53 protein-coding genes and 1 pseudogene (1 of these 54 only partly in view) are annotated in these 57089 nt (G+C 66.9%); 38 read left to right on the top strand and 16 right to left on the bottom strand.

Annotated features, from left to right (window positions below):
* Window positions 1-196 precede the first annotated feature (196 nt).
* From J2X42_RS04130 to J2X42_RS04105, 6 genes are all read right to left on the bottom strand, one after another.
* Window positions 197-499 (bottom strand): hypothetical protein, encoded by a 303-nt coding sequence (locus J2X42_RS04130; protein ID WP_310162492.1) that lies wholly within the window; start codon window positions 497-499, stop codon window positions 197-199.
* Window positions 500-567: 68 nt separating this feature from the next.
* Window positions 568-1755, bottom strand: coding sequence for an acetyl-CoA C-acyltransferase (locus J2X42_RS04125; RefSeq protein ID WP_310162491.1), 1188 nt, complete (start codon window positions 1753-1755; stop codon window positions 568-570).
* Between the two features lie 29 nt (window positions 1756-1784).
* Window positions 1785-3836: a 3-hydroxyacyl-CoA dehydrogenase NAD-binding domain-containing protein gene (locus tag J2X42_RS04120; protein ID WP_310162488.1), complete on the bottom strand. Its 2052-nt coding sequence runs from the start codon at window positions 3834-3836 to the stop codon at window positions 1785-1787.
* 91 nt (window positions 3837-3927) lie between these two features.
* Window positions 3928-5091 (bottom strand): acyl-CoA dehydrogenase family protein, encoded by a 1164-nt coding sequence (locus tag J2X42_RS04115; protein ID WP_310162487.1) that lies wholly within the window; start codon window positions 5089-5091, stop codon window positions 3928-3930.
* A complete protein-coding gene (locus J2X42_RS04110; protein WP_310162486.1) occupies window positions 5088-6326 on the bottom strand; it encodes a CoA transferase in 1239 nt (412 codons plus the stop codon). Before J2X42_RS04110 ends, J2X42_RS04115 begins: the two co-directional genes overlap by 4 nt.
* 33 nt (window positions 6327-6359) lie before the next feature.
* A complete protein-coding gene (locus J2X42_RS04105) occupies window positions 6360-7733 on the bottom strand; it encodes an MFS transporter (RefSeq protein ID WP_310162485.1) in 1374 nt (457 codons plus the stop codon).
* 412 nt (window positions 7734-8145) lie between these two features.
* Between J2X42_RS04105 and J2X42_RS04100 the strand changes: the two genes are divergently transcribed.
* From J2X42_RS04100 to J2X42_RS04085, 4 genes are all read left to right on the top strand, one after another.
* Window positions 8146-9177 carry a LacI family DNA-binding transcriptional regulator gene (locus J2X42_RS04100; protein WP_310162483.1) on the top strand — a complete coding sequence of 344 codons (1032 nt, stop codon included), beginning with the start codon at window positions 8146-8148 and terminating at the stop codon, window positions 9175-9177.
* Window positions 9178-9275: 98 nt separating this feature from the next.
* Window positions 9276-10277, top strand: a complete 1002-nt coding sequence (locus J2X42_RS04095; RefSeq protein ID WP_310162481.1) for a VOC family protein — start codon at window positions 9276-9278, stop codon at window positions 10275-10277.
* A gap of 29 nt (window positions 10278-10306) precedes the next feature.
* Window positions 10307-10846, top strand: coding sequence for a carboxymuconolactone decarboxylase family protein (locus J2X42_RS04090; protein ID WP_310162479.1), 540 nt, complete (start codon window positions 10307-10309; stop codon window positions 10844-10846).
* Between the two features lie 65 nt (window positions 10847-10911).
* The gene (locus J2X42_RS04085) at window positions 10912-12021 is read left to right on the top strand and encodes an alcohol dehydrogenase catalytic domain-containing protein (RefSeq protein ID WP_310162477.1); all 1110 of its coding nucleotides are present in this window, start codon (window positions 10912-10914) and stop codon (window positions 12019-12021) included.
* 73 nt (window positions 12022-12094) lie between these two features.
* Here J2X42_RS04085 and J2X42_RS04080 read toward each other — a convergent pair whose 3' ends face one another.
* Complete coding sequence (locus J2X42_RS04080) at window positions 12095-12625, bottom strand: cupin domain-containing protein (RefSeq protein ID WP_310162476.1); 531 nt, start codon at window positions 12623-12625, stop codon at window positions 12095-12097.
* Window positions 12626-12812: 187 nt separating this feature from the next.
* Between J2X42_RS04080 and J2X42_RS04075 the strand changes: the two genes are divergently transcribed.
* The 16 genes from J2X42_RS04075 (at window position 12813) to J2X42_RS04000 (ending at window position 27539) form a co-directional block, all read left to right on the top strand.
* Window positions 12813-13847 carry a fumarylacetoacetate hydrolase family protein gene (locus J2X42_RS04075; protein WP_310162474.1) on the top strand — a complete coding sequence of 345 codons (1035 nt, stop codon included), beginning with the start codon at window positions 12813-12815 and terminating at the stop codon, window positions 13845-13847.
* Window positions 13848-13889: 42 nt separating this feature from the next.
* On the top strand, window positions 13890-14876 hold the full coding sequence (locus J2X42_RS04070) for a C-terminal binding protein (RefSeq protein WP_310162470.1): 987 nt from the start codon (window positions 13890-13892) through the stop codon (window positions 14874-14876).
* The gene (gene eno / locus J2X42_RS04065) at window positions 14873-16177 is read left to right on the top strand and encodes a phosphopyruvate hydratase (RefSeq protein ID WP_310162469.1); all 1305 of its coding nucleotides are present in this window, start codon (window positions 14873-14875) and stop codon (window positions 16175-16177) included. The genes J2X42_RS04070 and eno overlap by 4 nt, the downstream gene beginning before the upstream one ends.
* Complete coding sequence (locus tag J2X42_RS04060) at window positions 16174-17220, top strand: phosphotransferase (protein WP_310162468.1); 1047 nt, start codon at window positions 16174-16176, stop codon at window positions 17218-17220. The genes eno and J2X42_RS04060 overlap by 4 nt, the downstream gene beginning before the upstream one ends.
* Window positions 17217-18155 carry a fumarylacetoacetate hydrolase family protein gene (locus J2X42_RS04055; protein ID WP_310162465.1) on the top strand — a complete coding sequence of 313 codons (939 nt, stop codon included), beginning with the start codon at window positions 17217-17219 and terminating at the stop codon, window positions 18153-18155. Before J2X42_RS04060 ends, J2X42_RS04055 begins: the two co-directional genes overlap by 4 nt.
* A gap of 96 nt (window positions 18156-18251) precedes the next feature.
* Window positions 18252-19190 carry a zinc-binding alcohol dehydrogenase family protein gene (locus tag J2X42_RS04050; protein ID WP_310162463.1) on the top strand — a complete coding sequence of 313 codons (939 nt, stop codon included), beginning with the start codon at window positions 18252-18254 and terminating at the stop codon, window positions 19188-19190.
* A gap of 29 nt (window positions 19191-19219) precedes the next feature.
* The gene (locus J2X42_RS04045; protein WP_310162461.1) at window positions 19220-19447 is read left to right on the top strand and encodes a hypothetical protein; all 228 of its coding nucleotides are present in this window, start codon (window positions 19220-19222) and stop codon (window positions 19445-19447) included.
* 30 nt (window positions 19448-19477) lie between these two features.
* A complete protein-coding gene (locus J2X42_RS04040) occupies window positions 19478-20920 on the top strand; it encodes an MFS transporter (protein WP_310162459.1) in 1443 nt (480 codons plus the stop codon).
* Between the two features lie 125 nt (window positions 20921-21045).
* Window positions 21046-21348, top strand: a complete 303-nt coding sequence (locus J2X42_RS04035; protein WP_310162458.1) for an urease subunit gamma — start codon at window positions 21046-21048, stop codon at window positions 21346-21348.
* An 8-nt stretch (window positions 21349-21356) separates the two neighbouring features.
* On the top strand, window positions 21357-21713 hold the full coding sequence (locus J2X42_RS04030) for an urease subunit beta (protein ID WP_310162457.1): 357 nt from the start codon (window positions 21357-21359) through the stop codon (window positions 21711-21713).
* Window positions 21710-23455 (top strand): urease subunit alpha, encoded by a 1746-nt coding sequence (gene ureC, locus J2X42_RS04025; RefSeq protein WP_310162455.1) that lies wholly within the window; start codon window positions 21710-21712, stop codon window positions 23453-23455. The genes J2X42_RS04030 and ureC overlap by 4 nt, the downstream gene beginning before the upstream one ends.
* 15 nt (window positions 23456-23470) lie before the next feature.
* Window positions 23471-23956, top strand: coding sequence for an urease accessory protein UreE (gene ureE / locus J2X42_RS04020; protein ID WP_310162453.1), 486 nt, complete (start codon window positions 23471-23473; stop codon window positions 23954-23956).
* A gap of 150 nt (window positions 23957-24106) precedes the next feature.
* Window positions 24107-24775: an urease accessory protein UreF gene (locus J2X42_RS04015; RefSeq protein ID WP_310162451.1), complete on the top strand. Its 669-nt coding sequence runs from the start codon at window positions 24107-24109 to the stop codon at window positions 24773-24775.
* 26 nt (window positions 24776-24801) lie between these two features.
* Window positions 24802-25419 (top strand): urease accessory protein UreG, encoded by a 618-nt coding sequence (gene ureG / locus J2X42_RS04010; protein ID WP_310162449.1) that lies wholly within the window; start codon window positions 24802-24804, stop codon window positions 25417-25419.
* Window positions 25420-25625: 206 nt separating this feature from the next.
* Window positions 25626-26456 carry an urease accessory protein UreD gene (locus J2X42_RS04005; RefSeq protein ID WP_310163348.1) on the top strand — a complete coding sequence of 277 codons (831 nt, stop codon included), beginning with the start codon at window positions 25626-25628 and terminating at the stop codon, window positions 26454-26456.
* Window positions 26457-27539: a nickel transporter gene (locus J2X42_RS04000; RefSeq protein WP_310162447.1), complete on the top strand. Its 1083-nt coding sequence runs from the start codon at window positions 26457-26459 to the stop codon at window positions 27537-27539.
* On the opposite strand, the gene J2X42_RS03995 is transcribed toward J2X42_RS04000, so the two are convergent.
* Both J2X42_RS03995 and J2X42_RS03990 read right to left on the bottom strand, forming a co-directional pair.
* Entirely contained in the window at window positions 27472-27846 is a 375-nt protein-coding gene (locus J2X42_RS03995) for a DoxX family protein (protein WP_310162445.1), read from the bottom strand. The genes J2X42_RS04000 and J2X42_RS03995 overlap by 68 nt on opposite strands.
* 46 nt (window positions 27847-27892) lie before the next feature.
* Complete coding sequence (locus J2X42_RS03990; RefSeq protein ID WP_310162442.1) at window positions 27893-28945, bottom strand: LLM class flavin-dependent oxidoreductase; 1053 nt, start codon at window positions 28943-28945, stop codon at window positions 27893-27895.
* Between the two features lie 91 nt (window positions 28946-29036).
* On the opposite strand from J2X42_RS03990, the gene J2X42_RS03985 reads away from it, so the two are divergent.
* From J2X42_RS03985 to J2X42_RS03960, 6 genes are all read left to right on the top strand, one after another.
* Complete coding sequence (locus J2X42_RS03985) at window positions 29037-29540, top strand: MarR family winged helix-turn-helix transcriptional regulator (RefSeq protein WP_310162440.1); 504 nt, start codon at window positions 29037-29039, stop codon at window positions 29538-29540.
* 38 nt (window positions 29541-29578) lie between these two features.
* Entirely contained in the window at window positions 29579-30019 is a 441-nt protein-coding gene (locus tag J2X42_RS03980; protein ID WP_310162439.1) for an SRPBCC family protein, read from the top strand.
* Window position 30020: 1 nt separating this feature from the next.
* The gene (locus J2X42_RS03975) at window positions 30021-30920 is read left to right on the top strand and encodes a LysR family transcriptional regulator (protein WP_310162436.1); all 900 of its coding nucleotides are present in this window, start codon (window positions 30021-30023) and stop codon (window positions 30918-30920) included.
* Between the two features lie 132 nt (window positions 30921-31052).
* On the top strand, window positions 31053-32150 hold the full coding sequence (locus J2X42_RS03970) for a tartrate dehydrogenase (protein ID WP_310162434.1): 1098 nt from the start codon (window positions 31053-31055) through the stop codon (window positions 32148-32150).
* A 112-nt stretch (window positions 32151-32262) separates the two neighbouring features.
* Window positions 32263-33699 carry a C4-dicarboxylate transporter DctA gene (gene dctA, locus J2X42_RS03965; protein ID WP_310162433.1) on the top strand — a complete coding sequence of 479 codons (1437 nt, stop codon included), beginning with the start codon at window positions 32263-32265 and terminating at the stop codon, window positions 33697-33699.
* 1 nt (window position 33700) lies between these two features.
* A complete protein-coding gene (locus J2X42_RS03960; RefSeq protein WP_310162432.1) occupies window positions 33701-34855 on the top strand; it encodes a glycerate kinase in 1155 nt (384 codons plus the stop codon).
* On the opposite strand, the gene J2X42_RS03955 is transcribed toward J2X42_RS03960, so the two are convergent.
* The 3 genes from J2X42_RS03955 to J2X42_RS03945 all read right to left on the bottom strand — a co-directional run bounded on the left by J2X42_RS03955 (window position 34852) and on the right by J2X42_RS03945 (window position 37524).
* Window positions 34852-36405 carry a carboxylesterase family protein gene (locus J2X42_RS03955; protein WP_310162430.1) on the bottom strand — a complete coding sequence of 518 codons (1554 nt, stop codon included), beginning with the start codon at window positions 36403-36405 and terminating at the stop codon, window positions 34852-34854. The two genes, J2X42_RS03960 and J2X42_RS03955, sit on opposite strands and share 4 nt — an antisense overlap.
* Before the next feature lie 137 nt (window positions 36406-36542).
* Complete coding sequence (locus tag J2X42_RS03950; protein ID WP_310162428.1) at window positions 36543-37004, bottom strand: DapH/DapD/GlmU-related protein; 462 nt, start codon at window positions 37002-37004, stop codon at window positions 36543-36545.
* Window positions 36988-37524 carry a MepB family protein gene (locus J2X42_RS03945; protein ID WP_310162425.1) on the bottom strand — a complete coding sequence of 179 codons (537 nt, stop codon included), beginning with the start codon at window positions 37522-37524 and terminating at the stop codon, window positions 36988-36990. The genes J2X42_RS03950 and J2X42_RS03945 overlap by 17 nt, the downstream gene beginning before the upstream one ends.
* 179 nt (window positions 37525-37703) lie before the next feature.
* On the opposite strand from J2X42_RS03945, the gene J2X42_RS03940 reads away from it, so the two are divergent.
* On the top strand, window positions 37704-38456 hold the full coding sequence (locus tag J2X42_RS03940) for a GAF and ANTAR domain-containing protein (RefSeq protein WP_310162423.1): 753 nt from the start codon (window positions 37704-37706) through the stop codon (window positions 38454-38456).
* Between the two features lie 15 nt (window positions 38457-38471).
* Here J2X42_RS03940 and J2X42_RS03935 read toward each other — a convergent pair whose 3' ends face one another.
* Window positions 38472-39314 carry an IclR family transcriptional regulator gene (locus tag J2X42_RS03935; protein ID WP_310162421.1) on the bottom strand — a complete coding sequence of 281 codons (843 nt, stop codon included), beginning with the start codon at window positions 39312-39314 and terminating at the stop codon, window positions 38472-38474.
* A 75-nt stretch (window positions 39315-39389) separates the two neighbouring features.
* Window positions 39390-40643 carry a family 1 glycosylhydrolase gene (locus tag J2X42_RS03930; RefSeq protein ID WP_310162419.1) on the bottom strand — a complete coding sequence of 418 codons (1254 nt, stop codon included), beginning with the start codon at window positions 40641-40643 and terminating at the stop codon, window positions 39390-39392.
* A gap of 221 nt (window positions 40644-40864) precedes the next feature.
* On the opposite strand from J2X42_RS03930, the gene J2X42_RS03925 reads away from it, so the two are divergent.
* The 9 genes from J2X42_RS03925 (at window position 40865) to J2X42_RS03885 (ending at window position 54426) form a co-directional block, all read left to right on the top strand.
* The gene (locus tag J2X42_RS03925; protein ID WP_310162417.1) at window positions 40865-42421 is read left to right on the top strand and encodes an ABC transporter substrate-binding protein; all 1557 of its coding nucleotides are present in this window, start codon (window positions 40865-40867) and stop codon (window positions 42419-42421) included.
* Between the two features lie 58 nt (window positions 42422-42479).
* Window positions 42480-43433, top strand: a complete 954-nt coding sequence (locus J2X42_RS03920) for an ABC transporter permease (RefSeq protein ID WP_310162414.1) — start codon at window positions 42480-42482, stop codon at window positions 43431-43433.
* Window positions 43430-45508, top strand: a complete 2079-nt coding sequence (locus J2X42_RS03915; RefSeq protein WP_310162411.1) for a dipeptide/oligopeptide/nickel ABC transporter permease/ATP-binding protein — start codon at window positions 43430-43432, stop codon at window positions 45506-45508. Before J2X42_RS03920 ends, J2X42_RS03915 begins: the two co-directional genes overlap by 4 nt.
* Window positions 45505-46512, top strand: coding sequence for an ABC transporter ATP-binding protein (locus tag J2X42_RS03910; protein WP_310162410.1), 1008 nt, complete (start codon window positions 45505-45507; stop codon window positions 46510-46512). The genes J2X42_RS03915 and J2X42_RS03910 overlap by 4 nt, the downstream gene beginning before the upstream one ends.
* A 16-nt stretch (window positions 46513-46528) precedes the next feature.
* The gene (locus J2X42_RS03905; RefSeq protein WP_310162409.1) at window positions 46529-49228 is read left to right on the top strand and encodes a family 78 glycoside hydrolase catalytic domain; all 2700 of its coding nucleotides are present in this window, start codon (window positions 46529-46531) and stop codon (window positions 49226-49228) included.
* A complete protein-coding gene (locus tag J2X42_RS03900) occupies window positions 49225-50184 on the top strand; it encodes an alpha/beta hydrolase (RefSeq protein ID WP_310162407.1) in 960 nt (319 codons plus the stop codon). Before J2X42_RS03905 ends, J2X42_RS03900 begins: the two co-directional genes overlap by 4 nt.
* A gap of 34 nt (window positions 50185-50218) precedes the next feature.
* A complete protein-coding gene (locus J2X42_RS03895) occupies window positions 50219-50578 on the top strand; it encodes a VOC family protein (protein ID WP_310162406.1) in 360 nt (119 codons plus the stop codon).
* 171 nt (window positions 50579-50749) lie between these two features.
* Window positions 50750-53404 carry a glycoside hydrolase family 78 protein gene (locus J2X42_RS03890; RefSeq protein WP_310162403.1) on the top strand — a complete coding sequence of 885 codons (2655 nt, stop codon included), beginning with the start codon at window positions 50750-50752 and terminating at the stop codon, window positions 53402-53404.
* Window positions 53401-54426, top strand: a complete 1026-nt coding sequence (locus J2X42_RS03885) for an alpha/beta hydrolase (RefSeq protein WP_310162400.1) — start codon at window positions 53401-53403, stop codon at window positions 54424-54426. The genes J2X42_RS03890 and J2X42_RS03885 overlap by 4 nt, the downstream gene beginning before the upstream one ends.
* Window positions 54427-54524: 98 nt before the next feature.
* Here the strand turns inward: J2X42_RS03885 and J2X42_RS03880 are convergent.
* Window positions 54525-54671, bottom strand: a pseudogene (locus J2X42_RS03880) (sugar phosphate isomerase/epimerase); the annotation flags it as partial.
* A gap of 24 nt (window positions 54672-54695) precedes the next feature.
* Entirely contained in the window at window positions 54696-55550 is an 855-nt protein-coding gene (locus J2X42_RS03875) for a LysR family transcriptional regulator (protein WP_310162398.1), read from the bottom strand.
* A gap of 85 nt (window positions 55551-55635) precedes the next feature.
* Between J2X42_RS03875 and J2X42_RS03870 the strand changes: the two genes are divergently transcribed.
* Together J2X42_RS03870 and J2X42_RS03865 are read left to right on the top strand one after the other, a co-directional pair.
* Complete coding sequence (locus tag J2X42_RS03870; protein WP_310162395.1) at window positions 55636-56499, top strand: EamA family transporter; 864 nt, start codon at window positions 55636-55638, stop codon at window positions 56497-56499.
* Between the two features lie 118 nt (window positions 56500-56617).
* A protein-coding gene (locus J2X42_RS03865) for an alpha/beta hydrolase (RefSeq protein WP_310162394.1) crosses the window boundary here: on the top strand, window positions 56618-57089 show its 5' portion. The gene runs 413 nt beyond the window's last position; 472 of the gene's 885 nt are visible here — the first part of the coding sequence; it begins with the start codon at window positions 56618-56620; the stop codon falls past the right edge of the window.

Here is a 57089-nt window from a genome sequence, read left to right as displayed (position 1 = left end):
GCAGGGGCAAGGGATCATTCCCCGCTGATGCATTAGTCCGCTGGGGACTCCTCCGTGGAATCTTCCCACCGCCAGCCTTCCCACGCGGAAGAGGTGATTTGCTTGGATGACAAACAATCCGTCGGGGCGCGGACTGAATGGTCGTTGCCGGCCGAGGGGTGGTCGGAAGCGCCCGATGTGTTGCGGCTGAGCCCGTTCATTTGAGTCCTTTCTTAATCGGCGCGATGGACAGCTCATAGCCGCCGGCTTTGTCAATCATGCATCTGCTGTTGATCCCGTCTGCAGCTATCCAGGCAACGTCGCCGGAGGGTGTGGCGTCGTCGACGAAACCGGTGCCAAGGAACTTCCCACCCCTCCGGATTTCCACTTCGGTGCCGATCAGCATTGGCCAATCAGGACAGGGGGATAACGGCGCCGCTGCAGGCACGTACGGCCACACCACTATGGGTAGGTCATCCACCGCGGGGACGGGGCTTGCGACCTGCGGATTCAGTGTCATCGAAAATAGTGTCCTTTCATGGCATGGCCGCCGGAAGTGTGTTTGTTTCAATTCCGGCAGTTGCAGGGTCAACGTGAGAGGAGCAGCGCTTCCCCCTGGCCACCGCCGCCGCACAGTGCTACGGCAGCCCTACCGGAACCGCGGCGCTGGAGTTCGTACGCGGCAGCGACCACAACCCGGGCGCCGGAAGCGCCAATGGGGTGGCCGAGCGCCATGGCACCGCCGTTGGTGTTGACTCTGTCCATGCCGATTCCCAGCTGGGCAGCTGAATGGACGGCTACGGAGGCAAACGCCTCGTTGATCTCCACGAAGTCCAGGTCTTCCACTGCCCACCCGGCCGCCTGCAACGCCTTGCCGATAGCACGGGCCGGCTTGTCCGGCAGCGAGGTGTCCGGACCTGCTATCTGTCCATGGGCGTGGAGCACAGCCGCGATCTCGAGGCCGTGGGCAGCTGCATAGCCTCGGGTTGTCAGGACGACGGCGGCCGCGCCGTCGTTGAGCGGCGAGGCATTTCCTGCGGTAACCGTGCCGGTTGGGGAGAACGCCGGCCTCAGCCTGCCGAGCAACTCCTCGTTGCTGTCCGGACGCACGCCCTCATCGGTGCTTGCCAGCTCGGCCCCGCCGCGGCGCCGTGGAACCTTGACCGGGATAATCTCCGCGTCGAAGAGACCGGCTGCCCGGGCGGCCGCTGCCCGCCGGTGCGAATCGGCCGCGGCTTTGTCCTGCTCGGCGCGGGCAATCCCCAAGGCGTTATTGGCACGGTCCGTGGCCAGGCCCATGGCCTCGTGATCGAAGGCATCGGTGAGTCCGTCGTGGGCCGCCGAGTCGACCAGCGCGGCGTCGCCGTAGAGATGGCCTGCGCGGGAATCCTGGAGCAGATGCGGGGCGTTGCTCATAGATTCCTGTCCGCCGGCGACCACAACTTCGGCTTCTCCCAGCCGCAGGAGCCGGCTCGCGTCGATGATGGCGCTCAGTCCGGAGAGACACACCTTATTTACGGTAACGGCGTGGGCGCTGAGTGGAATTCCCCCGGCGACGGCGGCCTGCCGGGCAGGATTCTGGCCCGCCCCTGCCTGGAGCACGTGTCCCATGATGACGGCGTCGACGGCTTCGGGGCGGATGCCGGACCGGTCCAGGGCTGCGGCGATTGCCGCGCCGCCGAGCTCGACGGCGGACAACGGGGCGAGCTGTCCCATCAGTCTGCCCTGGGGCGTGCGGGCGGCCCCGACGATGACGACATCTGTACTGTGGTTCATTCTTCTCCTTGGAGGGGACGGGGGGCGGGCTAGCCGACGGCCGGGACGGGGATGCGCAGCCCGGGATGGAACCCGGTGCCCGCTTCCCGGTCCAGCAGCGGGGTGAGTCCGCCGGTGTGGAAGGGATAATTGGCGCCGAGGATCATGCACAGGTCGACCTGCTCGGGTCCGGCTACCACGCCCTCGTCCAGCATCGCAGTGACCTCCAGTGCCAGTGCGGCCAGGACCCTGGCGCGGATGGCACCGGCTTCTGCCGGCCTGGACTCAGGCAGCAGGGCAGCGGCGGCGGGTGCAATGCCGCCGTCGTTGTCCAGATAGCCGGGGAGTCCCGCAGCCACAAGAGCCGTCAGGCTCCGGCTCACACCAAAGCGCTGCGGATACGCCCGGTGCATGGTCTCGCAGATATGCAGCTGCACGGCCGGGCCGATGAACTGCAGCAACTGCAGCGGCGTCATGGGCAGGCCCAGCGAATCCAGTGCATGGTCTACGGTGGCGGGTTCGGCGCCGTCATCAAGCAGGGAGAGGACCTCGCCGAAGAGCCGGGTCAGCACGCGGTTCACCACGAATCCGGCTGTATCAGTGGCGAGGACAGCGGTCTTGCGCAGCGTCCGGGCCAGCTCAAACGCCGTCGCAAGCGTGGCCTCGTCAGTCTGCGGTGCGGTGATGATTTCCACCAGTGGCAGGACCGCAACCGGGTTGAAGAAATGGAAGCCGATCAGCCGCCCGGGGCGGGCGAGGGTGGCGCCCATGGCCTCAATCGACAGCGACGAAGTGTTGGTCAGCAGCAAGGCCTCCGGCCGAAGCAGCGGTTCGAGCTCCGCGAACACGGCCCGCTTGACCTCAAGGTCCTCAAAGACTGCCTCGATGACCACGTCGCAGTCCGCGAAGGCCGCCTTGTCCGTGCCTCCGGTAATAAGGGTGCGGACGGCCTCGGCGTCGGAAGCCTGCAGCCGACCGCGGCGCACAAGTTTGTCCAGTTGCCCGCCGATCCAGCCCAGCGCGGTGTCGATGCGCTCCTGGGACAGGTCGGCGATTCGTACCGGGACGCGCAGCTGTTGCGCGAAGATGAGGGCGAGCTGGCTTGCCATCAGCCCGGCACCGACGACGCCGACTGAGCGTACCGGCAGTGGCTCGGCGGCTGGCCTGCCTGCGGGCTTCTTCGCCAGGGACTGCGTGAGGTGGAAGGCGTAAATGCTGGCACGGGCCTCGTCGGAGAGCAACAGCTCGCCGAACGCCCGGATCTCCGCCGCCGTCCGGCTGTTGCCGGTGGGGGCTTCGGCCGCCGCGGCGATCAACTCCAGCGCGCGGTAGGGCGCGGGCGCGGCGCCATGCAGGCGCGCGTCGAGCTGTGTCCGAATGGCCTCCAATGCCGCTGATCCGACGACGGCGGGGGAGGACTCCTGCTCTCTGTTCTGGCCCGTGCGTGCTGCGGCCGCCGATGCGACGGAGAGGATGCCTGCGGCGAAGTCCAGCGAGGCTGCCAGGAATCCGGCCGCCGGCAGTAAGGCATCAACAAAGCCAAGTTCGGCTGCAGCCCGGGCTGAGAGGTTCTTGCCCGCCAGCGAATCCGTGACCACCAGGCGGGCCGTCTGCGCCGGGCCGAGCAGCGCCGCGGTGCGCGGGATCCCGCCCCAGCCAGGCACCAGGCCCAGGCGAACCTCGGGAAAGCCGATGGCCCGGACCGAGTCCGCGGCCGTGCGGTAGTCCGCGTGGAGAGCCAACTCCAGCCCGCCGCCCAGCGCGACCCCGTTGACGAACGCGAAGGTGGGCACCGGAAGGGCCGCCAGCCGGCCTAGAGCTTCCAGGCCCCGGCGGGCCACCTCCTCGGCCTGCTCCGGCGTGGCAGCCTCTTTCATCTTCTTCAGGTCAGCACCGGCACAGAAAACCTGGTCCTTCCCCGTCACGGCCACCGCATCCACTCCTGACAGGTCCAGGGCGGCCAATGCGGCCTCGAACTCCGCGAGCGACGCCGGGCCCAGGGTCACGGGGCGTTGGCCGGAGTTCTCCAGGGTCAGCACGGCAAAGCGGAAACCGGCATGGTCAAGATAGGCGGTGCTGGTCTCAGTAATGGTTTCTGACACAAGACTTCCCTCATAGATGTGAACAAATAGGACGCAGGGCCTGACACGAGGCGTGCCGGTGGCGCGGAATCCCGGGAATCGGGTCCCAGGGCTAGGAGAAACTCGGGATGCCGGTGATTGCCCGCCCCATGATCAGCGTGTGGATCTCATCGGTGCCCTCATAGGTTCGGACGCTCTCAAGATTGTTGGCGTGCCGCAGCGGCGAGTACTCCAGGGTGATCCCGTTTCCACCGAGGATGGTGCGGGCCGAGCGGCAGATCTCTATTGCCTGGCGTACGTTGTTGAGCTTGCCGAAGGAAATCTGCTCGGGACGCAGCCGGCCGGCATCCTTGAGCCGACCGGTCTGCAGGGCCACGAGCGTTCCCTTTTGGATTTCCAGGACCATGTCCACCAGCTTCTGCTGGGTGAGCTGGAAGGAGGCGAGCGGTTTGTCGAACTGGGTCCGCTGGTTGGCATAGGCCAACACGGCCTGGTAAGCATCGCGTGCAGCACCCATTGCGCCCCACATGATGCCGTACCTCGCTTCGTTGAGGCACGAAAATGGCCCCCGGAGGCCCACCACCCCTGGCAGCGCGGCGGTTTCTGGCAGATGGACGTCCTCCAGCGTGATGTCGCACTGGATGGACGCGCGCATCGACAGCTTCCCGGCGATCGGAATTGCTGAGAAGCCTGGCGTGTCGGTCGGTACGACGAAACCGCGGATGCCGTCCTCCGTGCCGGCCCAGATGATCGCAACGTCAGCGATGGAGGCCAGGCCGATCCATCGTTTCGCTCCGTTTAGCACCCAGCCGGATCCCGTACGCTCGGCCCGGGTGAGCATGTTGGCGGGGTCGCTGCCCGCGGTGGGCTCGGTGAGGCCGAAGCAGCCGATCAGCTCACCCGCGGCCATGCCTGGCAGCCACCGCTGCTTGTGCTCCTCGGAACCGAACTTGGAGATTGCGCTCATGGCCAGCGAACCCTGCACGGACACGAACGTGCGGATGCCAGAATCCCCGGCTTCCAGCTCCATGGCGGCGATCCCGTACTCGACGGCGCTGCGGCCGCCGCATCCGTACCCGGTCAGATGCATGCCCAGCAGGCCCATGCTCCCCATCTCCTTGACCAGGTCCAGGGGGAAGACGGCGTCTTCGTACCAGGCGTTGATGTCGGGACGGATGCGGTCGTCGACAAACTGGCGGACCTGGCGGCGCAGGTCGATCTCCTGCGTGCTGAGCAGTGAGTCGATGTCGAGATAGTCGGTGGCGAGGTCGGTCACTGGTGTGCTCCCATTGGTTCGTTGTTGTTGCTGTGGTGGTGTTGCGGCGGTTCGACGGCGGACGGGCTGTTCAGCCAGTCCCGCACCTCGTCCGCGTGCTGCCCGAGCCGTGGAGGCCGCCGTACGTAGCTGACTGGTGTGTCGGACAGGGTGATCGGATTGGCAGCCAGGTCGACGCTGTCCTCATCCGGGCCCACGGTGATGCGGGCGTCCAGCCCGAGTGCGTTGGCCATGGCGAAGGCCTCGGCGATGTCATTGACGGGCCCGCAGGGAATTCCATGGGCTGAGAGCACCTGGTACCAGTGGTCGGCAGTCTGCCCGACGGTCTTTGCCGTAATGGTCCGATCGAGTTCGTCGATGTGGGCTACGCGGGCAGTGTTGGTTGCAAAACGTGGATCGTGCGCAGTCTCGGGGATTCCGAGTGCCGCGCAGAGCTGTGTGAACTGCCTGTCGTTACCGACCGCGATGACGACAGGCCGGTCGGACCCGGGGAACAGTTGGTACGGTGCGATCGATGGGTGCCGGTTTCCCAGGATGCCCGGGACCGCGCCAGCGGCCGTGTAGCCGACACTCTGGTTCACCATGCTGGACAGCAGGGTGCCCAGCAGGTTGACCTCGACAAGCTGGCCCCGACCGGTGGTCTCGCGTGCACGCAGGGCTGCCAACACGCCGATCGCGGCGTGCAGGCCAGTCAATACGTCGACCAAAGCGACACCGGCTTTGACCGGTTCACCCGGGCCGGGCCCGGTCACGCTCATCAGTCCGCCTACTGCCTGGACCAGCAGGTCATACCCCGGAAGGGCGGCCGCGGCCTGGTCAGAGCCGAACCCGGTGATCGAGCAGTACACCAGCCGCGGGTTGATCCTGGCTGCCTGGTCGTAGGACAACCCGTGCCGGGCCATCGTGCCGGGCCGGAAGTTTTCGATCAGCACGTCAGCGCGCCGAATGAGTTCGACGAGGTCGTGGTGGTCTGCCTTGTCGGACATGTCTGCCGTGAATGATCGCTTGTTCCGGTTGACGGACAGGAAGTACGTCGCCTCATGGTCAGCTGTGAACGGTGGCCCCCAATGACGGGTGTCGTCACCAGTACCCGGACGCTCAATTTTGATCACGTCGGCGCCAAGGTCGCCGAACAACATGGTCGCGTACGGGGCCGCCAGCACCCTGCTGAAATCTGCGACGACGATCCCCGCCAACGCGCCGGCTGGCGGACTTTGCGGACCGGTGTCAATCATTGGGACTCCTTAGTTAGTGATCGTCAGGGGTGATCAGTGACTGGCTGCGCGGACGGCATTGTTGAAGAGTGGCGTCCGGACGATCAGCATGATGGCGGCGGCCGCGAGCGGCAACACGGTCACCTGCAGCAGGCCGGCTCCTTGCCAACCGATGCTTGGCACCAGCGCCGCGAACAGCAGCCCCGAAAAGGCGGCCGATCCGTAGTAGCAGGTGACGAAAAGGCCGGCGGCACGCCCCACCTGGTGCGGACGGACTGCCCGCTGGATGGCACTGTTCATGTTGGGGAAGAAGACGCCGGTACCGAACACACCCATGAGGCAGGCGAAGACGCACTGCCAGGCGAAGGGGGCCTGGACCTGGTAGATCAGCACACCGAGCACCGCCATGACCGCCAGGGAAACGATCAGCAGGGTCCGCTGGTTGATCCGGTCCCCGATCCAGCCGCCGAGCAGGCCGGCCAGGCCTCCCAGGCCCACGAAGCTCAGCGCCACAGCGGAATCTCCGGTGGAGATGCCCAGTTGAGTCGTCAGGAAGGTGGGGTACAGGCCCAGGAACCCGTAGAGGGCGATGGACCCGCAGCCGGCGGCTGCCGCGATCGCCAGGGAGTTGCGGTTGTAGGCACTGTCCGGCATGTAGTCGTAGGATCCTTCGACGCCGGTCAGGCTGATCGCCCGCTCGGTGAACTTGCGGCTGACAGCGAACGCCACCACCACCGCGAGCAGCAGTCCGAGTACCCCGAAAATCATGAAAGGGGCCCGCCAGGTTCCGAACTGGCCGGCGAACATGATGCCGAGGGCCGGCCCGAAAGTTGCACCCAGGCCGAATGCGAAGCCTAGTATGCCCAGGGCGAGGCCCCGGCGGAGGTGGAAGAACGCGCCAACCGCGGCGAACAGCGCTGCGGCCTGCATCCCCTCACCCAGCCCGGAGATGATTCGGTACACGGCCATGTCGCCCCACGAGGAGGCAAACGGCGTGGCCAGCGTGCCCAGGGAATAGATCACAATACTGACTACGAGGACGGCTTTGCGCGAGAAACGCTCCACCAGGAATCCGGCGGGGATGCCTGCGATGGCCATCCCCAGGGTGAAGATTGTGGCCAGCAGTCCACCGGCCTGCAGGCTGAACCCATACTCTTTGCTGATAGTGCCCAGCAGGGGAAAGAAGACCTGCCGGTCCATCGCATTGAGCATAAACGTGAGGGCCAGCACCCCGAGTGACACAGCAGCAACAACCTTGCTGGGCATGCCCTCGGGGTTGTCCTTGACCCGTGATGGTGCCGGGCTGGACGGAACGGCATCGATGGAAATGGCGTCCATGGGTTCAGGGTACGTGGGAACGGTGTGCTCCACGGTGGAGCCGGCTGCACCGGGTGCTTGGCCGGCGCTGGAGGGGGTGGGGTGGGACATCGTTGTCTCCTAGAGGGGTTTGCGTTCTCATGTGGATTTGACCGGCGCGCAAGGGACGGACACAGGATGTGGCAGGGCAGCAAGTCCCGGTCACAGCCTGGAAGTGGCTGCCCGGGTTCACAGGCGGACCCTCCTGGTGCGCAGCCACTTGACAGTTGTGGGCTGTCTTCCTCGTGGTGCGATTCTGCTGACGCATCATCGCATCCGTGGAATGTGCAACTAGTGCTAACGATAGCACTGGATTGCTGCGAGTCAAGAGGGTTGCGTTGGGTAGTTTGGCGAAGCAGGGTGTGTCTTGACTGGGGACACAGTCGTGCTATCGTTAGCACTAGTTACGCGCCACATACGCTTCACGATCCGCTGCCGGTCCCCGGTACGATGGTCCGCTAACAGTCTTGTGTCAGGAGGAACGATGGTCACGACCAAAGATATCGCTGCACATCTGCAGCTTTCAGTCTCCACCGTCGGCCGGGCGCTGGCCAATGACACCCGCATCAGTGAGCAGACAAAAGTCCGCGTCCGCCAAGCGGCCACCGAGTTGGGCTACGTGGGCAACCACGCGGCCAGGATGATGCGGGGTGCTCCGAGCAACGTTGTGGGGCTTGTCATCCCCGACATCCGCAACAATTTCTACAACACCATCGCCCATGAACTCTCCGCGATAATGGCCGGCGAGGACTACCAGCTGATGCTGGCCGAGACGTTCGACGATCGCCTCATCGAGCGGCGCCACCTGCGCGAGCTGTCCGCCAGCCACGCGGCGGGCGTGGTGATCGTACCGACCCCGGCCCCACACAGCGACTCGGTTAATATGCTGCGGGACATGCCGCACGTCCAGTTGCTGCGTCGGCACGCGTCGCTGGGTGCTCAGTGGTTCGGCCTCGATGATCATCGGGCGTTGCACGATGCCACGACGCATTTGCTGGATCTCGGCCACACGCGGATCGCCTACATCGGCGCGCCTGCCGACCTTCCCACCGGACGGGAACGCCTCGAGGGCTACCGCCAGGCCCTGCGAGACCGGAGCGTCCCGCTGCGCTCCAACCTGGTCGAACTTGGCCCCCCGGCCTCACCCGAGCACGCTCAAGAGGCAGTGCGCCGGCTGCTGAACCGTCCGAGCCCGCCAACCGCCGTCGTGCTGGGATCCGTCCTGCATACCGTCGGCCTGCTGGACGGCTTGCTGGAGATGGGCGTCGATGTCCCCACAGAGCTGTCGGTGGTTGGCTTCGGCGATCAGAGCGGGTTCTCCTGGTGGGGACCCGGCCTCACCACCATCAGTCTCCCCATCGGCGACGTGGCCAGCTCCTGCGGGCTCTGGTTCATCCGCCGCCTTAATAATCCACCGAACGGAAACGACCCTTACGAGTCGACGTCGGTGGGCTGGCTTGTGTCCCGCGGCAGCACTGCTGCACCCCCGGCCGCGACGCGCGCCCGCTCCGCCTAAAGACGCACCACCAAAGAATGAAGCGCCCCTGTGGGCGTTGCAAAAAATACAAGTGCTAACGATAGCACAAACCTTGACCCCATTGGAGTTGGATAAATATGCTGCCACCGGTCGATCTACGTCCGCCGTTCAACATCACCCGAACCAGCCACCTGCGCCTTAACGTCGCCGACCTGTCCGAGAGTCGTGACTTCTACACCAAGGTCATTGGCCTGGTGGTAACCGAGGAGGACGATTCGACGGTCTACCTGCGCGGCCTCGCAGAAGCCTGCCACCACAGCCTCGTCCTGGAGAAGAGCATCGACGGCGGTACGGCCCGCCGGATCGGATTCCGTGTCTTCTTCGAGGAGGACCTGGACGAGGCCTACCGTTACTTTCACGACCGCGGCCTCCCCGCCGAGTGGGTGCAGATGCCGCACCAGGGCCGCACGCTGCACGTCTCCGACCCTTCCGGGACGCCGCTGGAGCTGTGCGCAACCATGGAGACACGGCCCCGGCTCCACATCAATTTTGAGCAGTACAAGGGCGCGCACGCCCAGCGGCTGGACCACTTCCAGCTGCTGACGCCCGACGTTTACGGGTTGTGCGCGTTCTACAGCGGCCTGGGGTTCCGCAACTCTGAGTACCTGGAGCACGGCGATGATCTGGTAGGTGCTTTCATGTACCGCAAGGGCACCTGCCTTGACCTTGCGATGGTGCCCGGCGACGGCCCAAGCCTGCACCATTTCGCCTACACCGTCTCCGAGAGCCATGACATCTTCACCGCCTGTGATTTTGCCGGCATCATGGGCTACGGCGACGGGGTCGAGCGTGGTCCTGGCCGGCACGGGCCCGGCGGCATGCTCTTTGCCTATCTTCGGGATCCGGACGGCCACCGCGTCGAGGTTTTCAACAGCCACTACCAGACCATCGACCTTGAGACCGAGCCAGTGCGCTGGGACGCCGCATCGGTCAGCACCAACGCCCGCTGGGGGCTCCCTGCCTTGGAGCAGTGGTACTTCGAGGCCTCGTCCTTCGAGGGCGTCCCGCTGAAGTCCCCGGCCGTCCGCCCTGCCCCCATGACGCTGGAGAAGTTCCTGGCCAGCCAGCAGTCCCGCTAACCCCCACCAAAACTGGAGAATCACACATCATGTCCCGAGTTCCTTCACTGTCCCGCGACGCCGCTTCCATTGACCAGCAGCCGCTGTGGGACCGCCTTGAGGCGGAGCGCAAAGTGCCGACCGCCAACATTTTCCGTGCCCTTGCGAACGCCCCGGTTCTCCTGGACGCGTTCCTGACCTACGCCAATGCCATGCGTGACAGCTCGCAGCTGAGCCCTAAGCTGCGGGAGTTGGCGATCCTGTCAGTCGGCCACACCACCGGCTCGGAGTACGAGATCGCCCATCACCAGTCCCACGGACTCAAGGCCGGACTCACCGAGGAGCAACTGGCCGCCGTGGCGGATGGCGAGAGCACGGAGCTGTTCGACGACGCCGAACGTGCCGTGATGGCCCTGGCGCGCGAGTCGACCGCTAAAGTGCACGTAACCGAGGACACATGGGCTGCCGCGGCCAAGCACCTTGACGATCAGCAGATGGTGGAGCTCACACTGACAATCTCCTGGTACAACTCGGGAGTACGGATCATGGGCCTGCTCGGCATCGAGGTTGAGGACGGCTACCGCAAGTAGCTCGCCCACGGCCCCGCTTTTTCCCACAATTACAACCCTTTTCTCTCCCAAGAAGGAGCCCGTCAATGGCGACGATGCGAGCAGCCCGGCTGCACAAGATCGGCGAACCAATGTCGATCGACACCATCGAAATACCCAAGCCCCGGCCCACCGACGTACTGGTCCGGGTCAAGGCCGTCGGCATCGTGCCGAACATGGCCAACGTGATTAACAACTGGCCCACCTGGTTCCCGCACCAGCCCATCCCCGCATTCCCCGCGATCTTCGGTCTGGATCCCACCGGGGTGGTGGAGGAGGTCGGAGAGTCGGTGATCAACGTCAAGCCCGGAGACCGGGTCTACGTCAGCCCGCTGCGTTCCTGCGGCAGCTGCTACGCCTGTTCCGGGGGTACGCCCAGCCGCTGCCGCTACTACACCCTCAACGGGTACTTCAGCACTGCACGTGACGGCCAGCGGATCTTCGACCTCTACCCCTATGGCGGGTTCAGTGAGTTCATGACCGCGCCGCAGCAGGCTTTGGTGAGGATCCCCGACAACCTTCCGTTCGAGCTGGCCGCCCGCTTTGGCTACATTGGTACCGCCTACGGTGCGCTTCGCCTGGCCGACGCTGGACCTGGCACTGTGGGCCTTATAGACGGCATCACCGGCACGCTGGGCGTGGCCTCCACTGTGCTCTGCCTGAGCATGGGGGTGGCCAAGATCCTGGGCACCGGCCGCAACCAGGAGCTGCTTGAACGTGTGAAGGCGCTGGCACCAGGCAGGATCGAGGTCATGAAACTTGGCGAGCAGTCCTCCGGGGAGTGGGCCAAGGCGCGGACGCGCGGCGATGGCGCCCACTTCGTGATCAGCGCGCTCGGGGCCCGGGCCGACGCGGCCACCATGGTCGACTCGATGCGGGGGGTCCGGCGCGGCGGCCGCGTTGTCAACGTCGGTGGGGTCGCCGATGAGGTGCCGGTCGACATGAAGTGGCTGATGGACGAGCAGGTCCAGATCATGGGCTCGAACTGGTTCACGGCGGCTCAGGGTCAGGAGATGGCCGACATGGTCGAGACTGGCACGCTGGACCTGACTTACCTGGAGACGGAGGCCTTCCCCTTGGCGGACGTCAACACGGCAATCTCCGGACGGCTGAAGGACCCGCGCGGCGGTTTCAGTAACTACGTCGTTCTTCCCTGACGACGGGCTCGGCCGGTAGTCCTTTATGGCCTACCGGCCGACCTCCGGGGCGCCCGCGCGCCCCGGCCAACACTCAGGCGTCGACGCCGGTGAGCACGAATGCCACCGTTGCCGGCGCCTGTGTTTTGTTCCTCCAGGCATGCCGTGCGGCGACCTGCACAACGGTGTCACCCGTGGTCAGCCGCACCTGCGCGCCGTCGTCCAGTTCGAGCCAGACCTCCCCTTCCAGCACCACGCCGTAGTCCACGCTGCGAGTGCGGTGCATTCCGTCCGGCTCGAATACCTTGGCCAGATCCGGTGCGTAGGCAGCCACTTCCTGATTCGCTGCGCTGGGATCAAAATCCGGGCTCATCACCACCGATTCGGGGGCATAACTCACAATCACGAAGCTCGCGCCGCCGGGGCCTGGAATCACCGGACCGTGATTGTCGGTGGGCTCGGATTCGGGCGGCACGGTGGAGGGTACGCCGGGGGTAAACCAGACCCGGATCTGAGCCTGTCCGGGCATGGTCTCGAAATCGTGGCTGTGGGGCACCGCGCCGTCGGAGACAAAGACCGACTTCCCTGCCTTGTCCGTGCCGGTGACCACTCTGCGCACTGTCACTTTGGTTCCTTTCGTCTATTCTTTGCGATCGTTAGCACTATCTCGCGCCCAGCACGAGCTGTCAATGGCCCCGTTGAGGCCCGGTAAGACAGGCGTCCAAGGCCCCACTCCCTTTCCCGGGCGGTCATGCGCAAGAAAAAATTCGGTGGGGGTGGCGTTCCAAAGACACTGTGCTATCGTTAGCATTATGTTCGATGATGACGACCAAGACACCGACTTTGCCGCTACCGGCGTCGTGCTGGCCCAGGCAGGTTTGCCGGGCCACAAGGCGGCTATCTGGCTGGTCCACCGGGACCGCGCGCTTCCCATGGAAGAGTGGGCTGAGCAGTGGCCGTGCGCAAACGCCGCTTCGGTCACCGAGCTTCTCCAGCAGTGGGACACCCATCAGCGCGAACTACGACAGCTGACCGAGCTGCCCCAGACCGCCCGGGCCATCGCCGAGACCGGCCTGCCCGTGGCCGCGCTGAGGCTTGAGGCTCCGCTACTGCCCACCCAGCTGTTCTGCACCATCGGTAATTACAGGCGGCAGGTCATCGAGGCCGCCATCGATGGTGGTGACCCGGCCGAAGCAGATCGCCTTCGCGCCGCGACCGAGGAGGCACTGGACCAGCGAAGCCGCGACGGCGCCCCTTACGTTTGCCTCACCAGCATCGACCGGGTGGGCGCCCCGCTGGGCGAACTGGTTCTGGATCCGGACCTGGACACCCTGGACTGGGAGGTTGAGATCGGTGCGGTCATCGGAACCTCCGGTTCCCGGCTGACGCCGTCCGAGGCGCAAGGCGTCATCGCCGGCTACTGCGTGGTCAATGACCTGACGATCCGCTCCCGCGTCGTCCGGCCTGACCTTCCCGTTTTGGGCAGCGACTGGCTCCAGTGCAAAGGCCTGCGCGGATCGCTCCCGCTCGGACCGTGGTTCGTGCCCGCCTGGCAGATCCCCGCCCCTTCGGGCCTGCGGCTGCGCCTGTCGCTCAACGACCAGCTCATGCAGGACGACACAGCCGACGACATGGTGTTCAACATTCCCGAACAGTTGTCCTACCTGTCCCAGCACACCCGGCTTGGCCCCGGCGATGTACTCTGCACCGGCTCTCCCGCCGGGTTCGGCGTTCACCACGGCCGCTTTCTGCGTGCCGGAGACACTGTCAAAGCTTCGGTGACCGGTCTGGGCCAGCAGATCACCCGGTGCGTGGACCCGCATTCCACCCAAGCTGATCCCACCTAACCCGGCCGCTCCAGGCCGGATCACGAAAAAGGAGCACGACGCATGACCCCGCAGCAAACAGTCCTGCTGACAGACCGGGCCTGGCCCGATGACAGCATCGAACGAGGCATCCTCGAAGGCGCAGGCTTCAGTGTCGTCGCCGGCCCGGCCGACCCGGCGCCGGTCGAAACAATCGACGCCCTGATCGCCGAACACCAGCCCGCCGCCATCCTGACCTGCTGGGCAACGGTGTCCGCAGCAGCGATCGCTTCCTCCGCATCTCTACGTGTGGTCGCCCGGATGGGCGTAGGCCTGGACAACATCGCCGTGTCCGCCGCCACCGATCGAGGCGTACATGTCACCAACGTCCCGGACTACTGTGTCGCAGAGGTCTCCGACCATGCCGTCGGACTGGCTTTGGCCTGGACCCGCGGCCTGGTGGCCGCCGACCGCGAGGTCCGCGCCGGCAGCTGGAACCCCGCAGGTGCCCGCCTTAGGCGCCTGTCCAACCTGACCTGCGGTGTCATCGGATACGGCCGCATCGGCAGAGCCACTGCAGCCAAACTGCAGGCGCTCGGAGCCCGCGTGGTAATCAGCGATCCCCGCCCTCCGGCCGATGCCGGCATCGAAGTCCTGCCCCTTGACGACCTCCTGGCCGCCAGCGATATTGTCGTGCTGCACGCACCGCTGGTTCCGCAGACCCACCACCTGATCGGCGAACGGGAGCTGGCGTTGCTCCCGCAGGATGCCTTCCTGATCAATGTCAGCCGCGGCGGGCTGATCGACACCGCCGCCTTGCTCGCCTCCTTGAAGAGCGGGCATCTCGGCGGAGCAGGCCTGGACGTCCTTGAGGAGGAACCTGCGGTTCCCGCCGAGCTGCTGACCCACCCCGGTGTGATCGTCACACCCCACATCGCCTTCGCTTCCGACGCGTCGATCATCGACCTGCGCCGCAGTGCCGCCGAGGAGGCCGTGCGCGTCCTGCGCGGCGAACCTGCCCGCTACCCCTGCAATACCCCGTCCGCCCTCGCCACTGGAGTGTCATCTTGAGCGCAATCCGTACCGTCCATGGCCGCCAGATTTTCGATTCCCGCGGCCGCCCGACCGTCGAGGTCGACATCGTCCTCGACAACGGCGCCACGGCCCGCGCATCCGTACCCTCCGGGGCCTCCACCGGCACCCATGAGGCACATGAACTGCGTGACGGCGACACGTCGGTGTTCGACGGGCTCGGCGTTACCGCCGCGGTCGACCACGTGAACGGCGAAATCGCTGCCGCGTTGCGCGGTGCCAACGTGGACGACCAGCGGGTGATCGACGAGCGGCTGCTGGACCTTGATGGGACGCCCACGCTGTCGCGGCTGGGCGCCAACGCCGTGCTCGGCACATCGCTGGCGGTATGCCGCGCTTCCGCCGTGGCGGGCGGGCAGCCGCTGTATCGGCGGATCGCCCAGCTGGCCGGCGTCGACGAGCCCGTGATGCCGATGCCGATGGTTAACATCCTTTCCGGCGGCCTCCATGCCGGTCGCGGTATGGACGTCCAAGACTTCCTGGCCGTGCCGGTTTCGGCCAGGTCCGCACTCGAGGCGATCCAACTCACCTCCCGAGTCCGGGCCGCTGCCGCCACACTGTGCGCCGAGCGGGGGCTGCCGACACTGCTGGCCGACGAAGGGGGCCTGAGCCCGGGCTGCCGCACGGGCGAAGAGGCCCTCGAACTGATCACGGAAGCGATCGAGGCCGCCGGCCTGCAGGCCGGCACTGACATAGCCATCGCCATCGACGTCGCCGCGACCTCCCTCTACGACAGCAACGCCGGCGACTACCATCTGCGCCGGCAGGAACGGCATCTCAGCACCGCCGAGATGATCGACATGGTCTCCTCCTGGGCTGACCGCTTCGCGATCGTCTCGATCGAGGACCCGCTTGACGAGGATGACTGGGCAGGCTGGCAGACGCTGACTAAACGCCTGGGTCACCAGGTCAGGCTGATCGGTGACGATCTGTTCACCACCAACAGCCAAAGACTCGCCACGGGCATCGCCCGCGGCGTCGCCAACGGCGTCCTGGTCAAGGTCAACCAGAACGGCACGCTGACCGGCACCCTGGACGTGGTCGCCGAGGCGCGGGCCGCCGGCTACGCCCCTGTGGTGTCGGCCCGCTCCGGGGAGACCGAGGACGACTTCCTGGCCGATCTGGCTGTCGGGACTGCAGCCGGGCAGATCAAGATCGGGTCCGTACGGAACTCCGAGCGACTGGCAAAATACAACCAGTTGGTGCGCATCGCTGAGGACTCCACCCTGGGCTTCAGCCGCCTGCCTGCGCTGGCCCCGTCCGCAGCGGCTGTCCGGTGAGCGGCACGGAGCCCCAGGCCCGGGTGCAGGAGTTCCTGCGCCGCCACGGGCTGATGCAGCCAGCGGAGGCGGCGATACTGACCCCCCTGACCGGAGGCGTGAGCTCGGACCTGTGCCGGGTGGACCTGCCCGGACGCACCCTGTGCGTGAAGGGAGCGTTGGCCCGGCTGAAGGTCGCGTATGAGTGGCTCGCTCCCACCTCCCGCAACCGGGTCGAGTACGACTGGCTGCGGTTCGCCGGCACCGTCGCTCCCGCGCAGGTCCCGCAGGTGCTGGCCTTCGACGAACAGGCCGGCCTGTTCGCGATGGAATTCCTCGCGCCCGAGAAGTACCCGGTCTGGAAGGACAAGCTCCTCGCCGGGCAGGTCGATCCAGCCGACGCTCAGGCCGTCGGCGACCTCATCGGCCGGCTGCACGCAGCGAGCGCCAAGGACGCCGTGGCTGCCGACACGTTCGCCACGGACAGCAACTTTGATGCCCTCCGCATAGAGCCGTACTTCCGGGTCACTGCCCGTGCCAACCCAGACATGGCCGACCGGATCGGGAGGCTCGCCACGGTGACCGCAGGCACGCACCTGGCGGTGGTGCACGGCGATGTCAGCCCCAAGAACATCCTTCTTGGTCAGCACGGCCCGGTGCTTCTCGATGCCGAGTGCGGCTGGTACGGCGACCCCGCGTTCGACGTCGCGTTTTGCCTGAACCACCTGCTGCTCAAGGCGACCATCCTGCCTGACCACACCACACTGCTGCACGACTCAGTCCGCCTGCTGGTGGACAGTTATACCCAACACATCAGCTGGGAACCGGCGGCGGCCCTCCTGGGCCGCGTCGCAACCCTGCTGCCACTGCTCGCACTGGCCCGGGTCGACGGCGCGTCCCCGGTGGAGTACCTGACGCCCCCGCAACGCGTCCGGGTGCGCGATCTCGCCCGGCGCCTGTTGTCCCGGCCGGCCTCCACCATCGACGCGCTCGTCGAGGAATGGATGCTCAATGCCCGTGAACGCACGGCCGAGACGACGCAAATAAAGGAGCGGACCCCATGACGTTCTCCCTGTCCACTGTCCGGATCGACGGAATGCCCACCCCCGTGCTCCGGCTCCCGGATGGCCGCCTGTACAGGCTCGCCGACCTCGCCCCCGAGGTTCTGGCCGCCGATCCGGCGGCCGGCCTGATGACAGTCTTCGCCAACTGGGAGTCGGCCGAGCCCCTTCTGCTCGCCGCCGTCGAGGCCCTGTCCAGCAACCCAGCCGATCCGGTCGTCGGGCCCGCCGAGCCCGAGGACTGGCTCACCCCGCTGCAGTACCCGAACAAGGTCATCTGCACCGGCGCCAACTTCTATGACCACGTCCTCAAGGACGGTGGCCATACGGGCTTCTCCAAAGAGGACAACATCCCGGTTTTCTTCCTCAAACCGCCCACCACGACCCTCGTCGGCCAGGGACGATCCGTCCGCTACCCCACGCAGACCGAGAAGTTCGACTACGAGCTCGAGCTCGCGTTCATCATCGGCCGGCGCGGACGGCACATCCCGGTGGACCGGGCGCGTGAGCACATCGCCGGCTACACCATCGCGTTGGATCTCTCGGCCCGGGACTGGCAGCGCCATCCCAAGCACCTGGTCAAGTTCGACCTTTTCGGGGGCAAAGTCTTCGACGACAGCTGCCCGCTTGGGCCAGGCATCGTCCCTGCGCGTTTCATCGATGACACCAGCTTGCAGCTGCAATTCTGGCTCAACGGCGAGCTCCGGCAGAATGCCAACACCTCGGACCTGATCTGGTCGGTGCCGGAACTGGTCTCCCTGATCAGCGAGCACGTGACCCTTGAACCGGGCGACGTGGTGCTCACCGGAACTCCTGCCGGCGTCGGGTTGAGCACCGGGACCTGGATGCATAGCGGTGACCAGCTCAAGGGGCAGATCAGCGGCATCGGATCGATCAGCGTGCAGATTATCCCCGCCGATGCCCACCGGTCGAACTGACAATCCCCACGCCGTAACGCCACTGGCAAACCCAAGGCAAACACCCCCAAGTGCGGACCCGGTTCAGGCCGCACCCAAGACACCAAGGAGCAGACCATGAAGGCAGCCGTTCTAGCCCAGACCGGAACAATACCTACTTACACAGATTCTCCGGACCCGGAGCCCGGTAGTGGCCACGCCGTCATCGACGTTACTGCGGCCGGGGTCCATCACCTCGACCTGGCCAAGGCATCCGGGGCTTTCGGCACCCCCAGAATCCTGCCGTACGTGATCGGTGCCGACGGCGTAGGCACAACCGGCACCGGCCGTCGCGTGTTTTTCACCTCACCCGTATCTCCTCACGGTTCCTGGGCCGAGCGAACACTGGTCGCCGAGGAGAACCTGCTCGACCTCGCGGACGACGTCGATGACGTTACGGCAGCCGCGCTCGGCAACACCGGGCTGGCCGCCTGGCTGGCACTCACGTGGCGGGCGGATCTGCAGCCTGGCCAAAACGTGTTGGTTCTGGGCGCCACAGGTGCGCTCGGATCGATCGCCGTCCAGCTCGCGAAGTCCCTCGGCGCCGCTACGGTGGTCGCTGCCGACAGGGACCCCGACCGGCTGGTCATCGCCGCCGGACGCGGCGCCGATGCCACCGTGGCGATCACACCGGACATGGACCTCGTCAGTGCCTTCCGCGATTCGGTGGGTGACCGCGGCTTCGACGTCATCATTGACCCCGTCTGGGGCGACCCCGCCCTTGCCGCCATGCACGTAGCGGCGCGAGGCGCCCGTCACATCCAGATTGGCCAGTCCGCAGGGGCAACCATCCAGCTTCCCGCCGGCCTCATCCGAGGAGCACGCCTGGAGCTCCTCGGGTTCGCCCACGTCGACCCGCCGGTGGAGATCCGGCGTGACGCCTACCTGAAACTGACGGAGCTCGCAGCTACCGGAAGACTTGCCGTCGACACCATGACCCTCCCGCTCTCCGATTGCCAGCGGGCTTGGGAACTGCAGCAGCAGGGCGCCCCACGCAAACTTGTCCTCGTGCCCTGACCCCAATTTGCCCAGTAGGAAGGGACGCAATGCTTGAGCAGGGGATCCGCTACGACGTTATGGTCAGGATCAGCCAACGCAAGGAGCTTGAAGACGAACTTGACCGAGCCGTGGAAGGAGCGATCCAGGAAGCCCTCAAAAACCCAGGGTGCGGCGTCCTGGTAACCCGACACGACCACCAGACATTCACGGTGGAGCTGTCCCGAGAAGTTCCACAGGGAATGATCTCCGAAAAGGCCCTCTACGCATTGGCCTGACGTGCTTTTGGAGTGACTAAACTGGGACGCATGACCGAGCAGGAACCGGCCTCAACGGGGGCCTCCCCGGCTCCTGGCGCCATCGACACGTCCTTACGGAGTCCGGCACAGCGGTCCCGCACCTTCGCCGGGATCCTGGTGAATACTGCCCTCGCCAACATCACCACCAGCTACCTGTGGTTCGCCCTGACCTTCTGGGTGTACCTGGAGACGCGCAACGTCATCGCCACCGGCGTCATCGGCGGCGCCTACATGCTGCTGATTGCCCTTTCCAGCATCAGCTTCGGCACCTTCGTGGACCGCTACCGCAAGCTGGCCGTGATGCGCTTCGCCGCCGGCTTCACCCTGGTGATGTTCGTGCTGTCCGGAGTCATGTTCCTGCTGACACCCGAAACCTCGATGCTGGACCTGACACAGCCGTGGTTCTGGATCTTCACCGTGATCATCCTCGTGGGAGCGGTGGTGGAGAACATGCGCAACATCGCCCTCTCCACCACCGTCACCATCCTGATCGAGCCGGACCGGCGGGCCAACGCCAACGGCCTGGTGGGCATGGTGCAGGGACTGATGCTGATCGTCACGTCGGTGCTCTCCGGGTTGTCGGTGGGGCTGCTGGGCATGGGCTGGACGGTCGTGGTAGCACTGGTGTCCACGGCACTGGCATTCGCGCACCTGCTGATGCTGCGTATGCCTGAGGAGGTCCGCGCCGCCGCTACGGACGCGCACGGCGGATTCGACCTGCGCGGCTCCCTCGCCGCCGTGCTGGCGGTCGCCGGACTGTTCGCGCTGATCCTGTTTTCAACGTTCAACAACTTCATCGGCGGCGTCTACATGGCGTTGGTGGATCCCTACGGCCTGGAGATGTTCCCTGTGGAGCTGTGGGGCACATTCTTCGCCATTGGCTCCACCGGCTTCCTCGTGGGCGGCGCTCTGATTGGCAAATTCGGGCTCGGGTCAAACCCGCTGCGCACCATGCTCATCGCCGTGATCCTCATGGGTATCCTGGGCGCGGTGTTCACGCTGCGGGAGTGGGCGTGGCTCTACGTTGCCGGCATTTTCCTCTACCTGGTCGTGGTGCCTTTTGTGGAAGCCGCGGAGCAGACAGTCATCCAGCAGGTTGTGCCTCTGCAGCGGCAGGGCCGGGTGTTCGGATTCGCCATGGCCTTCGAGTCCGCTGCGGCGCCGATCACCGCGTTCCTCATCGCGCCGATCGCCCAGGTCTGGATCATCCCCTATGCCCGTTCCGCCGAGGGCGCCGCGCAACTGGCCCCGCTGCTGGGTGAGGGCACCTCCCGTGGCATCGCCCTGGTTTTCCTGGTGGCCGGAATCATCATGATCGCGGCCGCCTTGCTGGCCTTCCTGACTCCGGTCTACCGCCGGGTCACAGCGTCCTACGCCGAGGCGGCTGCGGACCCCTCTACGGCGGCGGACACCGACTCCCGTGCTTCGGCAGGACGGACCCCGGAAATCTGACGGAAACGTCACCCGCCTAGTGTGATGTCGAAAGACCACCGTGGAGGCGATGCACCGGAAATGCTGGCTATGCATGATCCTTCGGTCTATAAACGTAGGACCGCCCAGCAGCCGAAGGGAACCTGATGCATCTGATGCCCCGTGAGCAGGAAAAGCTCATGATTGTGGTGGCCGCCGACCTCGCCCGGCGGCGGCAGGCCAGGGGCCTCAAACTGAACTTTCCAGAAGCCGTGGCCATCATCAGCTACGAACTGATCGAGGGGGCCCGCGACGGTCGCACCGTGGCGGACCTGATGAGCTACGGCACCACCGTCCTCACCCGTGAGGACGTCATGGAAGGCATCCCGGAAATGATCCACGACGTCCAGATCGAGGCCACGTTCCCTGACGGCACCAAGCTCGTCACCGTCCACGATCCGATCCGATAGGGCAGGCCATGATCCCAGGCGAATACATCCTCAGGCCCGAACCGGTGACGGTGAACGCCGGACGGCAGGCGGCCGACGTCGTCGTCACCAACACCGGTGACCGTCCCGTCCAGGTGGGTTCACACTTCCACTTTGCCGAGGCGAACGCTGCCCTCAAGTTCGACCGCCAGGCTGCCTACGGCCGCCGGCTGGACATTCCCGCCGGCACCGCGGCACGGTTCGAGCCAGGCGACAGCAAAACGGTCCGGCTGATTGAACTGGCCGGAAGCCGCGAGGTATACGGCCTCAGCAACGCCGTCAACGGACGGCTCGACGGCGGCAATCCCGACGGCGGTTCCGGCACCCGCGAGGAGGCGGCCAAGTGAGCTTCGACCTTCCCCGCAGGCAGTACGCGGACCTGTACGGCCCGACCACCGGCGACGCGATCCGGCTGGCGGACACCGAGCTCTTCCTCGAAATCGAGAAAGACCTCACCGTCTACGGTGAGGAAGTGGTGTTCGGCGGCGGCAAGGTCATCCGCGACGGCATGGGCCAGAACGGCCAGGCCATCAGGGACGAGGATGTCCCGGACACTGTTATCACCAACGTCGTCATCCTCGACTACACCGGCATCTACAAGGCCGACGTCGCCCTCAGGGACGGCCACATCTTCAAAATCGGTAAAGCCGGCAACCCGCAGATCACCGACGGCGTGGACATCGTCATCGGCGCCAGCACCGAAATCATCGCCGGGGAACGCAAGATCCTCACCGCCGGCGGCGTGGACACCCACATCCACTTCATCTCCCCGGACCAGGTACCCACCGCCCTCACCAGTGGCGTGACCACCATGGTGGGCGGCGGCACCGGCCCCGCCGAAGGCACCAAGGCCACCACCGTCACCCCCGGCAAATGGCACATCCAGCGCATGCTCCAGGCCGCCGAAGGTCTCCCCATCAACATCGGCCTGTTCGGCAAGGGCCACGCCTCCGCCGTCGAACCCCTCGCCGAGCAGATCCGCGCCGGCGCCATCGGGCTCAAGGTCCACGAAGACTGGGGCTCCACCACCTCATCGATCGACACCTCGCTGAAGGTCGCCGACGAATACGACATCCAGGTAGCCATCCACACCGACACCCTCAACGAGTGCGGCTTTGTGGAGGACACCATCCGCGCCATCGACGGCCGCGTCATCCATACTTTCCACACCGAAGGCGCCGGCGGCGGCCACGCCCCGGACATCATCCGGATCGCCGGGCTGCCAAACGTCCTGCCGGCGTCCACAAACCCCACCCTGCCGTACACGCGCAACACCATCGAAGAGCACCTGGACATGCTCATGGTCTGCCACCACCTCAACCCGGACATCCCCGAGGACGTGGCCTTCGCCGATTCCCGGATCCGCGCCGAGACCATCGCCGCGGAAGACGTCCTGCAGGACATGGGCATCTTCTCCATCACGTCCTCCGACTCCCAGGCCATGGGCCGGGTGGGCGAGGTGATCACCCGCACCTGGCAGGTGGCGGACAAGATGAAGAAGCAGCGCGGCGTTCTTCAGGATCCCGACGGCGGCATGCACGGATCGTCGGCAGGCTTGGGTTCGGGCAGCGACAACTTCCGGCTCAAGCGCTACGTGGCGAAGTACACCATCAACGCCGCCATCGCCCAGGGCATGGCCGACTCCATCGGCTCAGTCGAGGAAGGCAAGTTCGCCGACCTGGTGCTCTGGGACCCGGCCTTCTTCGGGGTCAAGCCCGAGCTGGTGCTCAAGGGCGGCCAGATCGCCTACGCGCTCATGGGCGACGCCAACGCGTCCATCCCCACCCCGCAGCCGCGCACCATGCGCCCCATGTTCGCAGCGTTCGGCAAGGCGGTGCAGCAGTCCTCCATCACGTTCCTGTCGCAGGCAGCGATCGACGCCGGTGTCCCCGAAGAACTGGGCCTGCAGAAGGTCATCCGGCCCGTCTCCGGCATCCGCACCCTGACCAAAGCCGACCTCAAATACAACGGCGCCACCCCGGACATCCAGGTGGACCCGGAAACGTACAAGGTGACGGTCGACGGCGAGGACGTCACCTGCGAGCCGTCCGACGTGCTGCCCATGGCACAGCGCTACTTCCTCTTCTAACCCCCGGAGCCTGACGTGATCATCGACAAAATCCTCGGCAACCTGCACGAGCTGCCCAGTTCAGACCTGGCCGCCTACACCGGCCTGCACCGTGAAAAAGTGGTGCTCCCCAGTGCCCAGCTGGTCAAACGCATCCAGCGGGTCACCACCGACCACGGCAAGGAAATCGGCATCCGGCTGCCCTCCGGTTCCGGGGACCTGCGCGACGGCGACATCCTGCACGTGGCCGAAACCAACATGATCGTCGTCTCCGTACTGCCCACCGACGTCCTGGTCATCGCACCACGGACCATCCACGAAATGGGCATCGTGGCACACTCCCTCGGCAACCGGCACCTCCAGGCCCAGTTCTTCGACTCATCCTCCGAGTACGTGGCCGAGGTCATGGTCTGCGCCTACGACCACACCGTCGAGGACTACCTTCTCCACGTCGGTGTGCCCTACGACCGCCAGGAACGCGTCATGCCTGTGCCTTTCCGCCATGCTGAGCACTCGCACTAGTAGCCCGGTCGCCGCGCTGCGCGCTCGCATAGGCGTGGCGGCTGGGGACGCCGCGAGGGATATGGGGCCGTGCCCGCTCCGCGGTGCCCGCCACGCCGCGGCCCCATATCCCTCGCGTCGCTTGCGTTCCTTACCTCTGGCGGTCGTTCAGTGAGCGATTACCAGCTCGCTTTGCAGCAGCTCACCGACTCCGCGCTTCCTACTGGGGCGTTTGCTCACTCTCTTGGGTTTGAGACCTACATCGACGCCGGGGTGGTCGTTGATGAGGGGTCTTTTGGGGTTTGGCTTTCTGCTTTTGTGGGGCAGTCGCTTTCTTACTCTGACGGGTTGGCAATTCGCTTTCTTTATGAGGGTGCTGATGTGGGGGAGTTGGATGCTCTTTTGTCTGCTTCGCTGCTGCCTCGGCAGGTTCGGGAGGCCAGCACCAAAATGGGGCTCCGGTTGCTTGAGATCGGGACTGACGTGTTTCCGTCGGCCGAGCTCGCACGGTACCGGGACCTGGTGACCAGCGGCGGGGCCGCCGGGCACCAGCCTTTGGCGTTCGCCGTCGTCGCCCGCTCCCTGGGCGTGCCGCTTTCCGAAGCGCTCAGCGCTTACCTTTTCGCCGCCGTCACATCCCTGACGCAGAACGCGGTCCGGGCCATCCCGCTGGGTCAGAACGCCGGCCAGCGGCTGCTGCGGAAAGCGTCCGACGACGTCGCTGCCGCCGTCGGACGCATCGCCCACCTGACGCCGGACGACTTCGGGGCCGTCAGCCCCGGACTGGAAATTTCGCAGATGCGGCACGAACGCCAACGTGCCCGGATGTTCATGAGCTAACGGTGCTTTTAAACTCAGGAGGACAAATGACTGAACCCATCAAAATCGGCATCGGCGGACCGGTGGGCGCCGGCAAAACCCAGCTCGTGGAACGGCTCACCCGCCACATGAGCCGGGAAATCTCCATGGCCGCCATCACCAACGACATCTACACCATCGAGGACGCCAAAATCCTTGCCGCCAACGGCATCCTGCCCGAGGACCGCATCATCGGCGTCGAAACCGGCGGCTGCCCGCACACCGCCATCCGCGAAGACACCTCCATGAACACCGCCGCAATCGAGGAGCTCAAGAAGCGCCACCCGGACCTGCAGGTCATCTTCGTCGAATCCGGCGGCGACAACCTCTCCGCCACCTTCAGCCCCGAGCTCGTGGATTTCTCGATCTACATCATCGACGTGGCCCAGGGCGAAAAGATCCCCCGCAAAGCCGGCCAGGGCATGATCAAGTCCGACCTCTTCATCATCAACAAAACCGACCTCGCCCCCCACGTCGGCGCGGACCTCAACGTAATGGAGGAAGACTCAAAAGAGTTCCGCGGTACCAAACCATTCTGCTTCACGAACCTGAAAACAGACGAGGGCCTCGACGCCGTGATTGATTGGATCCGTCACGACGTCCTGATGCTCGACCTAGCGAAATGAGTTCTGTCCCCATAGTGGCATCCGAAGGTGACGTGATCGCTGAGGCGGCGAGGCCGGATTTGGGGGCCGCGGCGTGGTGGGCCGCGCGGGGGGCCCACTGGCGCGAGGGGCCCGACCCGAGCTTGCGAGGGTTGGGAGCGCCTGGGGACGGGCACGGCCCCAAATCCGGCGAAGCCGCCGGACCCAACCCGGCCACCCGGTTGCCCATGGGGGAGCTCGCCTTGCGCATTGGTCAGCGTGCGGGCAGGTCGGTTGCGACGCACCAGTTCCATCAGGGCGCCTTGAGAGTTCTTCGGCCGCATTATCTGGATGATTCCGGGCAGGTTTGCTACGTCGTGGTGAATCCTGGCGGGGCTTATCTTGGGGCTGATCTCTTTGTGCTCGATATCGACGTCGAAGCGGGGGCTGACCTGCTTCTCACGACGCAGTCGGCTACCAAGATTTATCGGACTCCTGGATCTTTTGCTGAGCAGCGGATGAGCCTGCGGCTGAGGGAGGGGGCGCGGCTGGAGCTGATGCCTGACCAGCTGATCGCCTACCGGGAGGCCAGGTACCGGCAGAACACCCACATCACCGTGCGGCCGACGTCGAGCCTGGTCATGGCTGAGGTGATCACGCCCGGCTGGTCGCCGGACGGGGCGTCGTTCCGGTATGAGGAATTGCGGCTGCGGAACGAAATCCGGGTGGAAACCGACGACGGCGGGCAGCTGCTCGCGCTCGACAACCTGCTGATCCGGCCGCCGGCCGGCGATGTCACCGGCCTGGGTTTCATGGAGGGCTTCAGCCACCTCGGATCGCTGGTGGTGGTGGACGCCCGTGTTGACCAGGCGCTCGCCAATGAGTTTCACGCCCTGACCGTGGACCACCAGGCGCATACCGGCATCTCCCTGACCCGCACGGTGGCGGGGACCACCGGACTGGTGCTGCGTTCGCTCTCCAACAGCACCGGGGAACTGAACCGGCTGCTGGGCGACTGCACGGCGTTGCTCCGGGAACGCTGGCACGGGCAGGCGCCCCTGAACCTGAGGAAGTACTGAATGACCGCGCTGACCCAGCTCGCCGGAATCTACCGCGGGCGCGACACCCTGCCGCTCCGGACCCGGCTGCTGTTCACCTTCGGTGCCGTGGCCGCCCTGCACGTCGCCGCCGTCGTCCTTCTGCTCAGCGGGACCGCAGGAGGCGGCCAGCCGCTGGCCCTTGGCCTGGTGCTGACCGCCTACCTGGCGGGCGTCAAGCACAGCTACGACTGGGACCACCTGGCCGCGATCGATAACTCCACCCGCAAGTTCGTGGCCCAGCGGCAGGACCCGGTCAGTGTGGGCTTCGCGTTCAGCCTGGGGCACAGCTCGGTGGTGGTCCTGGCCGGCGTCCTGGTGGTGGCCGGTGCCAGCATGGTGGGGCAGTTCATGGAGGACGGCTCGGCCGGCAACCTCGTGCTGGGCCTGATCGGCAGCGGGGTTTCGGGACTGTTCCTGCTGATGATGGGAATCTTCAACGGGTCCGCCTTCGTCCGGGCGGCGCGGGCGTACCGCAGCGCGCACGCCGGCGGCAGCATCGCCGTCGAAGACCTTGAAGCCAAAGGCCTGGTGGCGCGGCTCCTGGCCAGGCCGCTGGCCAGGGTCCGCCGGCCGCGGAACATCTTCGTGATCGGCTTCCTGTTTGGGCTGGGCTTTGACACGGCCACCACAATCGGCCTGCTGGTGATGACGACGGCGGCCTCGCTGGCCGGGGTTTCGCCGCTCGCCCTGATCGCGCTTCCCCTCGCGTTCACCGCAGCCATGACCCTCTGCGATTCGCTCAACGGCGTGGCGATGATGCGGATGTACCGCGCAGCCCTGGACGATCCGCGCCGGAAGCTCGGCTTCAACGCCGCGGTGACCGGCATCTCCGCGCTTTCCGCGCTGTTCGTCGCCGTCATCACCTTGGGAGGATTCGTCAACGCCGCCTTCGGGCTGGACGACCCGCTGACCAGCTGGCTGGGTGCCATCGACCTTGGCGACGCCGGGCTGCTGCTGATCGCGCTGCTCCTGGCTGTGTGGGGACTGGCGGCGCTTAGAGGCCGTAGGGACCAAACCGGGCAAGGGCAACACCAGCGGCAAGAATGGCCAAAACGAGGTTGATGACGACATTCGGTGTCTCATGGCGCCGGCCGTGAGTGAAGGCAGCCCCTGCCATCAGAAGGACAAGCCCGACGGCGGCGGCAGGCACCAGCACGGTGGCCACGCCCAGGAGTGCAGGCAGGATGAGGCCCAGCGCGGCCAGGACTTCGAGGACGCCGATGCCCTTAACGGCGCCGTCGGAGAAGTCTTCCACCCATCCCTGGCCGGTGGCCGCGAGCTTCGCTTTCGGTTGGGCGATCTTCATGGTTCCTGCCGCCAGGAAGGCGAGTGCGAGGACGGCTGTGACGATCCAGAGGGCGATGTTCATGATGTTCTTCTTTCGTGTTTGGCTGGCTTAAACGTGATGGTGGAGCTCATGCCGCCGCCCCTGCGTTGCTGTTGGCGGCGAGGATTTCGCGGACCATCGGCACCACCTTGCTTCCGTAGAGTTCGACGGCTTTGAGGCGTGCGCTGATCGGCTGGGCTCCCGAGGTGAAGATGAGATCGAAGCGGCCAACGTCCAGCGATGCCACGGCACGTGCGATTCTCCTGGCGACGGTTTCAGGCGAGCCGATGTACATCGAGCCATGCCGGGTCTCGGCCTCAAACTCTTCGCGGCGTACGGGTGGCCAGCCCCGGAGTGCTCCGATGCGGTCCCTGACCACCTTGTAGTGGGGCCAGAAGATCTCTTTGGCTTCGTCGTCGGTGTCCGCAATGAACCCGGGGGAATGCATGCCCACGGGCCACGGCGTCGTGTTGAACTCCCCGGCCGCCCGCTTGTAAAGGTCAATGAAGGGCTTGAACCGCTCCGGCTGTCCGCCGATGATGGCGAGCATCAGGGGGAACCCGTATCTCGCGGTGCGGACAACGGACTCGGGTGTGCCGCCGACGCCCACCCAGGTCTTGAGCCCGTGCTCCGTCTTGGGGTAGACATCAGCATCAACCAGGGGTGCACGCATGGTGCCTTTCCAGGTCACCGGCTTCTCTTCAAGGAGGCGTGCGAACAGCTCGATCTTCTCCTCAAAGAGCACGTCGTAGTCCTTGAGGTCGTAGCCGAAGAGCGGAAAAGACTCGGTGAATGAACCCCGTCCCAGAATGACCTCGGCACGGCCGTTGGACAGCGCATCCACGGTGGCGAACCGCTGGAACACCCGGACGGGGTCATCGGAGCTGAGCACAGTCACTCCGGATCCAAGCCGGATGCGTGAGGTGCGCGTAGCCATGCCGGCCAGGACCGTCTCCGGGGCCGACACTGAGTATTCCGGGCGGTGATGCTCACCGACCAGGAAGGCATCCACGCCCAGCTGATCGGCGAGAACGGCCTCATCCACCAATTGCCGGATGGCACGCGCATGGCTTACCGGCGCACCCGCGTCGTCCAGGGGGACATCGCCAAAGGTATCCAAACCAAAGATCACTTCACTCATGACCCTCCTCTAATTGATATGTCAATTACTTAATTGACGTGTCAATCATCAGCCCGTATGGTTGACATGTCAAGCGGAAGAAATGGTGGTCATGGAGCACAGCAGCAAGAGCGCACGGCAAAGTCCCACTCCGGACGAGCTGGCTGTGTGGCGCGAGTATGTGGAGACGGCGGAGGCCTTGCGCCAGGCTTTGGCGGCGGGCCTGCAGTCCACATCGGGTGTGTCTCCCGGTGACTACGCCGTGCTCCTGGCCCTCAGCGAGGCGCACGGGCACAAGCTGCGTTCGTCGGTGCTCGCCGAGGGAATTGGCTGGGAACGCAGCCGCCTGTCCCATCACCTTGGGCGGATGGAAAACAGGGGGCTCATCCGACGGCGTAAGTCGGGTAGCGACAGCCGTGGCGCAGAGGTGGAACTGACCGACGACGGAGCCCGGACTTTCCGTGCTTCTTCAGCGCCGCACCTGCGGCTGGTCCGCCGGTTCTTCATCGACGCCCTTGCGCCCGAAGACCTCGAAGCCATTGGCCGGGTGGCGAAGAGCCTGCGCCGCCATCTCAACGAGGTCGCTGTCGAATCGGTGTCACCGGACGGCGGCTAGGGGCTGTGCGGTGCCCGGCGGGTTCCTAGACTGGGTGCATGATCACTGTCAGCGGCACCGTGGAAACCAAACTGTCCCCCGAGAAAGCATTCGCCTTCCTCTCCGAATTCGAAAACACCAGCGACTGGGATCCCGCCACGCCCGTTATGGACAAACTCACGCCGGGTCCCGTGGCTGTCGGCCACCGCTATCACGCGGAATCCGAGTTCCGCGGCAAGCGCCAGTCACTCGAATACGAGGTCATCGAACTGACCGACCGCCACATCAAGCTCCACGGCGCCAATAAGACTGTGACCGCGTTCGACTCGATCGACGTCGAACCTTCCGGCCAGGGATCGCTGGTGAAATACACCGCCGAATTCAGCATCAACGGGCCGGCAAGGATCATCCAGCCGCTCCTGAAGCCGGCCTTTATGTCGTTGCGGGACCCGGCGCTGAACGGTATCCGCGACACCCTCAACGCCCTGGCTGCCCGCTGACGTGGACACCCGCAAACTCAAATACTTCCTCGCCGTGGTGGACCACGACGGCTTCAACCGGGCCGCCGAGCACCTGCTCATCGCCCAGCCCTCGCTGTCCCAGACCATTGCCGGCCTGGAGAAGGAACTCGGTGTTCCGCTCTTCCACCGGATCGGCCGCCGTGCAGTCCTCAGTGAGGCGGGCAAGGAACTGGTAGGTCCGGCCCGCCTGGTCATGCGGGACCTGGACGCCGCACAGTCCGCCGTCCAGGCCCTCCGGGGTGTCCGGAGCGGCCGGCTGGACATCATCACCATGCCGTCCCCGGGCATCGAGCCGCTGACGTCCATGATCGCGGACTTCACCAAGCTCCACCCGTCCGTCCGGCTGAACGTCAGCGCCGCCTTCACCCCGGAAGAAGTCGTCGAATCAGTCCGCAGCGGAAGCACGGAGATCGGCCTGGCTGGCTCTCCCACTCCGATCCGGGTTCCCGGCGTCGAGGTCCTGGAACTCGAGCGCCAGCCGCTGATCCTCATCGTCAACCCCCAGGCCGACGCGTTCGGGGCGCAGGAAACAGCCATCCAGCGTGAGGACCTCGGCGGCCAGCGGATCATCGCCAGCCAGCGCGGCTCCCTGATGCGCTGGCTCGTCGATGACGCCCTGGCCCGCGGCGTGGAGGTGGAAATCGTCGTCGAAGTCGCCCACCGGACCTCCATCCTTCCGCTGGTGCTCGCGGGCGTGGGGCACGCGGTGATGCCGTCGTCGTGGGCACCCACCGCCCGCAAGGCCGGCCTCCGCACCCTGCTGATCGAACCGGTGAGCCACTTGGACGTGGCAGTGCTCAGCCGCAAGGAAAACCTCACCCCGGCCGCACGCGCGTTCCTCGACGTCGCAGCACGGCACACCGAGGATCCCAACCGATAGGCCCTGCCTATCAGGCGTATCGAAACTAAGTCTTGGACGCTGCATGCCCTCCGGCCGTCTACTTGAAGAGGAAGAACAGTGTGACCCCGCTAACAGGCTCACTGCAAACAAACTCAACGAGGAGGTAGGCACATGAGCGCCACCCAGAAATTCAGCATCGCATCCATCCCCGCGGACGGCGTCGGCAAGGAAGTTGTTTCCGCCGGACGCCGCGTCCTGGACGCGCTGGCCGCAAACTCCGGGGGCAAGTTCGCCTTCGACTGGACCGAGTTCCCGTGGGGCTGCGCCTACTACGAGAAGACCGGCCAGATGATGGACCCCGAGGGCCTGGAAGCCCTCAAGGACTTCGACGCCATCTACTTCGGCGCCGTCGGCTGGGAAAACGTCCCGGACCACATCAGCCTCTGGGGCCTGCGCCTGAACATCACCCAGAACTTCGACCAGTGGGCCAACATCCGCCCCGTGAAGTTCCTCCCCGGCGTCCAGTCCCCGCTGCGCAAGGCCGACAACACCGAGCTCGACTGGGTTGTGGTCCGCGAGAACAGCGAAGGCGAATACGCCGGCCTCGGCGGCCGCAACCTCAGCGGCCGCGGCCCCGGCAACGAAGTGGCCCTGCAGACCGCCCTGTTCACCGAAAAGGGCTGCGAACGCATCATGCGGTTCGCCTTCGACCTCGCCCGGACCCGCACCGTCAAGAAGGTTTCCTCCGTCACCAAGTCCAACGCCCAGCAGTACGGCATGGTCCTCTGGGACGAAGTCTTCAATCGCGTGGCCCTGGACTACCCGGACGTGCAGACCGAAAGCGTCCTGGTGGATGCGATGAGCGCCAAGTTCATCCTCAAGCCCGAAGACCTGTCGGTGGTGGTCGCGTCCAACCTGAACGCGGACATCCTCTCCGACCTCGGCTCGGCGCTCGCCGGCAGCCTGGGCCTGGCCGCCAGCGCCAACCTGAACCCGGAACGCCGCTTCCCGTCCATGTTCGAACCGGTCCACGGCTCCGCCCCGGACATCGCCGGCCAGGGCATCAGCAACCCGATCGGCGCGATCGCCAGTGCCGCCCTCATGCTGGACCACTTCGGCCTGCACGAGGAAGCCCGCCAGGTCGAGGCCGCCATCGAGGCTGCCACCGGAGCTGGCCACCTGACCCGCGACGTCGGCGGCGACGCCAACACGGACGACGTCACCGAGGCCATCATCAAGGCCCTCACGCTCACCCCGGCAACGGTCTAACGCGGGCTCCCTTCGCCCGCACTCACCAAAACGTCCGACGGCGGCCGCCGGCCGCCGTCGGACATCCCCGTACTTACAAGCTCCAGCGACTTTCCACAACGAGGTAGGAATCATGGATCACATCAGCACCGCCGGTCCGGCTGACGCGCCGGCCCGCAAAACACGTTGGTACCGGCAGCTTTACTTCTGGGTACTGACCGCCATTGTCATCGGCATCCTGGTCGGCTGGCTCGCACCAACCGCCGGCATCGCCATGGAACCCATCGGCACCACCTTCGTGAACTCCATGAAGATGCTGATCGGCCCGATCGTGTTCCTCACCATCGTGGGCGGCATCGCCAGCGTCGCTGACCTGAAAAAGGTGGGCATGACGGGCCTGAAAGCCCTGACCTACTTCCAGGTCGGCACCATCTTCGCCATGATCTTCGGCCTCGTGGCCATCAACATCTTCCGCCTCGGCGACGGCGTCAACGCTGACGCCAGCACCATCAAAACGTCGGACTCCGCCGCCAAGCTGATCGACGCCGGCCAGCACCAGGAGTGGTGGCAGTTCCTCACCCACATCATCCCCAACAGCATCGTGGGGCCCTTCGTTGAGGGCGACATCCTGCAGATCATTTTCATCGCCGTCGTCTTCGGCATCGCCCTGAACGCGATGGGCAAGGTGGGCGCACCGGTCCTGGACGGCGTGCAGCGGCTCACCGGTGTGATGTTCAAGATCCTGGGCTTCATCATGAAGGCCGCCCCGCTGGGTGCCTTCGGCGCAATGGCCTTTGCCGTCGGCAAATACGGTGTCTCCTCGCTGACCAGCATGGGCGGACTCATCGCGCTCTTCTACATCACCTCCATCCTCTTCGTAGTGGTGGTCCTGGGCTCCGTGATGGCCTTCCTGAAGCTGAACATCTTCAAGATGATCCGGCACCTCAAAGAGGAATACATGCTCATCCTGGGCACCTCCACCGCGGAACCCGCGCTGCCCGGCCTGATGCGCAAGCTTGAGCACGCCGGCGTCAAGAAGGAAACCGTGGGCCTGGTTGTCCCCACCGGCTACAGCTTCAACCTCGACGGCGCCGCGATCTACCTCTCCCTCGCCGCCCTCTATATCGCCCAGGCCACCAACACCGACCTGACGATCGGCCAGCAGCTGGGCCTGCTCGCGGTCATGCTGCTGACTTCCAAGGGAGCAGCAGGCGTGGCCGGCGGCGGCTTCATCGCCCTCACCGCCACCCTGACCACCATCGGCACGATCCCGGCGGCCGGCATCATGCTCATCTTCGGCATCGACAAGTTCATGTCCGAATGCCGGGCCCTGGTGAACTTCACCGGCAACGCAGTGGCCACCCTCTTCATCGCCTGGTGGGACCGCACCCTGGACGCCGACCGCGCCCGCCGGGTCTTCAACGGCGAAACCGTGGAACCCATGCCCACCGAGGACCCGATCCACCTGGACGACGTGGCCGACATCGACGAGGACCTGGCCGAATACGGCCACCACACGCCCAAGCACCCCTCCACCGACCGCCGCCCCGCCTACTCGGAATCCAACTGACATGACCAACACCACCGCCCCGCAGACCGTCCGGGCCCTCATCGCGCCCGACAAGTTCAAAGGCAGCCTCACCGCCGGCGAGGTGGCGGACGCACTTGCAGCAGGACTCCGCTCCGCCGCCGGAGCCGGAACCGGGACGGTGCTCTGCGAGATCCTTCCCCTCGCGGACGGGGGCGACGGCAGCGTGGATGCCGCCGTCGCCTCCGGCTTCACCCGCCGCACGCACACCGTTGCCGGACCCACCGGGCAGCCTGTCCAGGCCGGCATAGCGTTCGACGGCGTCACGGCAGTCGTGGAGGTGGCGAACACGTGCGGCCTGGGGCTCCTGCCCGACGGAAGGCTGGAACCGCTGGCCGCGTCCAGCCGCGGCTTCGGCGAAGCAGTCCTGTTCGCCCTGCGCCTCAACCCGGCACGGATCGTGCTGGCCCTTGGCGGCAGCGCCAGCACCGACGGCGGCATGGGAATGCTCACCGCCCTGGGATACAGCTTCCGCGACGCCGAGGGCCGCCAGCTCCACGGCAACGGCGGGAACCTGGACCGGATCCACACCGTCCACCGCACTAACCTTCCAGAGCTCGCAGGTACGGAACTGATCGTCGCCAGCGATGTGCACAACCCGCTCCGCGGCGCGTACGGGGCGCCAGCGGTCTTCGGACCCCAGAAAGGCGCCACCCCGGAGGACGTTGCCGCCCTTGACCGGGGCCTGGGGAACCTTGTGGCCAGAATGACCGAAGGCGGCTTCACCGAGGCTGACCTGCTGGCCGAACACGAAGGGGCCGGCAGCGCCGGCGGCATCGGCTACGCCTGCCTGCTGCTCGGGGCGAAGCAGGTCTCCGGCGCCGACTACTTCCTGGACCTGCTCGACTTCGACGCCCGCAAAGACAATTGCGACATCGTCATCACCGGCGAAGGCAGCATCGACGAACAGACCCTCGCCGGGAAACTCCCAGCCGCCGTGGCCAGGCGCTCCGGTGCCCGGCCGATCATCGCCGTCGCCGGCCGGTCCCTCCTCGCCAGGGAACGCTGGCAGGAAATGGCCCTGACCGGGGTCTACACGCTTGCCGAATACACCGACCTGGATTCCTCCAAGGACCCCGAACTTTCGACCGCGCTGCTGCGGCGGATCGGCCGGGACATCGGCGAAACCCTCCTCTAGGCTGGACGCACCATCGCCACGTCGGGCTGCGCTGCCCAGAACGTCCGCAGCGCGGAACGTGGATCGGCCTCGATCCGCGGCTGGATGTCCAGGACCATGGTTTCGCGGGACTGCGCTGCGTAGGACGGCCAGCGGGGAAGACCGGCGGCAGCGGGCTCCCCGGCCCGGGCGAACGCCGACCAGGCGGCGCCCATCATGGCACTCAGCTCCGCGGGAGCCTCCGTCCCGACCAGGAACCGTGCTTCGCGGCAGTCCAGCTGCCGGAACACAAACGGGATCTCCAGCGCATGGCAGGCTCCGAGTTTTCCGTCCAGGGCAGGGCTGGGCCAGGTAAAAAGGTAGCTGAAATTTGTGCCGGACGACGACGCCCGCGCGTCGAGGAGCCGGTTGCTCGGCTGCCGGTACAGCTGGTCCGCCAGGCACGCCTCGAGCAGTTGCTTCCCGCCGGGTTGCGCTCCGAGGGCGTCCGCAAGTGCATCCGCGTAGTGCTCCCTCGCCGCGGCGGGGTCCGCGAAGCAAGCCGCCAGCAGCAGCTCCACCCGGTCCTCCAGCCGCGGCGGGTCGCTGGGATACGCGGGACGCATTTCCACGGCAAAGGAACCTTCATTGAGGTTAGTGCCCGCCATCAGGTCCACCGCCGAGTTTCGCCCGTTCCGGACCGCATCCAGGGGCGGCTCCGGCAAGGAGGGAGTGCCCACCGTGGGCTGGAACGGCAGCGGCACGCTGAAGCTGCGCCCGGCTTCGGCTTCGGCCAGTGCCTTCTGCGCCGCCAGCAGCCGGCCGGCGGGAAGAGCCAGGAGTTCCCCGGCCCGTGCCGCATCCAGTCCGCAAAGCCGGAGGAACTCTGCAGCCACCGCAGCCGATTCGTCCGCCGTCCGGTACCGTTCCGCGGTCCCGCTCTGCATGATGGCCCGCCGGAACAGTCCTTCCGACGCCGGCATGCCCAGCATCGTGCCGATGGCCGCCGCGCCCGCGGACTCGCCAAAGACCGTCACGTTCCCCGGGTCGCCGCCGAACGCCGCGATATTCCGGGAAACCCAGCGCAGCGCCTCCAGCAGGTCCAGCAGGGCCACGTTGGAGGAATCGGCGTACTCGGGTCCCAGCAGTTCGGGCAGGTGCAGGAAGCCGAAGGCCCCCAGCCGGTAGTTGACGGCAACCACCACAACGTCTGCCGCGGAAGCCAGCGGGCCGCCGTCGTGCATGGCGCCGTTGTTGGAGCCTCCGACGTACGCGCCGCCGTGGATCCACACCATGACCGGGCGGCGGGCGCCATCCGGTGCCGGGGTCCAGATGTTGAGGTTGAGGCAGCTGTCCTCGTCCCAGAGGTCGGCGAAAGTGTCCGACGGCGGCGTGAACGGGTCAGGGTTCTGCGGCGCCATGGCGCCGGGTGCGGTGCAGTCGCGGACACCGTCCCACGGCGTAACAGGGACTGGAGGGCGGAAACGCGGCGACTCCGCGTAGGGCACCCCCAGGAAGGCGTGCGCCGTCCGGCCGTCGATCTTCAGGGCGGTCCCACGGACGGTGCCCTGCGGGGTGGAAACGGTACTCATGGCTGCTGTCTGCTCCTCAGTGGCTGAACGACCGGCCTCCAGCATTTCACCCGGCGGAGCATGCGCGGGCCCAACATTCCGGTGATTGAAATGCGGCTGCCCGGCGCCTTCGCTGACTTTACCCGCGGGGCCTTTGCTTAGGCCGCCTGCCGTTTTTGGGGTTTCCGCTGCCGTGGCTGGGCGCGCTTGGCCGGCGCCGCGCGGGGCCTGCGCCGAGGCTCTGCGGTGACGTGGCCGCCGTCGGGAACCGTGCTGTCCGCATTCACGCTGGTGCCGTGCTCGATCACGGCGCCGGAGCCGATGCGTGAATGGCTGCCGATGTGGACCCGGTTGCCGATAACGGTTCCGTGGCCCACGCGAACGCCGTCGCCAATGACCGTCCGTTCGCCCACTTGCGCCAGGCGGTCGATCCAGCTGCCGTGGCCCACGCGTGAACCGGAGCCGATCCGTGCCCCGGGCTCCACGTACGTCATGGATCCCAGGCGCGCACTTTCGGCGACGTAGGCGCCCGGCCCAACAAAGCCGCCGCCGTTGGGGTGCCGCCGGTACCGGATGACCCTGCCGGCGTCGTCCTCCACTGATTCAAACTTGGTGCTCATTCCGTCCTTCTCCAAGGCTCGGGGGAAAACTCCCGTGCATAGGGTTAACGGCGGGGGAAGCGGACGGATTCCCGGGGAAGTAGAACTCCAACTGCCAGCGCTGGGTGGCCTGGGCTGTCCGGTTGGCGGGGGCGGACCCCGGCGGGTAGACGCGGATGGCCCGCTTTCCGCCGATGAAGTCCCGGGACACAACTCCGCGGGTGATCAGCGTTTCCTGCGGAAAGGCGAAATACCCGAAGCGCACTTCGCTGCCGGCGCTGACCACAAACAGGTCAAACCCGTCGGAACTGTCGAAGGGCCTGATGGGACCGCCGCCTGCGGTCCGCTGCCAGAGCGTGACGAACCGGCCTGCTTTTTTCGGCGTTGTCCTGGCAATGCGGAAGGCAGTTGCGAGGCCGTTGACGTGGAAGGTGTGCGCCCCGTAATCAAGGCTTTCCGCTTCCGCCCGTGGCTCCGAGACAGCGAATCCACGGGTTTGGAAATGGGCCGTGGTGGCCAGCAGGTCCGGAGGCAAAGGCATCCCCGGAGCTTACCGTGAGTACGTCGACGCAGGTCGGCGGCACTTTGAGTCCGGCAGGAGGAAGCGTCAGCTATTCCGCACAATCCACGCCGGGAGTAAGCTTCAATGACCGCGGGGGCGGTGGCCGGCCCGCAGCGTTGCGGCCGGTATTTGGCTTGCATTGTGTTTCAGGGGGGACATTGGTAGCCGCAAAGGTCTCAGACGACGAAGTTTTCACCGATGTTGCACTGCACCTCCAGGACCTTGTCCTGGGAAACCCGTGCGTGGAGAAGCTGCTGGGGGACCTGGCCGCCTATGCGGCGGGCCGGCTCAGCAGCCGCGGCGGGGAAGTGTCCTGCGGGATTTCTTTGGTGCGGAGCAGGAAATCCAGCACTGCAGCCGGCAGTGACAAGTACGCCCGCCGGATGGTCCGGGCGGAGGCCAGCTGCGGGCAGGGCCCGGGCGTAGCCGCCGGCGAGGGCCACGGGACGGTGCATGTCCCGGACCTGGGGCCGGATGAGCGCTGGCCCCACTACACCCGCGCGGTGGCCGGGTGCGGTTTCCTGTCGGTACTGTCCGTGCCGCTGGCCCTGGAAAGTCCCAGCCGGGCAGTCCTGAACGTGTACAGCCGGCTGCCCAATGCCTTCCACGGGCAGGATATTGGCAGGGTGGAGGCCTTCGCGGAACAGGCGTCCAAGGGGCTGCGGCTGGTGCTGAGGATGGCACGGCTGCAGGACACCCGCGACGAGTTGAAGGCCGCGATGGAATCCAGGACGGTCATTGACCTGGCAACCGGCGCCATCATGGCCAGGAACAAGTGCAGCCAGCCCGCCGCGTTCAAGGTCCTCCTGCGTGCCTCCAATACCCGCAACCTCAAGCTCCACGATGTGGCCTCGCAGGTGGTGGCCGCACTCTCGGGGACCACCGGCGCCGTCACGCACTTCGACGAATAGCTGCCCGCCGGAAGGTCAGCCCTGTGAATGCGTGCGGACGTCGTCCGCCAGTTCTGTCTTGAAGCCCAGGTTTCGCGAGACCGCCCTGGCCGTGGCCCGGACCGCCGGCGCCAGCACGTTGGGCGGCGTGCTGCCGTCCGGAACCACGATGGACAGGGCGGCCACCACGGTGCCCTGGGCATCGAAAATCGGCGCAGCGACGGACACCGTCAGGGACGGCAATGACCGCCGGATCATCGCGATGCCAGTCCGGTGCACGTCGGACAGGGTCCTTCGCAGCTGGCCCTCGGGCATGGGGGCAACGCCGGGTTCGATGTCCGGCGGCTGGCGGAGGATGCGTTCCTGGAAGTCCGCGTCCGCTCCGGCGAGGAGGACCAGCCCGACGGCGGTGGACCGCAGGGGTGCCCGGCCTCCCACCCGGTAGGCAACCTCGGTGGCCTGCTTGGAGGACAGCCGTTCAATCAGGACTGCCTGCTCCTTGTCCCGCACCGCCAGCAGCACGTGGTGGCGGGTCACCTCAAAAAGGTCCTCCAGGTATGGCAGCGCGATCTCCCTGACCCCGTGCCCGCGCGGAGAAAGGGACGCCACCTCCCAGAGCCTGACCCCCACCACGTACCTGCCGTCGTTGAGCCGTTCCAACGCACCCCACGCCACCAGCCGGGCGATCAGCCGGAGCGCGGTGGGAGCCGGCATGCCGGCGTGACGGGCCATCTCGGACAGCGTTAACGCCCGACGGCGGTCGGTGAAGACAGCGAGCAGGCTCAGCGCCCGGTCAATGACCGGTTCGCCCTGCTTGGGGCGCTTGCCCCGCGCGGGGGCCGGTGCCGCCGCGTCGGCAGTGTTGTCGGTGGGTGCCATGACGGGCTGCCGATCCTCCTTGGTCGCCGGTGACACCCAGACTAGTGTTCCACCCAATGAAAATGCCAGCGGGGGTCAGGAGACCGGAATCCGTGCCCCGGCCGCCACCCCGCCGAGCCACAGCGCGCTTTCCTTGGGCGTCCGCTGCTGCGTGGCCCGGTCCACGGCAATCAGGCCGAACTTCGGGCGGTAGCCGAACACCCATTCGTAGTTGTCGAAGGCTGTCCAGGCGATGTAGCCGCGGACGTCGATGCCGTCGGCCAGGCATGCGGCGACACCGTCCACGGCGGCTTTGTAGTAGTCCACCCGCTGCGTGTCCTCCTCCGTAGCCAGGCCGTTTTCGGTGACGATCACTGGAATTCCTGCTACGCGGGCGGCTTCCCGGATGGTTGCCTCGAGGGCCTGGGGGTAGATTTCCTCGCCCATCTGGTTCGTTGCCGCGCCTTCGGGGGCCGGCGCCAGGCCGTCCGGGCCGAAGACCGTGCGGCCGTAGGTCTGGATGCCCACGAAGTCATCACCCCGCGAGGCCTCCAGGAACCGTTCGTTGACGTCGCGGCGGACCGCGTCCGCTGCGTCCTGTCCGCCGGCGACGGACTGGATGTCCGAGTTCGCCAGGGTCCAGCCCACCATCAGGTCCGGCTGCCAGGCCTTGATGGCAGCGGTACCGGCGCGGTGTGCTGCCAGTTTCACGTCGAACCCGGCCTCCGTCGAGGAGAACTGGAACGGTGCCATCTTGTGTGCGCCGACGCCGAGCTTGCCGGCGGCTGCTGCCCAAACGGGCACGGAAGCACGGTGCTCGGGTGCCTCGCCACCAATGCCGAAGGACTTCAGCAGCCACGGCAGGTTGGGCTCGTTCAGGGTGCAGGCGACGCCGATGAGGTCACCCAGGTGCTCGGTCACCTTGCCGCAGTACCGGGCGAAGAGTTCCGGTGTCCTGGCGTCCTCCCACCCGCCGGCGGTGAGGAGCCACTGCGGGGACGTGAAGTGGTGGTAGGTGACCACCGGTGTGAGGCCGTGTTCGTGGCAGGCTTCCAGGACGCGGCGGTAGTGGTTGAGTTCCGCCTCCGAGAAGTGCCCCTCCTCCGGTTCGATCCGGGCCCATTCCACCGAAAGCCGGAAGCTGCTGAAGCCCAGCGAGGCCAGCAGGGCGATGTCCCCGCGATAGCGGTGGTAATGGTCAATGGCATCGCCTGAAGGCTCGGTAAACATCGTCTGGGGCAGGTGCTCCAAAAGCCAGGCGTCGCTGTTGACGTTGTTCCCTTCGACCTGGTGCGCGGCCGTAGCGACGCCCCACAGGAAATTCGGCGGGAATGGATAAGAGACAGTCACGGTGGTCCTTTCGGTGCAACGCCGGCAGCCCGGCGTCCGGCTTCGATGCCGTGCTTTCCATCCTGTCCTCCCCAGTGACCCGAACCACATAAGTGTTTCAACCAATGAAATTCTCATGTCTGCCCTGTTGCGCTCCCGCCGATGCTTGAGAGAGCCGGCCACTCGCCTGGCCCCCATAGCTGTTCACCCCGTTGTCACATCAGAATGCAAAGGCGCACTACATGAAACTCCTGAACTCCACCGCACGTGGGAGCTCCGCCGTTCTGGCCGGAGCGCTCCTGCTGGGATCCCTCACCGCCTGCGGCGGCGGCTCCACCCAGGCGGGCACCAAGGTCGACACCAGCACGCTGACCCTCGCGATCGACAGCGACTCGGCATCGTTCGGCTATGACCCGCTGCGCGTCTCCGCCGCCCAGCGCCAGTTCTTCGAAGGCCTCTACGACAGCCTCATGGTCCTCAAGACGGACGGCTCCGCAGGTCCCGGCCTGGCCACCGCCTTCGAATACAACGCGGACAACACGGTCCTGACGCTCACCCTCAAGGAGGGCGTGACCTTTACCGACGGCTCCAAGCTCGACGCCGACCTGGTGAAGGCAAACCTTGACCGCCGCTCCGATCCTGCCCTGACCGCGTACTCGGCTGTTGCCAAGGGCGGGGCCCAGGAAATCACCACCGTGGACGTCGTAAGCCCCACCAAAGTGTCCCTGGCGTTCGCCAAGGCCCAGCCGGGCTTCGAGAAGAACCTGGCCTCCACCACCGGCATGATCGTGGGCAAGGCCGGCGTCACCGACACGGCCAGCCTGGCCGCGACCCCGGCAGGGTCCGGCCCCTACACCATCGATGCCTCCACGGTGAAGGGCAACAAGTACGTGATGGTGAAGAACGAGAAGAACGCGGACGCCGCAAAGTACCCCTTCAGCAAGGTCATCTTCAGCGTTGTCCTCGATCCCCAGGCCCGGGCCAACGCCCTGGTCTCCGGCCAGGCGGACGTAGCCATGCTGACCTCCTCCACTGTCGACTTCGTCAAGACCAAGGGTGTAGGGGTGTCCCAGATCGGCGGCACCGTCAACACCATGATTTCCTTCGACAAGATCGGCAAGACCGCCCCGGCCTTCGCCAGCGAAAAGGTCCGCCAGGCCATCCAGCACGCCATCAACCGCAAGGCACTGGTGGACGCGCTGCACAAGGGTGACATCCCGGCCTGGAACGCCCTGCCCAAGGACTCCGCAGGCTTCAGCGAGGAACTGGAGACAACGTTCGCCTACGACCCGGAAAAGGCCAAGAGCCTGTTGGCTGAAGCCGGCTACGCCAACGGTTTCGAATTCACCATCATCGCCGGCCCCCAGACGCAGACTGACCTGCAGGCCGTCCAGAAGGACCTCGCCGCCGTCGGCATCACCATGAACGTCAAGCTGGCGTCCTCCACCGATGAAGCGTTCGCCGCGGTGGCCACCACGCCCCTCGGCTACGCCCCGCTGAACTGGGACAACCCCGTGGGAGTGATGTACGGAGCCATCCTCAGCGGCTTCACCAACGTGCAGAAAGCCACCGACGAGCAGCTGAGCGCCGCCACCGGTGAGGTAGCCGCCGCCAAGGACGACGCCGCCAGGAAGGCCGCCCTGACCAAGCTGAACACCCGGCTCGTTGAATCCGGCTGGATGATCCCGCTCTATGAAGCCCTCACCAACCAGGGCTACAACACCAAGAAGATCAAGCAGGTCGAGTTCGCCGGCACCAACGCGTACCCGCTGCTCTCTTCCTACGCACCGGCAAGCTAATACCCCGAATCTGCCGGGTGGCCGCCCCTAAGGGTGGCCGCCCGGCAAGTTCTGACCGATGGAGGTCACCATGGCACTATTCATCACCAAACGCCTGCTCATGGCGTTGGCCACCGTGCTGGTGGTCGCGGTGCTGGCATTCCTGCTGGTGCATGCGATGCCCGGCAGCCCCGGCGCAGTGTCGCTGGGAGCCGGCGCCTCCCAGGAGGCCATCGACGAGGTCAACGCCCGCCTCGGCTGGAATGACCCGCTCCTGGCACAGTTTGTCCGCTGGCTCGGCGACGCGGTCCAGGGCAACCTGGGGATCTCGCTGATCGATGGCCGTTCCGTCTCCGACGACCTCGCGAGCCGGCTGCCCGTGACGGCGTCGCTGGCCGCCGGGGCCACTGTGCTCAGCGCAGTCCTCGGCATCGCCCTGGGCGTCACCGCCGCGGTACGGGGCGGTACGGTGGACCGCATCGTCGGCGGGCTCTGCGGCATGGCGGTGGCCCTGCCGGCCTTCTGGATCGGCATCATCTTCGTCTACCTGTTCGCCGTCCAGTCCTCGGTGTTCCCGGCTACGGGCTACGTTCCCTTCGACGTGTCCCCCCAGGACTGGGCCCTGTCGCTTGCCCTGCCGGTGATCACCCTGGCCGTCGGCGGTGCTGCGTTCATTGCCCGCCAGACCAGGGCGTCGATGCTCGAAGCCCTGCAGCAGGAACACATCCGGACCCTGCGGGCCACCGCCACACCCACCTGGAAAATCCTGTACATCCATGCCCTGCGTTACGCCAGCCTGCCGATTGTGGCCGGGATCGCCCTGCAGTTCATGGGCCTCTTCGGCGGATCAGTTGTGGCCGAACAACTCTTTGCCATGCCAGGCCTGGGCCAGGCAGCCCAGAGTTCCGTCAGCACCCATGATGCTCCCGCCGTCCAGGGCGTGGTGGTCATCGCCACAGTCGTGGTGGTGGCTGTGAACCTGGCACTCGAACTCGCCACCAAGTTCCTCGACCCGAAGTTGCGTGCCGCATGATCCCCAACGTTGCACCCGCCCCCGCCGACAGCACCGTCGCCGCTGCAGCCCTGCCGGAATCGGGCCTGCCGAAGTCCGGTCCCCGGGCTGCGTTCTCCAAGGTCTCCGCCCACCGGCTGTTCGCCTCTCCCGGCGGAGTGGCCGGCCTGCTGTGGCTCGCCGCACTGGTGGCCGCGTCCCTGACCGCGCCATGGTGGCTGCCGTTCAAGACCGAGGACCAGGATTTCACCGCAGTCCTCTCCGGCCCGTCCGCCGCCCACTGGCTGGGCGCGGACGAACTGGGACGGGACATCCTCAGCCGAATCTTCGCCTCCGCCGCCGGCACCCTGGGCACGTCCTTCATCACGGTATTGGTAGGCATCGGGCTCGGAACCATCCTGGCCATGACCGCCGCGGCGTCCCTCCGGGCTGAAGGCATCATCAGCCGGAGCACCGAAATCATGATGTCCCTGCCGTCGACGGTCATCATCCTCGCCGTCATCGGTGCCGTGGGCACCAACATCCCTTTCATCATGGCCGTCCTTGGCGTCTTCATGTCAGCCGGCGTCTACCGCGTTATTCTGGGCCAGGCCAAGTCGCTGCAGTCCCAGCTTTACGTGGACGCTGCCAAAGTGGACGGTGTCAGCGCCTTCGGCATCAGCCTGCGCCACGTCCTGCCGGGCCTGACCAACACCATCGTCGTGCAGTCTGCCCTCATCTTCGCCGTCGGCATGCTGATCCAGGCCGGGCTCGCGTTCATCGGCTTCGGCCCGCCCATCCCGCAGCCCAGCTGGGGCGGCATGATCCAGAGCGCCTCCCAGCATGTCTACGACGCCCCTTGGCTGATGGTCCCCACCGGCGCCGTGCTTGCCCTGACCGTCCTGGCCGCCAACGCCATTGGCAACGCCCTGGGCAAGGCACCCAACGCCACCGCCTCCCACCTGCCCTCCGCTGCCGCCCGCCGCCAGCGCGCCAAAGCCGTTGCCGCCATCGCTGCAACGGTCCCCGATGCAGCAGGGCAGGCTCCGGCCAGCGGCCAGCTCAGCGTCCGCAACCTCACCGTGGGTGTGGACGGCAGCGTGCACCTTGTCACGGACGTCTCTTTCGACGTCGAACAGGGAACGGTGCTGGGGCTGGTGGGCGAGTCCGGCTGCGGCAAGACCATGACCGCGCTCTCCCTGCTCGGGCTGCTTCCCTCCGGGGTGTCCGTGACCGGCGGGCAGATCCTGTGGAACGGCAAAAACCTGGCCGCATCCACCGACAAGGACATGGAATCGGTCCGGGGCAGCGAAATCGCGCTGATCTCGCAGGAGCCCATGCGGGCACTGGACCCCATGTTTACCGTGGGCTACCAGCTCACGGCCGCTATCCGCCGCCTCCGCAAGGTGGGCAAAGCCGAGGCCCGTGCCGAAGCCCTCAGCCTGCTGGAGAAGGTGGGCATCGTGGACGCCAGGCGCATCCTCAAGACCTACCCGCACCAGATCTCCGGCGGCATGGCACAGCGTGTAGCCATCGCCCTGGCGCTCTCCGGCCGGCCCCGCCTGCTCGTGGCAGACGAACCCACCACAGCGCTGGACGTCACCGTCCAGGCCGAAATCCTGTCCCTGCTGCGCTCCCTCGTGAAGGACACAGGCATGTCCGTGGTGATGGTGACCCACGACCTCGGAGTCGTTGCCGACATCTGTGACCAGGTGGCCGTGATGTACGCAGGCCAGGTGGTGGAGAACGGCAAAACTGCCGAGATTCTGGACAACCCCCGGCACCCGTACACCCTGGCTCTGCTCGCAGCGGACCCGCACGCCAACCACGCAGCGGACATGCCGGAACGGCTGGCCACCATCAGCGGCCAGGTTCCGCAGCCCAAGGACTGGCCCGCCACGTGCCGGTTCGCGGCACGCTGCCAGTTCGCGGGCTCCGCCTGCATGGTCCCCATCCCGCTGCTGCCCTCAGGAACGGGCGAGGGCCTGGTCCGCTGCGTCAAGGCAGACGAACTGGCCGTTGAAGGCCTGGAATGGGTGGCCACCGAAGTGCCCACGCACCAGTTTCCGGTCCCCGCACCGCGGCTGTTGAACATCGTTGAGAAGGACATGGCATGAGCATCGCAACCCCTGAACTGCAGGACTCTGCGGCCGGCGCCCTTGCCCGGCCCATGCTCGAAGTGAAGGACCTGGTGGTCCGCTACGGCCGTGGCCGCAAGGCTGCCGCCGCGCCGGCCGCCGTGGACGGCGTCAGCTTTACCATCGCGCCAGGTGAGACCGTGGGGCTGGTGGGGGAGTCCGGTTCCGGAAAATCCACCATCGGCAAGGCCATCCTGGGCCTGCAGGCCGTGTCCGGAGGGTCCATCGAGTACCAGGGCCAGGACATCACCCGCGCCAACGCGGCCCAGCGGCGAAAGCTGGGCGGGGAACTGCGCGCAGTCTTCCAGGACCCCAACTCCTCGCTCAACCCGCGCAACACCGTGGGCGCCTCGCTGGCGGAACCCCTGCGGCTCCGCGGCGTGTCCGCCGCAGACGCACGGGAGAAAGCCCAGGTCATGCTGGAACGCGTGGGCCTGCCCCGGGAAGCCGTGGACCGCTACCCCAGCCAGTTCTCCGGCGGCCAGCGCCAGCGCATCGCCGTGGCCCGGGCCCTCATCTGCGAGCCCCAACTGGTGGTCTGCGATGAAGCGGTCAGCGCCCTGGACCTCTCCACCCAGGCCCAGGTCCTGAACCTCCTGGCCGACCTCCGGGACGAACGCGGCCTGAGCTACCTGTTCATCGCCCACGACATCTCCGTGGTGCAGTTCCTGGCCCAGCGCGTAGTGGTCCTCTACCGCGGCCAGGTCATGGAAAGCGGACCGGCCGCGGCCGTCACCGAGTCGCCGAAGCACCCCTTCACCCAGGCCCTCGTGGCCGCTTCGCCTGTACCGCGGCCGGCCGAACAGGCCGAGCGCCGGAGCGTCCGGGAAGCCATGGGCGTCCGGACCGCCGCGTCTGTTTCCGCTGCCCCGGGCGGGTGCCCGTTCCGGCAGCGCTGCCCGCTGGCCACCGAGCTCTGCGCCGCCGAACGGCCCGCGCTGCGCACGGTGGGCGGGTCCGACGTCGCCTGCCACTACGCCTGACGACAGCCCGGAACCCATGACGCATCCCACCCGGCTCCGCACCGAGAACCTCAGCGAGGCCTTCGGCATCACCCAAACCACCCCGCGGTTCAGCTGGACGCCGCCGCCGGGGACGGTCCGGCAAACTGCCTACCGGCTGACCGCCAGCAACGGCTGGGACACCGGCCGGGTGGACAGCGGCACGCACGTTTCCGTGCCGTACGGGGGCCCGGCGCTCGGGTCGCGGGACCGCTTCGACTGGACGGTCCGCACCTGGGACCAGGCCCCGGACGGCACCGAGACCACCTCCGACTGGGCCGAACCCATGCCGGTGGAGCTGGGCCTCCTGCACCCGGCCGACTGGAGTGCACGGTGGATCGGACCTTACGAGCCGGTGGTCCCGGCGCCGGGGGAGCGCCCCGGCTACGCCCTGCACCGCGATTTCACCCTGGACGCCGCACCCGATTCTGCCCGCGCCTACGCCACCGCGCACGGCATCTACGAGCTGTTCATCAACGGCCGGCGGGTGGGGGACCAGCAGCTCACCCCCGGCTCCACCAGCTACCACAGCACCCTGCAGGTCCAGGCTTTTGATATCGCGCCATTGCTCCGCGCCGGCGCCAACACCGTGCGGGCGGTCCTTACCGACGGCTGGTTCCGCGGTTCCTTCGGGTTCACGCGCGACGCCGACATGTTCGGGACGCACACGGCTTTCCTTGCGCAGCTGGAAATTGAGTCCGGGGGAGCCCGGACGGTGATCGGCACCGACGGGTCCTGGCTGGCCTCCACAACGGAGATCCTCGCCGCGGACCTGATGGAGGGGCAGCGCGTGGACTTCCGCGAAGCAGCGTCCGGCACCAGGGAAGCCCGGCCGGTCGTCCTGCGGGACGGCAGTTTCACCACCCTCACCGGCCCGGTGGCGCCGCCCACCAGGATCGTGGAGGAACTCGTCCCCGCCTCCATCACCCGCCTTGGCAACGGCAACCAGGTGGTGGACCTGGGCCAGAACATCAACGGCTGGGTCAGGCTGTCACGGCTGGGATCGGCCGGCACCGAGGTGACCCTGGTCTACGGCGAAGCCCTGGGCCCGGACGGCGACGTCACCCAGGACCACCTCCGCCCCATCGACTTCAAGAACCCCGGCCAGTTCCGGGGCGCCGGGCAGGTGGACTCGGTGGTCTCCGTCGGTGCGCCCGGCCAGGTCTTCGAACCACGCCACACCGCCCACGGCTTCCGGTACGTTTCCGTCCGTGGCCTGGCCGGGGACCTCCTGCCAACGGACATCGTGGGCTGCATGGTCCAGACCGACCTGGAACGCGTGGGCACCTTCAGCTGCAGCGATGACCGGCTGAACAAACTGCACAACATCGTGGAGTGGAGCTTCCGGGACAACGCCTGCGAGGTCCCCACCGACTGCCCGCAGCGCGAAAAGGCCGGCTGGACCGGAGACTGGCAGCTCTTTGTGCCCACCGCCGCCTACCTCTTCGATGTCACAGGCTTCAGCCGGAAATGGCTCAACGATGTCCGCGCCGACCAATGGGACAACGGCATAGTCGCCAACATCTCCCCGTCGCCCGGGCCGGACGTGACCGGTGCCGAATTCATGGCCTTCACCAATGGATCCTCAGGTTGGGCGGACGCGATCGTTATGGTGCCCTGGGAGATTTACCTCGCCACCGGCGACGCCGGCATCCTGGCAGAGAACTGGGAGGCCATGAACCGGTGGCTCGGCTTTGTCCGCAGCACCGCGGAAGGGAACCGGCACCCGGCCAGGGCAGCAGCACGCGCCACGCCGGCACCGCACGAGCAGTACCTCTGGGACACCGGCTTCCACTTCGGGGAGTGGATGGAACCCGGCGGCCCGGCGCCGGATCTTTTTGCCTCCCGCTCCGCAGACAACGGCATCGTGGCCACCGCGTACTACCGGCACACCTCGGCCATCATGGCCCGGGTGGCAGCCGTCCTCGGCCTGGACGAAGAAGCCCGGGAACTGGCGGAGCTCTCCGAGAACGTCCGCCGCGCCTGGCAGCAGGAATACCTGCAGGCGGACGGCACGGTATCCGACAAAACGGTCGACGGCGGCACGCAGGCCAACTGCGTCCGTGCGCTGGCGTTTGACCTCGTCCCCGGCGACGCCCGCCCCGCCGTCACCCGCCAGCTCGCCGAACTGGTCGGCGCCGCCGGAACCCACCTGGGCACTGGCTTCCTGGCCACCCCCTACCTGCTGCCGGCACTCGCCGACAACGGCCGCCTGGACCTCGCCTATGAGCTGCTGATGCAGGACTCCGAGCCGTCCTGGCTGGTGATGGTGGACCGCGGCGCCACCACCATGTGGGAGGCCTGGGACGGGGTCGGCGCGGACGGAACGGTGCGCCAGTCGCTCAACCACTACAGCAAGGGTGCCGTGGTTTCCTTCCTGCACCGCTACACGGCCGGGCTGCGCCAGGCGCCGGGCAGCGCCGGCTGGGAGCAGATCATCATCGAACCCCGTCCGGGCGCCGGCCTGGCATCCGCCAGCACCTCGCACCTGGGCCCGCAGGGCCTCATCGAAATTGACTGGACCATCGACGACGGCGTGCTGGCGCTCACGGCGACCGTCCCGTCCGGCACCACCGCGGAACTTCGGCTGCCCGGCGAGCCGGCCGCCGTCGTCGGACCCGGAACCCATTCCTTTGTGGCCGCCGCCCCGGCGGCCAGCGCAGAAACCACTACCGACCTTGCCAGGAGCGCACCATGACCCCGGAAGCCGTTGCCGCCACAGCCCCGCGAATGATGCCCGCGCCGCCTCCCTTCCCGGCCTTTGGGCGCCTGGGCGCGCCCGAGGAATTCTCCGAACATTCCCTGGTGCACCGCGAAGTCAGCTACGCGATCGCCGTCGGATTCCGCCGGCTGGCCATGGACATCTGGCTGCCGCGCGCGGCGGCGGGACCGGTGCCGCTGGTGGTGTGGATCCACGGCGGCGCCTTCCAGCTGGGTGACCGCCGCGAACTGCCGCCCACGTTCGCCCCGGATTCGGTGTTCCGGCTCCTGAATGAAGCCGGAATCGCGTGCGCCACAGTGGACTACCGGCACGCACTCGAGGCGCCGTTCCCGGCCCAGCTGCATGACATCAAAGCCGCGGTCCGCTACCTCCGGGAGCACGCCGGCATCCTGGGCATTGATCCGGAACGCATCGGCGCCTGGGGCGAATCCGCCGGCGGCCACCTCGCCGCGTTGCTCGGCGTCACCGGGACCCTCGCCGACCTCGAGGGCGGCCTTGGCGTCCAGGGGCACCCAAGCAGCGTGAGCGCCGTCGTCGATTTCTACGGGGTGTCCTCATTGCCGGACATGCCGCCCTTGAACACACCGGCCGGCCTCATGTCCGGCGCGCTGATGGCTGCTGTCCCGCCGGGCATGTCCACGGAGCCGGGTCCCATGCTGGTGGGCGGCAGCGACGATCCCGGCCTGCTCGCGGCCGCCAGCCCGCTGGGCTACGTCACCGCCGGGGCGGCCCCGTTCCTGCTGATCCATGGCGACAGCGACGGCCTCGTCCCGCTGTCCCAGACCGAACTGCTGGCCGGTGCGCTCGACGTCGCGGGCGTCCGCAACGAAGTGATCGTCGTCGAGGGCGGGGACCACTGCTTCTTCGGCGCGGAGGACCAGATGGACGGGATCCTCCGCGCGGCCGTGGACTATTTCGCCAGCGAGCTCTAGCCACCGACCCGTTACCCGGCGGTAGCATGCCGGTATGGCTATCGCACGCTTCCCGACCCTGGTCATCGACTGTCCCGACGCCGGAGCCCTTGCAGGGTTTTACGCTGCCCTGCTCGGCTGGAACGTGAAGGATGAAGGTGGCTGGGTCGAAATCCGGCCCGACGACGCCAGCAACTGCATTTCGTTCCAGCAGGTGGAGGGCTACCAGGGGCCCGAGTGGCCGGACCAGTCCCGGCCTCAGCAGATGCACCTGGACTTCGTCGTGGCGGACCTTGACGACGGCGAACAAGAGGCGATCAGGCTGGGTGCCACCAAAGCGGAAACGCAGCCCGGCACAACCTTCCGTGTGTTCCTGGACCCGGCCGGCCACCCGTTCTGCCTCTGCCTGAGCTAATTGGTTCGAGGGGTCTCCGGACCCGGTTTCCAGTCAATGAAACTTCGCTAGCGGGCCGATCGGCGGTTCCGCGACGCTGGGGGAAGCCCTAAAACTTCCCCTTCGTAACGAATCGAGCCGACGTTGACTCCTGACACCCTTCGTTTCCCGTACCTGGATGCCGCACGCCCGATGACCACCACACCCTCCGCCCTCCGCTTCGAGCACCACGAGGAGCCGTTCGGCATCGGCGAAGACCGGCCACGGCTCTCCTGGCAGGTCAGCACCGACACACCGGGCTGGGTCCAGACCGCCTATGAGCTGGAACTTGGTCCCGATGCTGCGCAGCTGGCCAGCTACGGCCGGACCGAATCCGCCGAACAAATCCTGCAGCCCTGGCCCGCGCCGGCACTGAACAGCCGGGAGCGCGTCGCGGCGCGCGTCCGCGTCTGGGGAACGGGCGACGACGGGCCCTCCGAATGGAGCCCTTTGACCTACGTCGAGGCCGGGCTCCTGAACCCGGCGGACTGGCAGGCCGCCATGATCCGGCCGGCGTGGGACGAAGCCAGCGAGTCCATCGAACCGGCCGCCCGGCTGAGCCGTACGATCGAGGTCACCGGCCCGGTCACCTCCGCCCGCCTCTACGCCAGCGCCCACGGCGTCTACGTCGCCTCGATCAACGGCCGGCGCGTGGGCCGCGACATCCTGGCTCCCGGCTGGACCAGCTACCACCACCGCCTGCGCTACCAGACCTACGACGTCACCGACTACCTGCAGCCGGGAACCAACGTCATTGGCCTTGAGGTCGCCGACGGCTGGTGGCGCGGCTACCTGGGCTTCCAGGGCAAGCGCAACACGTACCATGACCGCACCGCGGTGATCGCGCAGCTGGAAATGTCCGACGACGGCGGCAACGTCACCGTGATCAGCACCGACAGCGGTTGGCGGGCAGGCCGCAGCCCCATGCTGGCCGCCGACCTCTACGTCGGCGAAACGTACGACGCCAGGCTGGAGGACGGCGGCTGGGCCAGTTCCGGCGCTGATGACGTTCAGCCTTCGGAACTACATCCCGTTGCCGTCGAGGCCTTCGACGCCGCCGTCCTGGTGGCCCCCGACGGCCCGCCGGTCCGCGCCACCGAGGAGCGCGCCGTCGCCGCCGTGCTCGCCTCGCCGTCCGGGAAGACCATCCTGGACTTCGGCCAGAACCTGGTGGGCCGCGTGCGGATCACCGTCAGCGGTGCCGCGGGCACCGAGGTCACGCTGCGGCACGCCGAGGTCCTGGAACACGGGGAACTGGGTGTCCGGCCGCTGCGCGAAGCCAAGCAGACGGACGTCTACACGCTCAAAGGTTCCGCCGGCGGCGAGACCTGGGAACCCGAGTTCACCATCCACGGGTTCCGCTACGTGGAGGTGAGCGGCTGGCCCGGCGAGGTGGATCCGGAAGCCTTCACCGCCGTCGTCATCCATTCAGACCTGGTGCGCACCGGCACATTCGAATGCTCCGATCCGATGCTGAACCAGCTGCACTCCAACGTGCTGTGGGGCATGCGCGGGAACTTTGTGGACGTGCCCACGGACTGCCCGCAGCGCAACGAGCGCCTCGGCTGGACCGGGGACTTCCAGATCTTCGCGGCCACGGCATCGTTCCTGTACCGGATTCCGGGGTTCACCACCTCCTGGCTGAAGGACATGGCGGCGGAACAGGGGACCGACGGGCCGCCGCCGCTGGTGATCCCGGAAGTCGTGGCCGAAAAGCCGCCGTTCCCGGACCGCCCCGTGATGGCCGCCTGGGGCGATGCCGCCGTGCTGGTCCCCTGGGTGATGTACCAGCGCAGCGGGGACCTGGAGTTCCTTCGGCGCCAGCTCCCCGGAATGCACGCCTGGCTGGAAGCCGCGGCCCAGGCTGCTGGGCCGGAGCTCCGCTTTGAACACGGTTTCCAGTTCGGTGACTGGCTGGACCCCGCCGCGCCGCCGGACAAGCCCGGTGATGCGCGCACCCCGTGGCAGCTTGTGGCGCAGGCCTACCTCGCTTATTCGGCCCGGATCGCGGCCGGGTCCGCGGAGCTGCTCGGTGAGGATTCCGCCCGCCTGGCCGGGCTGTCGCAGCGTGCCGCCGCAGTGTTCCGCGAGCGCTACGTTTCCGACGGCGGCCTGCTCCAGCCGCCCACCCAGACGGCCTACGCCGTGGCGCTGACCTTCGGGCTGCTGGAGCCGGGGGAAGAGGCCTTGGCAGCGGCCGGCCTTGCCGCCGCGGTGGAGGACGACGGCTACCGGATCGCCACCGGCTTTGTCGGGACCCCGCTGGTGTGCGACGCGCTGACCGACTACGGCTATGCGACGGCGGCCTACCGCCTGCTGCTCCAGACGGAATGCCCGTCCTGGCTGTACCCGGTGACCATGGGCGCCACCACCATCTGGGAGCGCTGGGACTCCATGCTTCCGGACGGCAGCATCAACGAGGGCGAAATGACGTCCTTCAACCACTACGCCCTGGGCGCGGTGGCCGACTGGATGCACCGCAGCCTCGCTGGGCTTGCACCGGCTGGACCGGGGTACCGGAAGCTGCTGGTCAAACCACGTCCCGGCGGCGGCCTCGACTGGGCCGAAGCCCGGCACGAGACTCCCTACGGCGATGCTGCCGTGCGCTGGGACCGGACCGGCCAGGACTTCACCCTGGACGTGACGGTGCCCGCGGGCTGCACCGCCACGGTGGTGCTGCCCGACGCCGGCGGGACAGTCCATGAAGTGGGTTCCGGGCAGCACTCGTTTGCCTGTGCCGTGGCGCTGCCCGGCGTGGCCCTGGCCGGTATCGCCCCCAGGGTCCCGGAACCCGTGGCGCAGCCATGACAGTGGACCCGGAGCTGGCCGGCCTGATGCGCCACGTGGCCGGCGCGCGTTCCATCGCTGAACTCCTTGCAGATCCGTCGGGGTTGGACCGGCTGGAAGCTTTTTGCGGGGGCCTGGTCCCATACCAGGCCCCGGACGTCCGGATCCGGACAGTGGCGGCGCCGGGCCCCAACGGCCCGGTGCCAATCCGGATCTATGGCGGGCAAGCGGCAGGCGGTTCCGCATCCGGGGCCGGCCCATCCGACGGCGGGCCGGACGACGGCGGCCTTCCGGCGCTCGTGTGGATGCACGGCGGCGGCTTCTCCCACGGCGACCTGGACATGCGGGAGGCAGACCAGCTGGCACGGGAACTGGCCGCCAGGACCGGCGGCCTGGTGCTGTCGGTGGACTACCGGCTCGCCGGCGGGGGTGTCCATTTCCCGGTACCGCATGAAGACGTGGTGGCGGCCTGGCTGTGGGCTGTGGAGAACGCCGCGGAGCTCGGAGCTGACCCACTGGCCCTGTCCTTGGGCGGAGCCAGCGCCGGCGGAAACCTGGCAGTCGGAGCTGCGCTGTACCTCAAGGACTCGGGGCGGCACCTGCCGGCCAAACTGGTGCTCGCCTACCCCTTCCTGCACGGCGAACTGCCGTCCCCGGACGCCTCCGGGGCCCCGGACATGAACGGGCTGCCGCCCGTCCTCCGCTTTACCGACGACGACTGCCGCGCCATGGTGGAGAACTACATTGGAGGCCCGCTCAGCATGGCTTCGTCCTACGCCATGCCCGGGTACGCCGATTTGGCAGGCCTGCCACCCGCGGCCATCCTGGCAGCGGAATACGACGACCTTCGTTTCTCGTCCGAGCAGTTCGTTGCCGGGCTCCGTGCGGCCGGAGTCCCGGTTGAGTACAGGCTGGAACCGGGTGCCACACACGGGTACCTCAACCATTCGGCAGGGCTGGGAGTTGTCCGGCGCAGCCTTCAGTTCCTGGCCGGTCAGTTGGCCCGCACCCGGGAACCGGCCGAAAGGCCGCTCGGGGCCTGAAACCCCAAGGGCCTGAAACACATCAGTTGCTCTCCGTGGTGGCCCTTATAAAGCGTCAAAAGGGCCACCACGGAGCAACCGATGCTCTTGGCGGGTTTCTAGGCCGAAACGGTGAGCGCGGCGTCGGCGTCCCGCAGGACCTTGGCGGCAACCTGCAGGCCCTCGATCCGGCCGAGGGAAACGTCCTCGTGCTCGATGTTGACCAGCATGTTCGGGTCCACTTCGTGGAGCGCCCGGAGGACCTGTCCCTGATCGGCTACCGCGGAACGTTATGCACCGTACAGCCCGGCCAGCAGGTCAATGACTTTTTGCCGCTCCCGCGGGGCGTCGGCTCTGGACCAGGCCAGGTAAACGGGAACGGGCGGGGCATCGCGCACGGCCCGGTAAACAACGCCGCGGCGCCGGTACTGATGCGCCGTGGACGCCGCGGTGATGCCGCGCGCCTTGCCGCTGCCGATGACCGTCAGCCAGTCGTCGACGTCGCGGATGGCCACAAACTTCGCGGGCCGGCCGTCTGCGGGCCACAGCGCCTCGGTGGTGCTTCCGGTCCTGGCGTCCACCGCAAGCGCGGATTGCGCCACCTGCGCGAGGGTCACTGACCGCTTTCCGGCGAGCGGGTCATCTGAACTCATCGCGCAATAGCGTTTTTCCTCGCCCACCAACACGAAGTCAATGCCTGCCGCTTCCGGCGCGCGGCGGAGGATGGCGAGGTCTGCCGTCCCCTCGGTGAGGCCCGCCGTCGGGGTGTTGTTCCGGACAAGCTCCAGCTCCGTGCCCGGGAACGCGGCGGACCAGCGGCGCTGGAAGTCCGTGGTGTGCTCGCCCAACGCAGACCACGCGTAGCCGATGCGGACGGTCCCCGCCTGGGAACCCGCCTCACGCACCAGCTCGTCCAGCGCGGAGAGCGCGCGGCGGATGTGGACCATCGCCCGATCACCGGCCTCGGTCAGGGCGACGCTTCGGGTGGTCCGGTGCACCAGCCGGACGCCCAGCGTGCGCTCCAGCGCTGCAATGTTCCGCGACACGGCAGCCTGCGAGATGCCCAGGTCAATGGCGGCGTCGGTAAAGGTGCCCGCCTCCAGAAGCGCCGCGAGGCAGCGGAGCTGCCGCAACTCAGGATCCATGCGGCCAGTCTATTCATGCGTGCGGCGCATAAATAGCTCCCTCCATGCATTTAGCGGATGCCGGACAGCAGAGCACACTGCCTACATGACGGAAGGAATTTCACCCAGGAAAGCGGGCAAGGGCGGCACGGCAACACTCGTGGCCAGTGCCTTGTCCAACCAGCTCGGCGCGGCCAGCGGCTCACTGGCCTTCCCCGGGATGGGACCCGTGGGCGTGGTGGCGGTGCGCCAGCTGGTTGCCGCCGCGGTGCTGCTTCCCGTGGTCCGGCCCAGGCTGTGGACCCTCACCCGGCAGCAGTGGTGGCCGGTCCTGCTGCTGGCGGTGGTGTTCGGGACCATGAACCTGTCCCTGTACTCGGCCATCCAGCGCGTGGGGCTGGGGCTGGCGGTCACGCTCGAATTCCTCGGGCCCCTGGCCGTGGCGCTGCTCAGCAGCCGGAACAGGTCCAGTGCCGTCTGCGCGGTCCTCGCCGGGGCAGGCGTTGTGGTCATCACCCAGCCGAAACCCTCCACCGACTACTTCGGAATCGCGCTGGGCCTCATCGCGGCGTGCAGCTGGGCGGCGTACATCCTGCTCAACCGCACCGTGGGCCGGCGGATCCCGGGAGTCCAGGGCACCGCCGCTGCCACCGGCGTTTCCGCGGTTCTGTTCCTGCCTGTTGCGGCGGTGATTTTCGTCAGCCGGCCGCCGGACGCCTTCACCGTGCTGTGTGCCGTCGGCGCCGGAGTGCTGGCCTCGGTGGTGCCCTACCTGGCCGACCTGATTGCCCTGCGCCGGGTCCCGGCCAACGTCTTTGGCGTCCTGATGAGCATCAACCCCGTCTTCGCGGCCCTGATCGGAGCCCTCGCGCTCCATGAGCACCTGGGGGCGGCGAAGTGGTGCGGTATCGGGCTGATCGTCGTGGCCAACGCCGGCGCGCTCCTGTTCCGCGGCCGCGGCGGCAGCTGATCCGGGCACCCTTTCAATCATTGAAATAGGACGTTCCCAGTCCCGTGCCGTTCCAGCAGGCTTAGGTAAAGCGCCGGATCGATCCTGATACCGGCCACGGCAATGGATGGAGTCGCTGATGACTGCAGGGGAAGTCCTGAAGGGGATTGAGTTTTCCCGCCCCGGCGGTGTGCCGTTGCTGCTGGACCTTTACCTCCCGGCCGCGGCGGACGGTCCCGGTCCGGTTCCCGGCCCCGTTCCGGCCATCGTCCATTTCCATGGCGGCGGCTGGCGGATGGGGGAGCGCTCCTCGCTTGGACCCGTCACGGACGGGTTCGCCCTGACGCCCTTCGAGCGCGTCGCCGCGGCTGGCTTCGCCGTGGTTTCCGCTGACTACCGGCTTTCCTCGCAGGCAGTTTTTCCTGCCCAGCTCGAGGACGCCCGGGCCGCCGTCGCCTGGCTGCGGGCGCATGCGGCGGAGTACAACGTGGACCCCGGCCGGATCTACGCGTGGGGGGATTCCGCCGGCGGGCACCTGGCCTGCCTTGTGGGGCTCGGCGCGAATCCGGGCTCCGGGACAGCGGACTCCGGCGTGCCGGCCTCCAACGCCC

Origin of the sequence: Arthrobacter sp. BE255 (assembly GCF_031457335.1) — a bacterium.
GTDB lineage: Bacteria > Actinomycetota > Actinomycetes > Actinomycetales > Micrococcaceae > Arthrobacter.
This window is presented reverse-complemented; position numbering and strand designations above follow the sequence as displayed.

Excerpts from the sequence above, each read along its gene's own strand:
- J2X42_RS04130 (WP_310162492.1), bottom strand. The coding sequence starts at position 499 with ATGACACTGAATCCGCAGGTCGCAAGCCCCGTCCCCGCGGTGGATGAC.
- J2X42_RS04125 (WP_310162491.1), bottom strand. The coding sequence starts at position 1,755 with ATGAACCACAGTACAGATGTCGTCATCGTCGGGGCCGCCCGCACGCCC.
- J2X42_RS04110 (WP_310162486.1), bottom strand. The coding sequence starts at position 6,326 with ATGATTGACACCGGTCCGCAAAGTCCGCCAGCCGGCGCGTTGGCGGGG.
- J2X42_RS04105 (WP_310162485.1), bottom strand. The coding sequence starts at position 7,733 with ATGTCCCACCCCACCCCCTCCAGCGCCGGCCAAGCACCCGGTGCAGCC.
- J2X42_RS04100 (WP_310162483.1), top strand. The coding sequence starts at position 8,146 with ATGGTCACGACCAAAGATATCGCTGCACATCTGCAGCTTTCAGTCTCC.
- J2X42_RS04095 (WP_310162481.1), top strand. The coding sequence starts at position 9,276 with ATGCTGCCACCGGTCGATCTACGTCCGCCGTTCAACATCACCCGAACC.
- J2X42_RS04090 (WP_310162479.1), top strand. The coding sequence starts at position 10,307 with ATGTCCCGAGTTCCTTCACTGTCCCGCGACGCCGCTTCCATTGACCAG.
- J2X42_RS04085 (WP_310162477.1), top strand. The coding sequence starts at position 10,912 with ATGGCGACGATGCGAGCAGCCCGGCTGCACAAGATCGGCGAACCAATG.
- J2X42_RS04075 (WP_310162474.1), top strand. The coding sequence starts at position 12,813 with ATGTTCGATGATGACGACCAAGACACCGACTTTGCCGCTACCGGCGTC.
- J2X42_RS04070 (WP_310162470.1), top strand. The coding sequence starts at position 13,890 with ATGACCCCGCAGCAAACAGTCCTGCTGACAGACCGGGCCTGGCCCGAT.
- J2X42_RS04055 (WP_310162465.1), top strand. The coding sequence starts at position 17,217 with ATGACGTTCTCCCTGTCCACTGTCCGGATCGACGGAATGCCCACCCCC.
- J2X42_RS04050 (WP_310162463.1), top strand. The coding sequence starts at position 18,252 with ATGAAGGCAGCCGTTCTAGCCCAGACCGGAACAATACCTACTTACACA.
- J2X42_RS04045 (WP_310162461.1), top strand. The coding sequence starts at position 19,220 with ATGCTTGAGCAGGGGATCCGCTACGACGTTATGGTCAGGATCAGCCAA.
- J2X42_RS04040 (WP_310162459.1), top strand. The coding sequence starts at position 19,478 with ATGACCGAGCAGGAACCGGCCTCAACGGGGGCCTCCCCGGCTCCTGGC.
- J2X42_RS04035 (WP_310162458.1), top strand. The coding sequence starts at position 21,046 with ATGCATCTGATGCCCCGTGAGCAGGAAAAGCTCATGATTGTGGTGGCC.
- J2X42_RS04030 (WP_310162457.1), top strand. The coding sequence starts at position 21,357 with ATGATCCCAGGCGAATACATCCTCAGGCCCGAACCGGTGACGGTGAAC.
- ureG (WP_310162449.1), top strand. The coding sequence starts at position 24,802 with ATGACTGAACCCATCAAAATCGGCATCGGCGGACCGGTGGGCGCCGGC.
- J2X42_RS04005 (WP_310163348.1), top strand. The coding sequence starts at position 25,626 with ATGGGGGAGCTCGCCTTGCGCATTGGTCAGCGTGCGGGCAGGTCGGTT.
- J2X42_RS04000 (WP_310162447.1), top strand. The coding sequence starts at position 26,457 with ATGACCGCGCTGACCCAGCTCGCCGGAATCTACCGCGGGCGCGACACC.
- J2X42_RS03995 (WP_310162445.1), bottom strand. The coding sequence starts at position 27,846 with ATGAACATCGCCCTCTGGATCGTCACAGCCGTCCTCGCACTCGCCTTC.
- J2X42_RS03990 (WP_310162442.1), bottom strand. The coding sequence starts at position 28,945 with ATGAGTGAAGTGATCTTTGGTTTGGATACCTTTGGCGATGTCCCCCTG.
- J2X42_RS03985 (WP_310162440.1), top strand. The coding sequence starts at position 29,037 with ATGGAGCACAGCAGCAAGAGCGCACGGCAAAGTCCCACTCCGGACGAG.
- J2X42_RS03980 (WP_310162439.1), top strand. The coding sequence starts at position 29,579 with ATGATCACTGTCAGCGGCACCGTGGAAACCAAACTGTCCCCCGAGAAA.
- J2X42_RS03970 (WP_310162434.1), top strand. The coding sequence starts at position 31,053 with ATGAGCGCCACCCAGAAATTCAGCATCGCATCCATCCCCGCGGACGGC.
- dctA (WP_310162433.1), top strand. The coding sequence starts at position 32,263 with ATGGATCACATCAGCACCGCCGGTCCGGCTGACGCGCCGGCCCGCAAA.
- J2X42_RS03960 (WP_310162432.1), top strand. The coding sequence starts at position 33,701 with ATGACCAACACCACCGCCCCGCAGACCGTCCGGGCCCTCATCGCGCCC.
- J2X42_RS03955 (WP_310162430.1), bottom strand. The coding sequence starts at position 36,405 with ATGAGTACCGTTTCCACCCCGCAGGGCACCGTCCGTGGGACCGCCCTG.
- J2X42_RS03950 (WP_310162428.1), bottom strand. The coding sequence starts at position 37,004 with ATGAGCACCAAGTTTGAATCAGTGGAGGACGACGCCGGCAGGGTCATC.
- J2X42_RS03945 (WP_310162425.1), bottom strand. The coding sequence starts at position 37,524 with ATGCCTTTGCCTCCGGACCTGCTGGCCACCACGGCCCATTTCCAAACC.
- J2X42_RS03935 (WP_310162421.1), bottom strand. The coding sequence starts at position 39,314 with ATGGCACCCACCGACAACACTGCCGACGCGGCGGCACCGGCCCCCGCG.
- J2X42_RS03925 (WP_310162417.1), top strand. The coding sequence starts at position 40,865 with ATGAAACTCCTGAACTCCACCGCACGTGGGAGCTCCGCCGTTCTGGCC.
- J2X42_RS03920 (WP_310162414.1), top strand. The coding sequence starts at position 42,480 with ATGGAGGTCACCATGGCACTATTCATCACCAAACGCCTGCTCATGGCG.
- J2X42_RS03915 (WP_310162411.1), top strand. The coding sequence starts at position 43,430 with ATGATCCCCAACGTTGCACCCGCCCCCGCCGACAGCACCGTCGCCGCT.
- J2X42_RS03910 (WP_310162410.1), top strand. The coding sequence starts at position 45,505 with ATGAGCATCGCAACCCCTGAACTGCAGGACTCTGCGGCCGGCGCCCTT.
- J2X42_RS03905 (WP_310162409.1), top strand. The coding sequence starts at position 46,529 with ATGACGCATCCCACCCGGCTCCGCACCGAGAACCTCAGCGAGGCCTTC.
- J2X42_RS03900 (WP_310162407.1), top strand. The coding sequence starts at position 49,225 with ATGACCCCGGAAGCCGTTGCCGCCACAGCCCCGCGAATGATGCCCGCG.
- J2X42_RS03895 (WP_310162406.1), top strand. The coding sequence starts at position 50,219 with ATGGCTATCGCACGCTTCCCGACCCTGGTCATCGACTGTCCCGACGCC.
- J2X42_RS03890 (WP_310162403.1), top strand. The coding sequence starts at position 50,750 with ATGACCACCACACCCTCCGCCCTCCGCTTCGAGCACCACGAGGAGCCG.
- J2X42_RS03885 (WP_310162400.1), top strand. The coding sequence starts at position 53,401 with ATGACAGTGGACCCGGAGCTGGCCGGCCTGATGCGCCACGTGGCCGGC.
- J2X42_RS03875 (WP_310162398.1), bottom strand. The coding sequence starts at position 55,550 with ATGGATCCTGAGTTGCGGCAGCTCCGCTGCCTCGCGGCGCTTCTGGAG.
- J2X42_RS03870 (WP_310162395.1), top strand. The coding sequence starts at position 55,636 with ATGACGGAAGGAATTTCACCCAGGAAAGCGGGCAAGGGCGGCACGGCA.